The sequence below is a fragment of the Kitasatospora arboriphila genome (assembly GCF_039528095.1).
Lineage (GTDB): Bacteria > Actinomycetota > Actinomycetes > Streptomycetales > Streptomycetaceae > Kitasatospora > Kitasatospora arboriphila.
The window spans coordinates 4,199-58,186 of the sequence record NZ_BAAALD010000051.1; the positions used below are offsets into that span (position 1 = coordinate 4,199).

Here is a 53,988-nt window from a genome sequence, read left to right on the forward strand (position 1 = left end):
GTCACGCACGATTACCGGACATCGACGGTGCTCCGGATACCGGACACCCCGGCCGTCCGATGCCGTGCCGAGGCGTACTGCGGGCGTCAGCCCTTCTTGGCGCGCGAGGCGGTGCGGCCGCGCTCCTTCTGGTCCAGGACGACCTTGCGGATGCGCACGGTCTCCGGGGTCACCTCGATGCACTCGTCCTCGCGGCAGAACTCCAGCGACTGCTCCAGCGAGAGCTTGCGCGGCGGGACGATCGACTCGGTCACGTCGGCGGTCGAGGACCGCATGTTGGTGAGCTTCTTCTCCTTGGTGATGTTCACGTCCATGTCGTCGGAGCGCGAGTTCTCGCCGACGATCATGCCCTCGTACACCTCGGTGCCGGGGTCGGTGAACAGCACGCCGCGCTCCTGCAGGTTGGTCATCGCGAAGGCGGTGACCACACCGGCCCGGTCGGCGACCAGGGAGCCGTTGTTGCGGGTCGTCAGGGCGCCGAACCACGGCTCGTAGCCCTCGTGGATCGAGTGCGCGATGCCGGTGCCGCGGGTGTTGGTGAGGAACTCCGTCCGGAAGCCGATCAGGCCGCGGGACGGCACCACGAACTCCATGCGGACCCAGCCCGAGCCGTGGTTGGACATGTTGTCCATCCGGCCCTTGCGGATGCCCATGAGCTGGGTGACGGCACCCATGTGCTCCTCGGGCACGTCCACGGTGAGGCGCTCGACCGGCTCGTGGGTCTTGCCGTTGACCTCGCGGGTGACCACCTGCGGCTTGCCGACGGTCAGCTCGAAGCCCTCGCGGCGCATGGTCTCGATCAGGATGGCCAGCGCCAGCTCACCACGGCCCTGCACCTCCCAGGCGTCCGGGCGCTCGGTGTCCAGCACGCGCAGCGACACGTTGCCGATGAGCTCGCGGTCCAGGCGGTCCTTCACCTGGCGGGCGGTGACCTTGCGGTCGACCTTGGCGCCGGACTTGGCGTCCGCGCCCTTGCCGGAGCCGCCCTTGCCGACCAGCGGCGAGGTGTTGGTGCCGATGGTCATCGAGATGGCCGGCTCGTCCACCGTGATCAGCGGCAGGGCGATCGGGTTCTCGGTGTCGGCCAGGGTCTCGCCGATCATGATGTCGGAGATGCCGGCGACGGCGCAGATGTCGCCCGGGCCCGCCACCTCGGCCGGCTTGCGGGTGAGCGCCTCGGTCATCAGCAGCTCGGAGATGCGGACGTTCTGGATCGAGCCGTCGCGCTTGATCCAGGCCACCGTCTGGCCCTTGCGCAGCTCGCCCTGCTCGACGCGGAGCAGCGCGATGCGGCCGAGGAAGTTGTCGGCGTCCAGGTTGGTGACGTGCGCCTGCAGCGGGGCGGCGTCGTCGTAGACCGGCGCCGGGACGTGCTCCAGGATGGTGGAGAAGAACGGCTCCAGGCTGGTGGAGTCGGCCGGGACGGTGCCGTTCTCCGGCTTGGTCAGCGAGGCGACGCCGTCACGGGCGCAGGCGTAGACGATCGGGAACTCGATCTGGTCCTCGTCCGCGTCCAGGTCCAGGAACAGGTCGTAGGTCTCGTTGATGACCTCGTCGATCCGGGCGTCCGGACGGTCGGTCTTGTTGATGCAGAGGATGACGGGCAGCCGCGCGGTGAGCGCCTTGCGGAGCACGAAGCGGGTCTGCGGCAGCGGGCCCTCGGAGGCGTCGACCAGCAGGACGACCGCGTCCACCATCGACAGACCGCGCTCGACCTCGCCGCCGAAGTCGGCGTGGCCCGGGGTGTCGATGATGTTGATGGTGATCGGCGCGCCACCGTCCTTGGGGTGGTACTTGACCGCGGTGTTCTTCGCGAGAATGGTGATGCCCTTCTCGCGCTCCAGGTCGTTGGAGTCCATCATGCGGTCGTCGAGCTGCTGGTGGGCGGCGAAGGCGCCGGCCTGCTTCAGCATGGCGTCGACCAGCGTGGTCTTGCCGTGGTCGACGTGGGCGACGATGGCGACGTTACGGATGTCGTTGCGCGTGGGCATGCGGAGCGGAATCTCCCGGTTCGTGGGTTTCGGCGCCCGGCTGCGTGACGCCGACTTGCGATCCCTGTCGATCGCGGCCGCCCGTTCCCGCCTGCTACTACCGGTCCACCCGCCGGGCACACCATGCCACGGCTCCTCCTATGGTACGGGGATTCGTGTCAAGGGCCGAAACGGCCGGTGGCACCGGGTGCAAGATCACATCGCGCCGCGGGACCGGCCGTACCCGTCCGATGCCCCGCGCCGGTCACTCCTGCCGGAAGCCGACGTCCTGGTACCGCGGGGTGGTGAAGCCGTACGCGCCGGCGCCGGCCACCCCGTTGCGGACGGCCACCAGGTCGGGGCGGCGGTAGAGCGGGACGACGTCGGCGAGCTGCCACAGCCGGGCGTCGGCCTGCTGGAGCAGGCCCTGCCGGGCGGCCGGGTCGAGTTCGCCGGCGGCGCGGTCCAGCAGCCGGTCGATCTCCGCGGTGCCGCCGCGGCCGTAGTTGCGGCCGACCACCGGCAGACCGTCCGGGCCGGGCCGCGGCTTGGCGTACAGCGGCCGGGTGTCGGAGGGGTAGGCGCTGGCCGGCCAGGAGAACAGCGCGAGGTCGAAGTCGCCCTTGGCGAGGTGGTCGGTGACGAAGGTGTCCACCGGGACGGGCTCGGCGGCGACCGCGATCCCGGCCGCGGCGAGGTCGGCGGTCAACGCGTCGGCGGTGCGGCGGGCGGTGGTGGAGCCGTCCGGGATGAGCAGGGTCAGCGCGAGCTTCTTGCCGTCCTTGCTGCGGGTGCCGTCCGAGGAGGCCCAGCCCGCCCGGTCGAGCAGGGTACCGGCGGCGGCCGTGCCGAGCGCCCCGCTGTTGTCGTGGTAGCCGTCCTGCCCGGCCACCAGCAGGTGGTTGCCGAGCGGGACGGCGCCGAGGCCGAGCGGGCCGAGCGCGGCGGTGGCGGTCTTCTGCCGGTCGACGGCGCGCGCGACGGCCTGCCGGACGGTGGTGTCGGCCAGCGGACCGCGGGCGGTGTTCAGGGTGAGCTGGGTGAAGGCCGCGGCCGGCGCCCGGTGCAGGGTGAGGCCGGGCAGCGTCTCGGCCCGGTGCAGGGCGTGCGCGGAGGCCTCGACCATGGCGGCGGCGTCCGGCGGCGCGGCGGCCGTGGTGCCCTCCGGGACGGCCCGGTCGACGGAGGCGGTGACGGCGGCGATGTCGAGCTCGTCCTTGGCCAGCGCGTCCAGGCGGCCGGCGGCGGGGACGGCCAGGAAGTCGATCTCCTGGGCCTTCGCCGGGTCGCCCCACCAGCGGGGGTTGCGGGTCAGCACGGCGCGGCCGGCGCCCTTGTCCCAGCCGGTCAGCACGAACGGCCCGGCCGAGGTCCGGAAGCCGCCGTCGAGCGGCTGGTTGAAGGCGTCCGCGGTGGCCGTCCGGGCCGCCGGGTACAGCGGGGAGAAGAGCGAGCGCCAGTCCGCGTACGGCTGCTTGAAGACCACCTTCACCTCGTGCGGACCGCTGCCCTGCTCGACGGAGGCGATCGCGTCGTAGCCGGCCGGGCGGTCGCTGCGGAAGGCCGGGTCGGCGCCGGACAGCGCCTTCCACTGGGCGGTGAAGTCGGCGGCCGACAGCGGCGAGCCGTCGCTCCACACCGCGGCGGGGTTGAGCCGGTAGGTGACGGTCTGCGGGCTGCGGCCGGCCGGGGTGGACTCGGCGCCGGCCAGGTAGTCCGGGTCCAGGGTGGCGCGGCCGCGGTCGTCCAGCCGGAACAGGCCGGGCAGCAGGGCGCGGGCGATCAGCTCGGAGTCGGCGTCCGCCGCGGGCTGGTAGACGTTCAGGGTGGCCGGGACGGCGTCGACCGCCCAGCGCACGGTGCCGCCGTCGCGGGTGTGCGCGCGGTCCGCGGCGGTGACGTCGGAGGCGGCGGGGCCGTCCGGGGAGCCGCCCGTGCAGCCGGCGAGGCCGGCGGCCAGACAGAGGGCGGCGGCCGCGGCGGCGGCCCGGTCGGCGGCTCGGCTGGCGCGCATGCGCTCCTCCGTCGGGGTGTGGCCGGCCCGAGGAATCCGGGAATGCCCCAACGAAAGGCCATCGGCCGCGCCCGCCCGCAACGACACGGCGCCCGGGCGGACAGATCCACCCGGGCGGCGTAGGCCCTCGGGATCAGAGTGCCAGTTCGAACCAGACGATCTTGCCGTTGGGGGTGCGGCGGCTGCCCCAGCGTTCGGCCAGCAGGCTGACCAGTTGCAGGCCGCGCCCGCCCTCGTCGGTCTCCTGGGCCCGGCGCTGCCGGGGCTGCGCGTAGCCGTCGTCCCAGACCTCGCAGAGCACCGTGCGGTCCCGCATCAGCCGTAGCCGGATCTCGCCGCGGCCGTGCCGCAGCGCGTTGGTGACCAGCTCGCTGACCAGCAGCTCGGTGGTGTCGACCAGCTCGTCGAGGCCGCGGTTGATCAGCCAGTCGCAGGACCGCTCGCGGGCCCGGCCGACCGAGGTCGGCTCGGCGGGCAGCTTCCAGTCGCCGACCGAGCCCTCCGGCAGGGCCTGGACCTTGGCCATCAGCAGGGCGATGTCGTCCTCGCCGTGGTGCGGGATCAGCTCGTCGAGCACCTCGTCGCAGAGCTGCTCCAGGTGCTTGGAGCCGTGGGTGAGCGCGGCCCGGAAGGCCCGCAGGCCCTCGTCCAGCTGGTGCTTGCGGGACTCCACCAGGCCGTCGGTGTAGAGGCCGAGCACCGCGCCGTCGGGCAGCGTGATGGTGACCTCCTCGAAGGGCTCGCCGCCGACGCCGAGCGGCAGGCCGGGCGGCACGTCGAGCATCCGGGCCGGCTCGCCGGGGCTGAGCAGCGCGGGCGGCAGGTGGCCGGCGCTGGCGAAGGTGCAGCGCTGGGTGACGGCGTCGTACACGGCGTAGACGCAGGTCGCGAGGTAGACCTCGACGCTGCCCTCGCCGGAGGTGCCGCCGGGGTCGTCGTCGCCGAGGCCGCGGGCGATCTCGTCGAGGGCGCCGAGCACCTCCGCCGGGTCGAGGTCGAGCATGGCGAGGGTGCGCACCGCGGTGCGCAGCTGGCCCATGGCGACGGCGGCCCGCAGGCCGCGGCCCATGACGTCGCCGATGACCAGGGCGGTGCGGCTGCCGGGCAGCGGGATCACGTCGAACCAGTCGCCGCCGACCTCGGTGTTGTTGTTGCTGGGCAGGTAGCGGCGGGCGATCTCCAGGCCGGTGGCCGCCGGGTTGCCCGGGGGCAGCAGGCTGCGCTGGAGGATCAGCGCGCGCTCGTGCTCGCGCCGGTAGAGCCGGGCGTTGTCGACGCAGACGGCGGCGCGGGCGACGAGTTCCTCGGCGATGGCGACGTCCCGCGCGTCGAAGGGCTCGGAGCCGATCGCCCGGGAGAGCTGGACGAGGCCGAGCACCTGGTCGCGGGCGACCAGCGGGACGACCAGGGTGGAGCGCAGCAGCGGGTCGGGGCCGGGCTGCGGGACGACGCTGCGGCCGGTGCGCAGGGCGCGGGCGTGCGGGGAGCGCGGCGGGTAGCAGAGGGTGCCGCCGGCCTCGGCGACCGGGACGGCGCCCAGGCCCTCTCCGAGCACCGAGGAGGCGCCGCCGACGACGCTGGAGACGGCGACGCGGCGCAGTTCGCCGGAGCCGTCGAGCAGGCCGGGGCCGCCGGAGAGCGGGCCGGAGTCGCCGGAGAGGAGCGCGGTGTAGAGGTCGACGGTGGCGAGGTCGCAGAACTGCGGGACGATCACGTCCAGGAGTTCCTTGGCGGTGGTCTCCAGGTCGAGGGTGGACCCGATGTGGGTGCTGGCCTCGTTGAGCAGGGCGAGGCTGCGGCGGACGCCGGCGGCCTCGCGTTCGGCGACGTGCCGGCTGGTGACGTCCTGCACCTGGCCGGCCACGCCGAGCGGGGCGCCGCCGGGGCCGTTCAGCCGGAACAGGGCGGCGGACCAGCGGCGGCGGCCGTCGCGGGTGCCGGCGGCGGGGACGCCGCCGGCGAAGCGCAGGTCGAGGATCGGCTCGCCGCCGGCCAGCACCTTGCGCAGGGCGACCTGCAGCCGCTCGGCCTCGCCGGGGGCGAAGAGCTCGGCGGGGGCGAGGCCGGGGAGGTCCTCGGGGTCGCGGCCGACGCAGGCGGCGAAGGCCGGGTTGACCCGTTGCAGGCGCAGGTCGGGGCCGAAGAGGAAGAAGCCGGTCGGGGTCTGGCCGAAGACCGCCTCGGAGGCGGCGAGGCCGTCCTCGACGGTGCGCAGCCGGCCGACGTCGACGGCGAGGCAGGTGGCGCCGGCGGTGGGGCCGCTGTCGACGGGCATCAGGTAGAGCTCGGCCAGTCCTTCGCCGCCCGCGGTGTCGCGGTAGGGGGTGGTGCCCGTCCACTCCTCGCCGGCGAGGACGCGTTCGAGGCGGGCGCGGCCGCGCTGCCAGTGCTCGCGGGGGACGAGGGTGGTGATCGGGTCGGCGCCGAGGGCGTCGCCGGCGGGTACGCCGAAGAACTCGGCGGCGCGGCCGCTCCAGTGGCTGATCCGGCCGTCGGGGCCGATCGCGAAGGTGGCGACCCGCAGGTAGCCGTAGATCGAGCCGGGTTCGCCGGGGCCGCGACCGCCGGCGTCGCCGCGCGGGGAGACGCCCTCGTCGTCGGGTGCGCCGGGCTGTCCGGGCACGGCGGCATGACCGCTGCTGCTCGGCGCCTGCGGCGCCGGAATGCTGTTCAACGGACCGACCCCTCCAACCAGTGCCCATCCGGATGTCGAGAAGACCGAGTATTCATCATCCGGGTGCGAGCGCACACGCCCCCGAGCATCACAACATCGAATCGGGGGAGGCCCGCGCGGTGCTCCTTACCCGGCCGTCGCTGTTCGAACCGGCCTGGCCTGCACGGATCGGGCGGTTCGGTCAAGAGCCGGGTCGGACATGGCTGCGTCGTGCACGGATCTGGCAGGATCGATCTGCCGTGTGTCTCGAAAACGCCTACGGATTCGGGCATTTCATCACATGACACATCATCAGCGCCAGCCCGCCGGAACAGCCGTCCCGCCGTGTTCCCCCGCAGGTCGCGCGGCGGTCGCGGGGGTGTCGCCCGGGGGCCGGGGGAACCGCGCGGAGCGGACGCCGAAGTCGGAAAAGTCAGACTTTATGGGTCCGCCTGCCGGACGCCGTCGCCACCGTCCGCACCGGTGCGCCTGCGCCGCGCACGGCGACCGCGGGCGACCGTCCTACTCCTCCGAGTAGTCGCCCTCGGGGTCGTCCGGGGAGAGCTCGAACCAGACGACCTTGCCCATGCCCTCGGCCCGGGCGCCCCAGCGCAGCGCGAGGCGGCGGACGAGCTCCAGGCCGCGGCCGCCCTCGTCGGCCTCGGCGGCGTGCCGCTCGCGGGGCGGGTCGGGCAGCGGGTCGCTGATCTCCACCAGCAGCATCTCGCCGAGGGTGAGGCGGACGCCGATCGGTGCGCTGGCGTACCGGACGGAGTTGGTGACCAGCTCGCTGACCAGCAGTTCGGCGGTGTCGGTGAGGTGCTCGGCACCCCACTCGGCGAGGGTGCCGCGGACGAGGCGGCGGGCCCGGGAGACGGCGGTCGGCTCGGCGGGCAGCGTCCAGCCGGCCGTCGGGGTGCCGGCCTCGCCGTGGCTGAGCCGGGCGAGCAGCAGGGCCACGTCGTCGGGCTCGCGGCCCTGTTCCATGGTGTCGAGCACGGCCTCGCAGGCCTGCTCGATGGAGGCGTAGGGCTGTTCCAGCACGCTGATCAGCCGGCCGAGGCCGACGTCGAGGTCCTTGTCCCGGGACTCCACCAGGCCGTCGGTGCACAGGGCGAGCAGGGTGCCCTCGGCCACGTCCAGCTCGACCGATTCGAAGGGCACGCCGCCGACGCCGAGCGGGGCGCCGGAGGGCAGGTCGAGGACCTGGCCGACACCGCCGGGCAGCGGGCCGCCGGCGGCCGGGGCGGGGCCGTCGCCGTCCTTGGGCACCACCAGGACGGGCGGGATGTGGCCGGCCTTGGTGACGGTCAGCCGCCGCCGGACGGGATCGAAGACCGCGTACACGCAGGTGGCGAGGAGCGCCTCGTCGGGGCCCTGGGCGAGGTCGTCGGCCAGCTCGTGGACGTGCCGCAGCAGGATCTCCGGCGGCAGGTCGAGGGCGGCCAGCACGCGGACGGCGGTGCGCAGCCGGCCCATGGTGGCGGCGGCCCGCAGGCCGTGGCCCATGACGTCGCCGACCACCAGGGCGGTGCGGTCGCCGGGCAGCGGGATCACGTCGAACCAGTCGCCGCCGACCTCGGTGCCGCTGCTGCCGGGGACGTAGCGGTAGCCGACCTCGACGCCGGTGGGCTGCGGGACCTGCTGGGGCAGCAGGGTGCGCTGCAGGGTGAGGGCGGCGGTCCGCTCGCGGGCGTAGAGGCGGGCGTTGTCCAGCGAGCTGCCGGCCCGGTCGGCGAGTTCGACGGCGAAGGCCAGGTCGTCGCGGTCGAAGCCCTCCCGGTAGCCGGCCCGGCTGACCACCAGCAGGCCGATGACGATGCCGCGGGCGCGCAGCGGGACGACCAGCCGGGAGTGCACGCCGAGCTCGTGGGCGGCCTGCGCCTTCGGGTCGCCGGGGTAGCTGAGGTCCTCGGACTCCTCCTTGCCGCTGAGCAGCTCGGGGATGCCGGTGCGCAGCACCCGGCCGAAGGTGGACTCCTCGGTGAAGGTGATCCGGGCGCCGCGGCGGAGCATCACCTCGACCTCCGGGCCGTCCTGGACGGAGGCGGTGCCGAGCTGCAGCAGGGAGGTGCGGCGGTCGTGGCCGTGCCGGGGCAGGTCGTCGCCGTGCGCGACGGCCTGCAGCAGGATGACGGCGGAGTAGTCGGCGAGCCGGGGCACCACGGCGCCGGCGAGCTCCTGGGCGATCCGGGAGGCGTCGAGGAGGTCGCCGATCCGGGAGCCGAACTCGTTCAGCAGGGAGAGCCGGCGGCGGGCGTGCTCGACCTTGGAGACGGCCCGGTAGCGCTCGGTGACGTCCATGACGGTGCCGGAGATGCCGAGCACCCGGCCGGCCCGGTCGGTCATCCGGCTGTAGGAGATCGAGCGGAAGCCGGAGCGGGCGGTGACCGGTGCGGCGAGGGTGACGTCGATGACCGGCTCGCCGGTGGCGAGGACCTGCCGCTGGATGGCGGTGATCTCGTCGGCGGCCCGCTCGGGGAGGGTCTCGCCGGTGGTGCGGCCGACGTGGTCCTCCATCGGGACGCCGTTCATCTCGGCGAGGGTGCTGTTGACGGCGGTGTAGCGCAGCTCGGTGTCGAGGACGGCGATGCCGAGCGGGGACTGCTCGAAGAGCGCGTCGCGGACGGCGAGGTCGCGTTCGACGGCGGCGACGGTGCGGGCGTCGGCGAGCGCCACCTGGAGGAAGGGCGTGCCGTCGCCGTCGACGAGCAGTGAGATCCGCACCTCGACGGGGACGTTCACGCCGTCCCGGTCGGAGAGCCGGGTGATGCCGTGCCAGCTGCCGATCCGCAGCGTCTCCTCGATGGCCAGCCGGGCCTGGCCGATCAGCTCGGGGTCGTCGATCAGCTGGTCGATCCGGCGGCCGACCAGGAGCTCGCTGGGCCAGCCGAGCATGTCCTCGGCGGCGGGGCTCCAGAGCACCACCCGGCCGGAGGTGTCGAGGATCGCGATGGCCACCTTGACGACGTCGAAGAGGCTGCCGCGGGCCGGCTCGGCGACCTTGGCGCCGGCGGCGGGGGTGCCGGGGAACGGCAGGATCGGGCGGCCGCGGGGCGAGGCGTTGGGCGGGATGTCGCGGGGCTGCGGTCCGGGCCGGGCCTGCTCGGCGGGGCGGGTGCGGCCGCCGCGGCGCAGCCGGGCGCGGGCGGCGGCGGTGCCTGCTGCGGCGCCGGTGGTACGGCCGGGCACGCCGGGGGTGGCCGTGCGCTGCGATCCGCGCCGGGGGAGGCGACGGGCCCGCCGCTCTCCCCCGCCGTTTCCCGTGGTCGACACCGACGGCGCCTCCGGCTCGTGGGCTGGGCACCGCGGCCGGGGCCGGGTGCGGGAGGGGTCGGCGGGGCGCCGCCGCGCCCCGCCGGTCCCGATGAATTCTGCCGAACTGTGACATACCCCATGCAATGGGTTGATATCCCGGCAAGCGGGTCGACTTTCCGATTCGGCCGCGATCCGGCGGCTGCGGTTCGGCTGCGTGGAGCAATCGGCGGCAAAACGGCCCCACCGGTCCCGTACCCGGTCCGGGGGCGGCTCAGCCCCGGACCGGCCGGCTGCGGGCTCAGTCCTCGGCGAGCAGCGCGGCGACGTGCGGGAGGACCTCACGGTCGTGGGCGAGCCAGTCGACGTCGTCGAGTTCGCCCGGGCCGAGCCAGCGCAGCTCGGAGTGGTCGGCGAGCGGGCGGGGCTCGCCGGAGAGCAGTTCGGCGGCCCAGATCCGCAGTTCCAGGCCGGCCCGCACCGACCAGCTGCCGGGCAGCGGGCGCAGCGCGCGGGCCCGGATGCCGAGCTCCTCGGCGAGTTCGCGTTCCAGGGCCTGCTCCTGGGTCTCGCCGGGTTCGGCCTTGCCGCCGGGGAACTCCCAGTAACCGGCGACCTCGGGGGGCGAGTTGCGGCGGGCGGCGAGCACCCGGCCGCGGTGCACCAGGGCGCCGCCGACCACGTACCGGACCTCGGGCCGTTCCTGCTGCGGGGTGTCCGTCCGCTGCGGGGTGCGGGGTTCGACGGCCTCGACCCAGTACAGCTGCTTGTGGCCGCGGGCCTCGAACTCGGCGGCGAGCGCCTCGGCCTCGGCCCGGCCGAGCCCGGTGGCGACGAGGTAGCGGTTGCCGTTGTCGTCCTGCCGCATCACCCGGTGATCGTCCATGCCGCCACCGTAACGGGCCCGGCCCGGTGGGGGACAGGCCGGACCCGAGCGCCGACCGTAGGCCGCCATTGCTACCGGCCGGTACAGGAGTGGTTAACGGCGGGTAAGACGGTGGGCACCCACCGCGGCGGCGCCCACCGTCACCGCTCAGCGGCGGGCGAGCAGTTCGCCGTGCAGGACGGCGAACCAGCCGTCCGGGTCGGCGGCCCAGCGGCGCCAGCCGGCCGCGATCCGGGCCAGGTCGCCGGCGTCGGCCAGGCCCTCGGCGAGGGCGGTGGCGGCGGTGGCGGACCGCTCGGTGCGCTCGGCCCAGGTCTCGCCCCACCACTGCCGCCGCTCCGGGTCGGCGAAGGTCCAGCTGCCGGAGCCGGCGGTGAAGTCGGTGAACCCGGCGGCGCGGGCCCAGGCGGCCAGCCGGCGGCCGGCGTCGGGCTCGCCGCCGTTGGCCCGGGCGATCCGCCGGTACAGCGCGGACCACTCGGCCAGCTCCGGGAGCTCCGGGTACCAGGCCATCGCGGCGTAGTCGGCGTCGCGGACGGCGACCAGGCCGCCGGGTGCGGTGACCCGGCGCATCTCGCGCAGGGCGGCCACCGGGTCGGCGACGTGCTGGAGCACCTGGTGGGCGTGCACCACGTCGAACGCGCCGTCGGCGTACGGCAGCCGGTGCACGTCGGCGACCTCGAAGACCACCGTGCCGATCCCCCGTTCCGCGGCGTGCGCGGCGGCCTGCGCGAGCACCTCGGCGGAGGTGTCGACGGCGACCGTCCGGCCGTCGGGGCCGAGCCGTTCGGCCAGGTCGGCGGTGATCGTGCCCGGCCCGCAGCCGACGTCCAGCAGCCGCTGCCCGGGGCGGAGTTCCGGCAGCAGGTAGGCGGCGGAGTCCGCGGCGGTGCGGCTGCGGTGCGAGCGCAGTACGGACTCCTGGTGGCCGTGGGTGTAGGCGGCCCGACGGTTCGTCATGTTCGGCTCCTCTCGGCTCCTCACGATGCCGCCGAGCGTAGACCCGTCTCGCTTGACGAGAAATATCGTCCCGCTATTCAAGATGATGGAGCGTCGGCGTGGCCACCGCAGGGGCCTTGTGACGACAATCGGAGCATGGGAAAGACGTACGAACGCATCGACGGCCGGCTGCGCGCCTTCATCGAGAGACAGCCGGTCTTCTTCACCGCCACCGCTCCGCTGGCCGGCGACGGGCACGTCAACCTGTCCCCCAAGGGCCGGGCCGGCACGCTCGCCGTCCTGGACGAACTCACCCTGGCCTACCTGGACTTCGGCGGCAGCACCGCCGAGACCCTGGCCCACGTGCGGGAGAACGGCCGGATCACGCTGATGTGGTGCGCCTTCGACGGCCCGCCGACCGTGGTGCGGGTGCACGGCCGCGGCGAGGCCGTCTTCCGCGACGACCCGCGCTTCGCCGAGCTGATCGGGCACTTCGACCCGGCGGCGGACGGCTCCGCGCTGCGGGCCGTGGTGCTGGTGCACGCCGAACGGGTCAGCGACTCCTGCGGGTTCGCCGTGCCGTTCATGGACTACCGCGGCGACCGGGAGCTGCACGCCCAGTACTTCGACCGCAAGACCGACGAGGAGTTCGGCGTCTACTGCGAGGGCAAGGAGTACGTCGGCACCAGCATCGACGGCCTGCCCGCGCTGCCGCTGCCGCTGCCGCCGCGGACCGGCTGAGGGCCCGCGGAGGCGGGGGCGGCGGCGACGGGGACGGAGGCGAGCACGAACGCGGCCGCGGCGAGCGCGAGCGGACGGTGACCGGACACGGGTGGTGGGCCCTTCGACGGGGTTGGGCGAGGACCGGACCAGGGTGGGGGCCGTACCCGAACTCCGGCCGTACGGCACCCGGCCGAACGGCGAACGGCACCGCTCGAAGAACGTACGCAGGATGCCGTGGACATGGCCGGTCACCTGGTCGTACGGGCGGTGACCGTACGGTGGAGCGGTAGCCGACAGATCGGAGACCCCGTGTCCCGCCGCCCGTACGTCCTGCTGAGCGCCGCCGTCTCACTCGACGGCCACCTCGACGACGCGTCACCGGAGCGGCTGCTGCTCTCCAACCCGGCGGACTTCGACCGGGTGGACGAGGTCCGGGCCGGCTGCGACGCACTGCTCGTCGGCGGCACCACGCTGCGCCGCGACAACCCGCGACTGCTCGTCAACTCACCCGGGCGGCGGGCCCGGCGGGTCGCTGACGGCCGCCCGGAGTACCCGCTGAAGGTCACCCTGACCGCGAGCGGCGGCCTCTCGCCCGCGCTCAACTTCTGGCACACCGGCGGCGCCAAGGCCGTCTACACCACCGACGCCGCCGCCCCCGCACTGCGCGGCGCGCTCGACGGGCTCGCCGAGGTCGTCGCGCTCGGCGCCGAGGTCGGGCTCGGCGCCCTCCTCGACGACCTGGGCGGCCGCGGCGTGCAGCGGCTCATGGTCGAGGGCGGGGGCAGCATCCACACCCAGTTCCTCGCCCAGGGCCTCGCCGACGAACTCCAGCTCGCCGTCGCCCCGCTGCTGGTCGGCCAGCCCGGCGCCCCCCGCTTCCTCGGCCCGGCCGACTACCCGGGCGGACCCGCCCGGCGGATGCGGCTGCTGGAGGCACGTACGGTGGGCGACGTCGTCCTGCTCCGCTACGCCCCGAAGGAGTCCGCCCCGTGACCAGCGACGCCGTCCCCGGCACCGACCTGTACTGGCTCGCGCGCGCCGTGGAGCTCTCGCGCCGCTGCCCGCCCTCCGCGACGGCCTTCTCGGTCGGCGCGGTGGTCGTCGGCGCCGACGGCGAGGTGCTCGCCGAGGGCTACAGCCGCGAGGTGGACGAGAAGAACCACGCCGAGGAGGCCGCGCTCGCCAAGCTGCCGGCCGGCGACCCGCGGCTGCGCACGGCCACCGTGTACAGCTCGCTGGAGCCGTGCGGGCAGCGCGCCTCGCGGCCGCGCACCTGCGCCCAGCTGATCGTCGCGGCCGGGGTGCCGCGGGTGGTGGTCGCCTGGCGCGAGCCGGACCTCTTCGTGCAGGCCTGCCAGGGCACCGCGCTGCTGGAGGCGGCCGGTGTGGAGGTCGTGGAGCTGCCGGAGCTCGCCGGGCCGGCCCGCGAGGTCAACGCGCACCTGCTGGGCGGCTGATCCGGCCCGGGCCGTCCGTCCCGGCCCGCTTCGGCGGCACTTTTGTATCCTGGAGAGACAAACACCCGTTTCCGAGGAGCCGCCCCGCATGCCTGCCACGACGCTCACCACCCGCGCCCTGCTGCTCGACATGGACGGCACCCTGGTCAACTCGGACGCGGTGGTCGAGCGGTGCTGGCGCCGCTGGGCGGCCCGCCACGGCCTCGACGGCGACGCCGTCATGCGGGTCGTGCACGGGCGCCAGGGCCACCTGACCATGGCCGTGCTGCTGCCCGACCGCCCGGTGGAGATCAACCTCGCCGAGAACCGGCAGCTGCTGGCCGAGGAGACCGCCGACACCTACGGCGTCGTCCCCGTCCCCGGCGCCGAGGCCTTCCTCGCCGCGCTCCGCGGGCAACCGCACGCCCTGGTGACCTCCGCCGACGAGCCGCTGGCCCGTGCCCGGATGGGCGCCGCCGGACTCCCGCTGCCGCAGACCATGATCACCGCCGGCTCGGTCGGCGCCAGCAAGCCCGACCCGGAGGGCTTCCTCAAGGGCGCCGCCGCCCTCGGCTTCGCGCCCGCCGACTGCCTCGCCTTCGAGGACTCCGAGGCCGGCATCACCGCCGCCCTCGCCGCGGGCATGCCCGTGGTCGGCATCGGCCCGCGCGCCCTGCCGCACCCCGCCACCGTGCACGCCGAGGACCTGGAGCAGGTCGCGGTCGCCCCGCAGCCGGACGGCTCGCTGCGGATCACCGTCGGCTGAGCCCGGCCGCCCGGGGCGCCCTCCCCTGCAGCACCCGGGTGCCGTCCCGGTGCGTCACCTCCCGGCCCGTCACCGCCCGGTGCGAGGCGGCCAGTTCCCCGGGGCCGGCGCGATCCGGCCCGGCGGCGCTCGGCGGCAGGGCGATTCCCCCTGACGATCCGCGGCCGTCGTCCGCACCTTGCTCCGGGCCTTGCTCCGGGCCTTGCTCCGGGCCTGCGGGTGCCTGCGCCCGCCGGGTGGGGCACGCCCGCGAGTCGTACCGTGGAGGGAGGCCGACCGGGATCGTCGACCCTCGCTCCGTGCCCGGTCCGGCCCAGGGGGTCGGCACGGTCAGGAGCTTCTTGTCATGGGCAGCAAGACGATCGAGGAACTGGCGGGCGCAGTCCACGGAAGTGTGGTCGCGCCCGGCGACGAGGACTACGACGAGGCCCGCACGGTCTACAACGCGATGATCGACCGCAGGCCGGCGGCCGTGGTGCGCTGCGCCAACGCCGGCGACGTGATGGCGGCGGTCGACTTCGCCAGGAACAACGGGATGCCGCTGGCCGTCCGCGGCGGCGCGCACAGCGTCCCCGGGTACGGCACCTGCGACGGCGGCGTGGTCGCCGACCTCACGGGCATGCGCGGCGTCCGGGTCGACCCCGTCCGCCGCACCGCCCGGGTCGAGGGCGGCGCCACGCTCGGCGACCTCAACGCCGCCACCTACCCCTTCGGGCTCGCCGTCACCGGCGGCATCATCTCGACCACCGGCGTCGGCGGCATCACCCTCGGCGGCGGAATCGGCTACCTCGCCCGCAAGTTGGGGCTCACCTGCGACAACTTGCTGTCCGCGGACGTGGTGACGGCCGACGGCCGGCTGCGGGTCGTCAACGAGAAGGAGGAGCCGGACCTCTTCTGGGCCCTGCGCGGCGGCAGCGGAAACTTCGGCGCGGTCACCTCCTTCGAGTTCGCGCTGAGCCCGGTGAAGGACGTCTTCGGCGGTCCGATGCTCTTCGAACTGGAACACGCCGAGGCCGTCCTGAAGCGCTACCGCGAATACATCGAGGAGGCCCCGGAGGACCTCGGCGTCTTCCCCGGCTTCCAGATCGCCCCGCCGCTGCCGTTCATCCCGGAGGACCGGCACGGCGACACCTTCGCCCTCGTGGTGGCCTGCTGGGCGGGCCCGATGGAGGAGGCCGAGGCGGCGATCCGGCCGATGCGCGAGGTCGCGCCGAGGGTCGCGGAGATGGTCGGCCCGATGCCGTACCCGGCGATCAACAGCGCCTTCGACCCGCTGGTGCCGCCGGGCCTGCAGCACTACTGGAAGGGCGTCTTCTCGACCGAGCTCACCGACGACGCGATCGCCGCCCACCTGGTGCACGGGCCGAAGGTGCCGGCCGTGAACTCCACGATGCACATCTACTCGATCAACGGGGCCTGCCATCGGATGGCACCGGGGGACACCGCCTTCGCCCACCGCGAGGCCACCTTCGCCACCGTGATCGCCGGCATGTGGCCCGACCCGGCCGAGAACGACGCCAACACCGCCTGGGTGCGCGACTACTACGCCGCCGTCGCCCCGCACTCCGAGGCCGGCGGGTACGTCAACTTCATGGCCGACGACGACCAGCACCGGGCCGCCGACAACTACGGCTCCAGCTATCCCCGGCTGGTGGAGGTCAAGCGGGCCTACGACCCCGGCAACCTGTTCCGGGTCAACCACAACATCAAGCCGTAGCCGGGTCGGCGGCCGGGGCCACGGCCGTCAGCCGAAGACGGCGCCGGCCAGCTGCATGATGACCGGGGTCTCGGCACCGTCCATGCCGGTCGGGTTGAGCGAGTAGACCACCGTCCGGGAGAGGTCCCGGGTGGCGAACACGCCGTTCGTCCAGCCCGGCCGGGAGCCGGTCTTGCCCCAGATCTCCACGCCGCCGACCTTCGTCCGCTCCAGGCCCATGCTCATGCAGGCCCGGCCGGCGTCCGGCCCGGTCTCGCAGTGGCTGCTGTGGTGGGTCGGCACGTCGGGGACGGTGAACAGCGCCTCCTGCTGGGCGGGCGGCAGCAGGCGGCCCCGGAACAGCGCGGTGACGAAGCGGTCCAGGTCGGCGGCGCTGGAGATCAGCCCGCCCTCCGCCCACGGCCAGGGGCTCTGCTCGGTCACGTCCACCTGCCGCGGGGTGCCGTCCGGGCCGGGCACGGTGAGCCGGGGACGGGCGGCCGGGTGCCGCAGCGCGGGGTCGTCCGCGGCCGGTACCGAGGTGTCGTGCAGCCCGAGCGGGCGGACGATCCGCTGCTGCACCTCGTGCGCGTAGTCGTGCCCGGTGACCTGCTCGACCAGCAGGCCGGCCACGAAGGTGTTCATGCCGTTGTACTGCTGCGCGGTGCCGGGCGCGAAGGCCATCTCCTGACCGTCCATGGTGGCCACCACGCGCTCCGGCGACCAGGACTCGAAGCGGTGGTCGACGAACCACGCGGCCGTGCCGTCGCCCCACGGGCCGTCGGCGCCGTTCGGGAGCCCGCTGGTGTGGTTCAGCAGCTGCCCGACCGCGATCGGCGGGAAGGAGGCCGGCAGCAGGCCGGGCAGGTAGTGCTGGACGGGGGTGTCGAGGTCGAGGCGGTGCTCGGCGGCCAGCTGGAGCACCACCGTCGCGGTGAACACCTTGGAGATCGAGCCGATCCGGAACCGCCCGTCGGCGTCCGGGGCCCGGCCGGTGGCCGGGTCGCCGATGCCGCCCACCGCATCCAGCCGGCCGGCCCGTCCGGAGACGTGCACCAGCGCCCCGGACACCTCGGCGGTCGGCAGCCCGGCGAGCACCCGGCGGACGGCCGCCCGGTCCGGCGGCGGCACCGCCGCGTGCTGCCGCACCGCGGCCGCCGGCCCGGCGGCGGCCGAGGCGGGTCCGGCCGCGGTGCCCACCGCCAGTGCGGCGAGCACCGCCCCGGCGGCGGCGACGGCGGTCCAGCGGGTACGGCGCACAACAGCGGTCACGGCAGCATCTCCTGATGGTTCGTCGGCACGGGCCGGTCCACCCGGCCCCGCACAGGAGTCTGGCGAAACCGGCCCGCCGATCCATCGGGGACGAACCCCCACCCGCCCCCGATCCCCCACCCGGGACAACCCCGACCCCGGCCCGGGCGCCCCTCCGGGACGGAGGACCGGCGAAGGGGCCGGCCCCCGGAGGAGCCGGCCCCTTTCGAGCCGCATGTCCGCCGCGTACCGACGCGGCGCCGGACGGTCAGACGTCGAAGCGGAACATCCGGAACAGTGCTCTGACCTGCAAAGAAGAGGCCTCGGCGGCTCGCATCCAGCACCGATCCAGCACGGTAGGGGTCCCTTCAGCACACGCGGCCGCGACGAGGCGGGTCGCCCACCACTGCGGGCGTTGTGTACACATGGGGTACTCGGTACGCTTGAGCGCATGACGCAGCCACTGCCCATAGAGTCCATCCGCGACGTGCGTGCACACTTGGCGGAGGTCGTGGAACGCGCCGACCGCGACGACGTGCCCACGGTGATTACGCGCCGGGGCAAGGAGGTCGCCGCCGTCGTCTCCATCGAGGTGCTGCGCAAGTACCAGGAGTGGGAAGAGCGCGAGATCAACCGGATCATCGATGAGCGCATGGCCAACCCCGCACCCGGCATCCCGATCGAGGACATCATGAGGGAGACGCTGGCGCGCAGTGAGTGAGCACCGAACCGTCTTCCGCCCCGAGGCGCAGACCGAACTCCGGAAGATCCCTCGCCAGATAGCACTGCGCATCCTCGCCAAGCTGACCGAACTGGAGACCGACCCTCTCGGTTTCAACACCACCGCGCTCGCATCCCAGCCCGAACGTCGCCGACTGCGGGTCGGTGACTACCGCGTCGTCTACACGATCGACAACGGGGAACTGGTGGTCTGGATTGTTCACGTGGGACATCGATCCACCGTTTACGAGACCTGATCGCAACTGACCCTGCGTCGGAATATCCAGTACCCATCCAGCGCGGCGACAACGAAGGGGTCGGACTCGACAGAGTCCGACCCCTTCTGATCTGCACGCTTGACCAATCACCTAACGTGCAGCATGCGCACGACTACACGTTGAAGCGGAACTCCACCACGTCGCCGTCCTGCATGACGTACTCCTTGCCCTCGATGCGGGCCTTGCCCTTGCTGCGGGCCTCGGCGATGGAGCCGGTCGCGACCAGGTCGTCGAAGGAGATGACCTCGGCCTTGATGAAGCCCTTCTGGAAGTCGGTGTGGATGACACCGGCGGCCTCGGGGGCGGTGGCGCCCTTCTTGATCGTCCAGGCCCGGGTCTCCTTGGGGCCGGCGGTCAGGTAGGTCTGCAGGCCGAGGGTCTCGAAGCCGACCCGGGCGAGGGTGGCGAGGCCGGGCTCGTCCTGGCCCATGGACTGGAGCAGCTCCAGCGCCTCCTCGTCGTCGAGCTCGATCAGCTCGGACTCGATCTTGGCGTTGAGGAAAATCGCCTCTGCGGGGGCGACCAGGGCGCGCTGGGCGTCCTTGAAGTCCTCGTCGGCGAGCTCGTCCTCGTCCACGTTGAAGACGTAGAGGAACGGCTTGGCGGTGAGCAGGTGCAATTCGCGGATCGGGTGGGTGTCGAAGCCCGCCTCGAAGAGGGTCTTGCCGGTCTCCAGGATCGCCTTGGCGGCCTCGGCGGCGGCCAGCACCGACGCGGTGTCCTTCTTGAGGCGCGCCTCCTTCTGCAGGCGCGGCAGGGCCTTCTCCACGGTCTGCAGGTCGGCGAGGATCAGCTCGGTGTGGATGGTCTCGATGTCGTCCTTGGGCGAGACCTTGCCGTCGACGTGCACCACGTCCGGGTCGGTGAAGGCGCGGACGACCTGGCAGATCGCGTCCGACTCGCGGATGTTGGCGAGGAACTTGTTGCCCAGGCCCTCGCCCTCGCTCGCGCCGCGGACGATGCCCGCGATGTCGACGAAGTCGACGGTGGCCGGCAGGATGCGCGCCGAACCGAAGATCTCGGCGAGCTTCGCCAGCCGCGTGTCGGGGACACCGACGACGCCCACGTTGGGCTCGATGGTGGCGAACGGGTAGTTGGCCGCCAGCACGTCGTTCTTGGTCAGGGCGTTGAACAGGGTCGACTTGCCGACGTTCGGCAGGCCGACGATTCCGATCGTGAGCGACATGAAGCGATGTCCCGTGGGCTTGGAGGGCGTGGAGCGGCCGGAGGCGGCCGATCCCCCAGTCTACGGGGCGCGCTCAGCCCGTCCGGTCGGGCTCCAGGAACTCCAGCCCGTTGCCGAGCGCGTCGGCGCTGTGGAAACGGCGACGACCCGGGACGGAGTCGTCCCACCGGACGGGGTGGCCGTGCTCCTCCAGCCGGGCCGCGAGCGCGTCCAGGTCGTGCACCAGGATGCCCGGGTGGGCCTTGGGCGAGGGCGCGAAGTCGGGGACGACGCCGAGATGCACCTCCACTCCCCCGCTGCGGAACCAGCAGCCGCCGCGCGCCGCCAGCACCGGCGGCTTGGCCAGCTCGGTCATCCCGAGCACCCCGGCCCAGAACGCCCGGCAGGCCGGCTCCGCACCGGCCGGGATGTCGAGCTGCACGTGGTGCAGCCGCTCGAAGCCGAAGTCCGTCATCGCACCCCTCCACCGGTGACCGCCCTCGGTCACCCCTGCTCCGGTTCGTCGCCGTCCGATCCCCGCCGGGCCCGGCGCCGGACCGCGTCGGTCGTGGACGACGCTACTCCTGCCGCGGACACGCCCGGCCCGGAATTCCGGCATTACACACTGTGGCGATGATCGGACCGTACGTTGGGTGGGTGGAGCAGCAGAGCATCCGTACCCAGCCCCCCGGGCCCCGGCGGCAGCCGCCGTCCGGCGCCGACCGGGCCGCCGCCCCCGGCCCCGCCCCCCCCCCCCCCCCCCCGGTGCCCTCGGGCCTCCGCGGCGGGCCCGCCCCCCCCCCCCCCGCCGCCACCGGTGGCCGCACCACCTGCCGGAGCCCGGGCTCAGAGACAGGTCCAGCAGTAGAGCGACTCGCCGTCCGCCCGGGCACGCCGGGCCAGCCCGACCAGCAGCTCGACCACCGGTTGCAGGTCCTCCCCGGCGGCACCGTGCAGCTCCTCCGCCCGCGCCCAGCGCGCGGCGACCGCCGGCACGTCCCCGTCCGCCACCCCGGCGAGGGTGTCGCGGGCGGCATCGCCGAGTTCGGCCACCCAGGGGCCGGTCGCCCAGGGATCGTCGTCGTCCACCACCGTGCCCGCGGCGGGCGCCGGACCGGGCGGCCAGACGGGTGCCTCCCCGACGAGGTCCACCTCCCAGGGCACCTCCCGGACGGCAGCGACGAGCTGCCCGAGGACGACATGGGGATCCAGCCCCTTCGACCGGACGCCGTCGAAGGCCGGCTGCCGGCCGGACAGCGGGGACCGGCCCTCCGTCCGCTCCAGCACCCGCCGGACGGCATCCGCGTCCGGCGCACGGAAGTAGTCGGTCAGTACGCCCATCGCTGCCCTCTCCGCCAGGTGATCCCGCCGGAATCAGATCAGGCACCACCGACAGACGCCCCGTCACCGCCGCACCCGGTGCGATGTTCGGTGTCGGCCGGTGGGCACGGCGGCGAGGATGACGGGGTCGTGCACGGCCGCGCAGGGTGCCCGGCCGTCGGAGGGAGTGACGTCATGTCGGAGATCACCCGGATCATGGAGCCGGCCGGGGTCGCGCCGAGCGGCCGGTACAGCCATGTGGTGAGCGGGCGGGGGCGGTTCGTCTCGGTGGCCGGGCAGGTGGCGCTGGACGAGAAGGGCGAGCTGGTCGGCGCGGGCGATCCGCTCGCCCAGGTGCGGCAGGTCTTCACCAACCTGGAGCGCTGCCTCGCCGCCGTCGGCGCCGGCTGGCGGGACGTGGTCAAGCTGACGTTCTTCCTCGCCGACATCGCCGACCTGCCGGCGGTCCGCACGGTCTGGGACGAGGTGCTCGACCCGGAGCACGCGCCCGCCAGTTCCGCGGTGCAGGTCGCGGCGCTCGCCCGGCCCGACTTCCTGGTCGAGATCGAGGCCTTCGCGGTCGTGCCGGAGGAGCGGGCCGCGCCGTGACCGCCGCCGCTCGACCGGTCCCGCAGGGCGTCCGGAAGGGCGTTGCGGGTGTGCGGAGATCGACAGGGAACCGCACCGGACGAGCGGACAGGTAGGGGTGTGGAACTGTCACTGCGGTCCCGGCTGCGCGCCGGGCACCAGAGCGCCTTCGGGGAGATATTCGATGACCATGCCGACGCCCTGTACGGCTACGCCCTGCGGACGCTCGGGGACTGGGCCGCCGCCGAGGACGTCGTCTCGCTGACCTTCCTGGAGGCGTGGCGGCTGCGCGGCAAGCTGCTGGAGGACGGCGGCAGCGTGCGGCCGTGGCTGTTCGGCATCGCCGCCAACGTGCTGCGCAACACCGCCCGGGCCGCCCGCCGGCACCGGGCGGCGATGGCGCGGCTGCCGGAGCGGGAGGCGGTGCCGGACTTCACCGACGAGCTGGTGGGCCGGCTCGACGACGACGCCCGGCTGGCGGCGACCCGGCGGGCGCTGGCCGGGCTGCGGCGCGGTGAGCGGGAGGTGTTCGCGCTGTGCGTCTGGTCGGGCCTCGACTACGCGGCGGCGGCCGAGGCGCTCGGGGTGCCGGTCGGCACCGTCCGGTCCCGGCTGTCGCGGGCGCGGACCCGGCTGCGCGGCCTGGCCGAGGAGGAGTTGGCGGCGGTGCGAAGAGGTGCGGAACCGTCCGGGCGCAGCGGACAGGTACGGGGTGACCGCGTCCCTGCGGTCCGGTCGGTGGAGGGGAAGGGCGCATGAACGGCATCCCGGAGCACGACGGACCGGCGCTTCCCGCCGACCGCCGCCAGCTGTTGAGGAATCATCTGATGAACGAGATCGGCACGGAGTACGTCGGGCCCGCACGGCCGCGGCGTCGGCTCGCCCGGGTCGCCCTGCCCGCCCTGGCGGGCGCGCTGTCGCTGTCGCTGGCCCTGGTGCTCGGCGGCGGCGACGGCACGGCGGGACCCACGGCGGCGCCGGCCCCGTCCACCCCGTCCGCCCCGTCCTCCGCCGCCCCGGCGTCGGCGGCTCCGGCGGCCACCGTCCAGTTGCTCGACCGGATCGCCGCGGTGGCGGCGAGCAAGCCGGCCCGGGAGGTGAAGGACGGCCAGTTCGTCTTCGTGAAGTCGCTGGTCAGGTTCCCGGACTACACGCCCGACGGGCTGGTCCCGGGCACGCTCCACGAGCGTCAGGTCTGGCTCTCGGTGGACGGCCGCAAGGCCGGTCTGCTGCTGGACCGCACGCTGGTCAACGCGGCCGACATGAAGTCGACGGACACCGGCCGGCCCGACCCGGACGGCACCCTGCCGCTGGACACCAACACCACCCCCAACCTGCATGCGCCGACCTACCGGTTCCTCGCGGGGCTGCCGACCGACCCGGACGAGATGTTCGAGCTGCTCAACTCCGAGCCGCACGACCGGAAGTGGACGGACCAGCGGCCCTTCGGCACCATCGGCGACCTGCTCAGGGAGCAGATCGCGCCGCCCGCGGTGACCGCCGCGCTCTACCGGGCCGCGGCGAAGATCCCCGGCGTGGAGCTGATCCAGGACTCGGTGGACGCCGCCGGCCGGCACGGCGTCGGGGTGGGACTCACCTCGGCGGACGGCGTCCGGCAGGAGTGGATCTTCGACCGGAGCACCAGCGAGTTCCTCGGCGAGCGCCAGGTCCTGCTGCGCAACGGCCCCCGGGGCAAGGCCGGCGACGTGATCGCCGAGACGGCCGTGCTGGCCCGCGCCGTCGTCGACGAGCCGCGCGCGCTGCCGCAGGGCTGACCCGGTCCGGGGCTCCCGCCCTCCCGTCGCGGGGCCCCGGCCGGCGGCCGGTCAGACGGCCCGCCGGTAGAGCCAGACGCCGAGGGGGGCGAAGACGGCGACGATGCCCGCGTCCCAGGCGAGGGCCTCCCAGACGGCGGTGCCCGCCGGGCCGCCGAGGACGAGGACGCGGACCGCCCCCGCGGTCTTGGAGACCGGCTGGTGCTCGGCGAAGGACTGCAGCCAGCCGGGCATGGTGCTGACGGGGACGAACGCGGACGAGGCGAAGACCAGGGGTGCGAGCACCGGGAAGGCGGCGGCCTGCGCGGTCTCCGGGTCGCCGACGGCCATGCCGACCACCGCGAAGATCCACGACATGGCGAAGCCGAAGGCCAGCACCAGCAGGACGCCGCCGAGGAAGGCCGCCGCCCCGGCGTGGATCCGGAAGCCGAGGGCGAAGCCGACGGCGGTCATCAGCGACACCACGAACACGTTCCGTGCGAGGTCGGCCGTGGTGCGGCCGGAGAGCACGGCCGATCTGGCCATCGGCAGCGAGCGGAAGCGCTCCATGAGGCCGGTCTGCATGTCGGTGGCCAGGCCGATCGCGGTGTTCATCGAGCCGAAGACGGCGGTCTGCACGAAGATGCCGGGGATCAGGAAGTCGACGTAACCGACGCCTGGCGGCAGCGCGGGGGCCACCACGCCGCCGAAGACGTAGCGGAACATCAGGACGAAGACCAGCGGCTGGATGGTCGAGAAGACGAGCAGCCGCGGGACGCGGCGCAGCGCGACGAGGTTGCGCCAGGCCACCGCGAGGCCGTCCCGCACGGGTGCGGTGATCCGGGTGCCGAGCCGGCCGGTGCCGGTGGCGGTGGTGGTGGCGGCGGTCGCGGTCATGGGGTGCCTCCGGTGGTCGCCGGGCCGTCGGCGCCGTCCTCGGTGGGCCCGGTGGCCTGGGTCCGGTGGCCGGTCAGCGCGAGGAAGACGTCGTCGAGGCTGGACTCGCGGACGGTGACGGTCTGCGGGACGAGCCGGTTGCCGTCGAGGGAGTGCAGGACGTCGAGCAGCAGCCGGGATCCGTCGCGGGAGGCCAGCCGGAGCAGCACGCCCTCGCGTTCGGGCGGTTCGCCGAGGCGGTCGGTGAGGACGGTGGCGGCCTGCGCGGCGCGGGTCTCGTCGCCCATGCCGAGTTCGATGACGGTGTTGCCGAGCCGGGTCTTGAGGGCGGCGGGGGTGTCGTCGGCGATGATCCGGCCCTCGTTGACGACCACGACCCGGCCGGCGAGGCGGTCGGCCTCCTCCAGGTACTGGGTGGTGAGCAGGACGGTGGTGCCGTCGCGGACGAGTTCGCGGATCAGGTCCCACAGGGCGGTGCGGCTGTGCGGGTCGAGGCCGGTGGTCGGTTCGTCGAGGAAGAGCACGGGCGGTTCGGGGACGAGGGCGGCGGCGATGTCGAGGCGGCGGCGCAGTCCGCCGGAGTAGGTGCGCACGGGGCGGGCGCCGACGTCGGCGAGGTCGAACCGGTCGAGGAGTTCGGCGGCCCGCGGGCGGACCCGGGCGCGGGGCAGCTGGGTGAGGCGGCCGATCAGCCGCAGGTTCTCGCGTCCGGTGAGGTTGGGGTCGACGGCCGCGTACTGGCCGGCCAGGCCGATCAGCCGGCGGACGGTGGCGGCCTCGTGGACGACGTCGTGTCCGAGGACGACGGCCCGGCCGCCGCTCGGCCGCAGGATGGTGGTGAGGATCCGGATGGCGGTGGTCTTGCCCGCGCCGTTCGGTCCGAGCAGGCCGAAGATGCTGCCGGCCGGGACGTCGAAGTCCACTCCGTCCAGCGCGGTCACCGCACCGAACCGCTTGCTGAGGCCGACGACGCTGATGGCTGCCTGTCCCATGAGGGTGTCCCCCAGTCGTGACGACGACGGCCGTGACGACGGTGGACGGACGCCGGGTCGCCCGGCCGGACCTCAGTCCATTGTCGTCTCCCCCGACACCCGCGGCAGTGGGAGCCCGGGGCAACCACGCCGGGGCGGCGGAGGCAGGGGTGGCCGGCCGGTCAGGCGGGCCGGGGTGCTGCCAGCCGGGCGGCGAGCCGTCGGGCGCCGGCCCGGATCCGCTGCTCGCCGAGTTCGGGCAGCAGTGCGGCGACGTGCTCGGCCGCGAGCGGGGCGAGCAGCGCGTGGGCGTCGTGGTCCGGGTCCTCGGAGCGTCCGGCGAGCAGGATCGCGGCGTGGCGGTGCCAGAAGCGGTAGGCGCCGATGCGGTAGCGGGCACCGCGGGCGGCGGTCTCGGACATCCGCACCAGGTCGAGGTGGGCCAGCAGGTGGTCGAGGTAGGCGTCGGTGAAGGCGGTGAGCCGGTCGGCCGGGTCCGGGTCGGGGCCGTCACCGGGGCCGAGCGGGGCGGGCCCGCGCAGGATCGCCTCCTGGAGGTCGCGCTCGCGGGCGTCGAGCAGGGCCGCGGCGAGTCCGGACCGGTCGCCGAAGCGGCGGAAGAGCGTGCCCTTGCCGACGCCCGCCGCGGCGGCGACCTGGTCCATGGAGACGGCTTCGAAGCCGTGCGCGGCGAACAGCCGGGCGGCGGCCTGCAGGACGGCGGCCCGGTTGCGGGCGGCGTCGGCGCGTTCGACCGGCGGCGGGGTGCGGAGCAGTTCGAGGTCCACCGGGCGGGCGGCGGGCGCGTCGCCGGGGTGCGGGGGGATTGCGGAACCGGACTGCGGTCCGTTAATGTCGGAAGCCATAACCGGACTATAGTCCGAATCCGACTCCCCATGGAGGTACGACATGACCGCGCTCATCACCCGGGACGAACTGGCGGCCGCGATCGAGGCCGGCACCGTCACCGTCCTCGACACGCTCGGCGGCGAGTACTACGCCGCGCAGCACCTGCCCGGCGCCGTCCCGCTGGTGCGCGGCGTGGTGGACGCGCTCGCCGCGGGCCGGCTCGCCGACCTCGGCGCCGCCGTCGTCACCTACTGCTCCAACGAGGCCTGCCCGAACAGCGGGCAGGTCGCGGACCGGCTCACCGCACTCGGCTACACCGACGTCCGCAAGTACCGCGAGGGCATCCAGGACTGGGTGGCGGCCGGCCTGCCCACCGAGTCCGCCTGACGGCCGGCGGCCGGGCGCGCACCGGACGGCCGTCCCGCGCGGACGCCGTCCGCTACTCGGCCCAGGGTTCGAAGCCGGTGCCGAGGACGGCGTCCAGCGAGGTGCGCAGCGCGGCGGCCTCGCCCGCGCCGAAGGCCGCCTCGAACTTCGACTGCACCTCCTGCCAGAGCGGCACCGCGGTGGCGAGCCGGGCCCGGCCGTCGTCGGTGATCGCGGCGATCCGCGCCCGGCGGTCGGTCGGCGAGGCCTCGACCGTCACCAGGCCCTCCCGTGCGAGCGGTTTGAGGTTCGAGGCCAGGGTGGTGCGGTCCATGGCGATGGTCTCGGCGAGGCCGGTGATCGTGGTCTCGCCGTGCGCGTTCAGCACCTGGAGGATGCTGAACTGGGTGGCCCGCAGGCCGGCCTCGGCGAGGGCCTTGTCGTAGGTGGCCCCGAGGTACCGCGCCGCCTTGCGGAGGGCGAGGTTGTTGCACGCGGGGACGGCGTTCGCCGGCGCAGGTGTCATGGTCTCCTCCAAGCCTCCCCTCCAGGATAGGAGCATGTGCTCGCACGTACGACGGGGCCGCTTGCCGCTCCCCCAATAGGAGCATATGCTCGTATTCATCGATGGTGCACCGCCCGGCCCGCCGCCGGCACCGCGCACCGACGCCCCACCAGGAAGTCTCGCCATGGACACCGCCCCCGCGCCCGCACCCCGACGCCCCCCGCTGCGGGCCTGGCTCCAGCCCGTCGTGATCGCACTGATCGTCGCCGCCGCCTTCATCACCTCCTACGTCGGCCTGCAGCGCGACCCCCAGCCGCACCGCGTCCCGATCGCCGTCTCCGGACCGGGCCTGCCGGACCGGGTGGGCCGGGCGCTCGGCGACAGCGTCGAGGTGCACCCCGCCGCCGACGCCGCGGCCGCGCGCCACGCGGTGGAGCACGGCGACGTGGTCGCCGCACTCTCCGCCGACGGGCCCGGCCGGCTCGCCCTGCAGACCGCGGGCGCCGCCGGGGCGTCCACCACGACCGCCGTGACGCGACTCGTGGAGGCGTACGCCCACGGCGCGGGCGACCGGGTCGGCACGGTGGACGTCGTCCCGCTCGCGCACTTCGACGCCCGCGGGGTCGCCGGCTTCTACATGGCCTTCGGCGTGACGCTGGCCGGATTCGTGCTGGGCTCGAACGCGCTCGGCCTGGCCGGACAGCTCCGGCTGCGCCACCGGTACTGGCTGCTGCTCGGCACCTCCGCGGCGATCGGCACGGTCGGCGCGGTCATCGCGGGCCCGGTCCTCGGCGCGGTGCCCGCCCCCGTCCTGCCGCTGGTGTTCACGCTCTCCCTGCTGGCCGCGGCGGCGGCCTTCACCACCAAGCTGCTCGGCACCTACCTCGGCCCGGTCGGCCTCCCGGTGGCGACCCTGGTGCTGCTCACCGTCGGCAACGCCACCAGCGGGGCCACCATCGGCGCCGACCTGCTGCCCGCCGCGGCCCGCGCCGTCTCGGCACTGCTGCCGCCGGGCGCCGCCGTCCGCGCGATCAGCGACCTGAGCTACTTCGGCGGCGCCCACCTGGCCGGACCGGTGGTCACGCTCGCGCTCTGGGCCGCCGTCGCCGCACTGCTGGTCGGCCTGCGCCCCCGGCTGACCCGGCGCCGGACGGCCGCCGCCGCCTGACCGGGGCGCGCGGGCGGGTCAGTCCACCTGCTCGGCCAGTCCGACCACGATGCCCTCGGGCCCGCGGACGTAGCAGAGCCGGTAGACGTCCTCGTACTGCACGACTTCGCCGACCAGTTCGGCGCCCCGGGTGCGCAGACGGGCCACGGTGTCCTCGACGTCGTCGACGGCGAACATGATGCGGCGGATGCCGAGCGTGTTCGTCGGCGCATCCTCGGCCGCGCCGCGGACCGCCGCCGGGGCGTGGAACTTCGCCAGCTCCACCCGGCCGTGGCCGTCCGGGGTCCGCAGCATGGCGACGTCCTGCCGGACACCCTCCAGCCCGATGATCCGCTCGACCCAGCGCCCCTCGACCGGCCCCTGCCCCTCCAGCTCCATGCCGAGTTCGACGAAGAACGACACCACGGCGTCGAGGTCCTCGACCACGACGAGGACGTTGTCCATGCGCTGGATCGCCATTCCGGTCTCCCCGCTGTCGGTACGGCCCGGCGGGCGCAGCCGCCCGCCCCCGGCACGCTACCGCCGGAGGCCGCGCGGTGCCGCGAGGAGGCCGCGGTGCGACACGCTGCGTAGCGCCGTCGGCCGGACCGCCGGAACGCCGGGCCCGAACGGCCGCCGCCGGACGGACACCCGCGCAGGTCCGGACGGGTTCCGGCGCCCGCGACGGGGTCGGCTGCCGGATACACTGCCGAGTAGGTATAGACAAATGCGGACACAGTGGGTCACGCTGGAGGTCTCGGCCGCGGTGACCCACCTCCCGCGGGGCGACGCGCACCACCCCCGCGCCCCCTTCGGCAGTACACGGCCGCACCCGCCACCGCGCGGATCCGCACCGGCCCCCGGACCCTCCCGGGACACGGCGCGGAGCCCCGGAGGGCGGGCAGCCCATTGCCGAAGGGACGACGATGACCCTCAGCCCCGCCCGCAGCCGCCGCGCGGCGATCTACCTGCGCTGTTATCCGTACGACCGCTGGGAGATGCTCACCCAGCTGCACGCCCTCCAGGACCACGCCTCCTCGCTCGGCCTCGCCTGCCCGCGGGTCCTGATCGACACGGTCGGCTCGTCCTGCCTCGCCCGGGACGGCCTGCGCAGCCTGCTCGCCCTGGCCGCCGCCGGCGACGTGGACACCGTGCTCGTCCCCGGCCCGTGGGCCTTCTCCCTGGACGAGCCCACGGCGCGCTCGGTGGCCGGGTTCCTGCACAGCACCGGCGCCGAGGTCGTCGAACTCCCGCGCGGACTCTGCGCGGCCTGAGGCGCGATCCGGGGCACGACCCGGGGCGCGATCCGGGGCGCGGCTCGGGCGCGGCCGCCCCCGGGACGCGACCGCCGGACCTGTGACCGGGATCACCCGGCACCCGGCGGCCGGGAGGAATGCGGTCGCGGTGGCGTCGGTTGGCAGACACCAGTACATGCACGTACATACGTCGTCGTCCGGTGCCTGCGAGGAACTCACCCATGACCGCCACCGCATCGTCCGCCACCCGCGCGGCCGACCTGCTCTCCCGTCCCGTCGCGCTGAACGGGCTGACCGTCCCGAACCGCATCGCCATGGCTCCCATGACGCGCATGTTCTCCCCGGGCGGCGTCCCCGGTGAGGACGTCCGGTCGTACTACGCCCGGCGGGCCGCCGCCGGTGTCGGCCTGATCGTCACCGAGGGCACCTACGTCGGCCACGAGTCCGCCGGGCAGAGCGACCGCGTGCCGCGCTTCCACGGCGAGGAGCAGCTCGCCGGGTGGGCGAAGGTCGCCGAGGCCGTGCACGCCGAGGGCGGCACGATCGTGCCGCAGCTGTGGCACATCGGCATGGTCCGCAAGCAGGGCGAGCCGCCCTACGCCGACGCCCCCGCCGTCGGCCCGTCGGGCCTGCGCATCGACGGCACCGAGGGCACCGGCCGGGCGATGACCCGCGCCGACCTGGACGACGTCATCGGCGCCTTCGCGGAGGCCGCCGCCGCGGCCGAGCGGATCGGCTTCGACGGCGTCGAGCTGCACGGCGCCCACGGCTACCTGCTCGACCAGTTCCTGTGGGCCGGGACGAACCGCCGCACCGACGCCTACGGCGGCAACCCGGTGGCCCGGACGACGTCCGCCGCCGAGATCGTGGCCGCGGTGCGCGAGCGCGTCTCCGCGGAGTTCCCGGTGATCTTCCGCTACTCGCAGTGGAAGCAGGAGGCGTACAGCGCCCGGCTCGCCGAGAGCCCGGCCGAGCTGGAGGCGATCCTGGCGCCGCTGGCCGCCGCCGGCGTCGACGCCTTCCACGCCTCCACCCGCCGCTACTGGCTGCCCGAGTTCGAGGGCTCGGACCTCAACCTGGCGGGCTGGACGAAGAAGCTCACCGGCCGGCCCACCATCACCGTCGGCTCGGTCGGCCTGGACGGCGACTTCATCCGCGGCTTCGCCGGCGAGGGTTCCCCGGTGCAGGGCATCGACGACCTGCTGGACCGCCTGGAGCGCGACGAGTTCGACATGGTCGCCGTCGGCCGAGCCCTCCTCCAGGACCCGGACTGGGCGCTGAAGGTCCTTCAGGGCCGCCACGAGGAGCTGAAGCCCTTCGACGCCGCGGCGCTGCGGACGCTGAGCTAGCTCCACCCGACACAGGGGCGCGTGGGACATCCCACGCGCCCCTTCTGTATGTCCTGACACCTGTTCATTTCGATCGGATTCGATCGGAATTCATCGCATCTTCGGCTACGGAATGGTCAAGTTCCATACTGTTTCGTAGAAGTGTTTGTCTGTTCACGGCCACGCTCTCAGTCGGCACCCAGCAACTACCGACTGGAGTACAGAGTGGGCCCCACCTCCTCTTCGCGCCGGCACGCCCTCACGGCCGGCGCCCTGGCGGCAACCGCCGCACTCGTCGCCGCAGGCGTCCAGGTCTCCACCGCATCCGCCGTCCCCGGCCGCGACACCGCGATCGCCAAGGCCAGGGCCAACGTCGCCCGCAACGCCGAGCTGTTCGGCTTCGGCGCCGGGCAGGACCTCCTGGTCAAGGACGTCCTGATCGACCCCGACGGCACCCAGCACGTCCGCTTCGACCGCACCTACCAGGGACTGCCGGTGATCGGCGGCGACCTGGTGGTGCACCAGGACGCCCGCGGCCGGCTCAAGGACTCGACCCGGGCCAAGGGCCACAGCCCCGCCGTCCGGAGCACCGTCCCGAGCGTCCCCGCACAGGCCACCGCCGCGAAGGCGCTGGCCGCCGCACCCGGCATCTCGTCCGCCGCCTCCCAGCCCCGGCTGGTCGTCTGGGCCGCCGACGGCACCGCCCGGCTCGCCTGGCAGACCACGGTGAGCGGCCTCGGCAAGCAGGGCCAGCCCTCCGGCCGGGTCGTCGTCACCGACGCCGTCACCGGCGCCGAGATCGAGCAGTTCGACGCCGAGCACGAGGCCTCCGGCACCGGCCGCTCGGAGTACACCGGCACCGTCACGATCGACACCACGCTGCAGTCCAACGGCCTGTACGCGCTGATCGACCCGACCCGGGGCACCATCACCAAGGACGCCCGCAACGTCTCCGCGAGCAGCCTGAACGCCAACTCCGGCACGCTGTACACCGACGCCGACAACATCTGGGGCGACGGCCGGAAGTTCTCCACCGACCGGGCCACCGCCGCCGTCGACGCCCACGCCAACACCGCCTGGACGTACGACTACTACAAGAACACCTTCGGCCGGAACGGCATCAAGAACGACGGCAAGGGCGCCACCGTCTTCGTGCACGTCGGCACCAAGTGGGACAATGCCCAGTGGTCCGACAGCTGCTTCTGCATGATGACCGGCGACGGCGACGGCACCACCGACCCGGAGCAGGTCGACCTCGACACCATGGGCCACGAGATGACCCACGGCGTCACCAGCGCCACCGCCAACCTCCGCTACAGCGGCGAGTCCGGCGGCCTCAACGAGTCGACCAGCGACATCTTCGGCACCATGGTCGAGTGGTACGCCAACAACGGCATCGACACCCCCGACTACCTGTTCAGCGACCAGTCGACCCCGCCGTGGCTGCGGCGCTTCGACAAGCCCTCGCTGGACGGCCGTTCGGCCGACTGCTGGAGCAGGAAGGTCGGCCAGCTGGACGTGCACAACTCCTCGGGCGTGGGCAACCACTGGTTCTTCCTCGCCAGTGAGGGCAGCGGCAGCCGGACGATCAACGGCATCACCTACAACAGCCCGACCTGCAACGGCTCCACCGTCACCGGCATCGGCAACCAGAAGGTCGCCAAGATCTGGTACCGGGCGCTGACCGTCTACATGACGTCCACCACCGACTACAAGGGCGCCCGCACCGCGTCCCTGAACGCGGCCAAGGACCTGTACGGATCCGGCAGCGCCGAGTACAACGCGGTCGCGGCGGCCTGGAGCGCGGTCAGCGTCGCCTGATCCCCACGACTCCGGTGCGGCGGCACGGTCCTGGACCGTGCCGCCGCTTCCGCGTGCCGACCGCAGCGCCGGCCCGGCGCCGAGCAGCCGGATCCGGACATGACGGGTCAGGCCGGAACGCGTCAGGCCGGAACGGGTGCGCGGGCGGTGCGGGTGCGGGCGGTACGGGGGAGCGGGCGGTGCGGGAGTGGTGCGGATCGGACACGGTGCGGCTCCTGGCGGTGCGGGGCGGGACGGGACGACCTGCGGGCGCAGGTGCCGCGGACCCCGACGCCGGTGAACCGACCCGTTCCATGCCCGAGCCCTCCGGCACCAGGTCGTCCCGCCGTCACCGGCCGTCCGTCTCCGGTGTGCCGGTCCCGCCCCGCCGACTTCCCGGGGCACGGCGGAGGCTCACTGCCCGGCATTCGGCGGCATCCGGTCTCCCGTTCGGGGGACGGGCCGGGACGGCCGTCGGCCCGGCGGCCCCGCGCGGGGGACGGTCCTCCCGACCGAGGAGGAGCCCCGTGCACCGCACCCGCTGCGCCCCGGCCGCCGTGCGCGGGAACCCGGCGGCGCCCGTCACCGTGGCCCCCGTCACCGCGGCTCCCGTCACCGCGGCCGGCTACGGCGGCGGTGGCTCCGGCGCCGCCGCGACGGCGGGCCGGCCCCTGCCACCGGTCGGCGCCCGATGACGGCCAAGCCGCGGCCTCCCCGTCGCCGTGAGGTCCTGGCCGCGCTGGCGGCGGCGGTCTGCACGGGTGCCGCCGCTCCCCCGGTGCCGGTGCGCCGCGAGGAAGGTCCGCCCGGGACGCTGCCGGCGGCGACGGTCGCGCCGCACCCGGTGAAGCGGCAGATGCGCGGCCTGTGGATCGCCTGCCTCAACCACACCGACTGGCCGGACCGGCGGCGGCTCGGCGCCGAACAGATGCGGGCCGACTTCACGGCGCTGCTCGACTCGGCGGTGGCGACGGGCTTCAACGCGGTGTTCGTCCAGGTCCGACCGACCGCCGACGCGCTCTGGCCGTCCCGGTTCGAGCCCTGGTCGCAGTGGCTGACGGGCACCCAGGGGCAGGATCCGGGCTGGGACCCGCTGGCCTTCATGATCCTCGCCGCGCACGAGCGCGGCCTCCCCTTCCACGCCTGGTTCAACCCGTTCCGGATCGCGATCCACCCCGATCCGGCCCGGCTGGTGGCCGACCATCCGGCCCGCCGCAACCCCCACTGGGCGGTCGCCTACGACGGCGAGCTGTACTACGACCCGGGGCTCGCCGAAGTCCGGGAGTTCGTCCTGGACGCCGTCATGGACGCCGTCACCCGGTACGAGGTCGACGGTGTGCACATCGACGACTACTTCTACCCCTACCCCGCGCCCGGCGGCCGCGGCTTCCCCGACGACGGGTCCTTCGCCGCCGGGAGCCGCGGGTTCACCGACCGGGCCGCCTGGCGGCGCGACAACATCGACCTGACCGTCCGGCAGCTGCGCGACCGGGTGCGGGCGGCCCGGCCGGACGCGGTGTACGGGATCAGCCCGTTCGGGGTCTGGCGCAACCGGTCCACCGATCCGGCCGGCTCCGCCACGACGGCGCTGCAGGCCTACGACGCGCAGTACTGCGACTCCCGCGGCTGGGTCCGCAAGGGCTGGGTCGACTACATCGCGCCCCAGCTGTACTGGCACATCGGCTTCGAGATCGCCGACTACGCCGTCCTCGCGCGCTGGTGGGCCGCCCAGGTGGCGGACACCGACACCCAGCTGTGGATCGGCCAGTCCGCGTCCCGGCCCGGTGCCCCGGGCCGGCCGGCGCCCTGGCAGGACCCGGCGGAGCTCTCCCGCCACCTCGCGCTCAACGAGGCCGTCGGATCGATCGGCGGCGACGTCTTCTTCAGCGCCCGCACCGCCCGCACCGACCGGATCGGCGCGATCCGCCGGCTCGCGGCCGACCACTGGCCCCGGCCCGCCCTCGTCCCCCTGCTGCCGCGGCTCGCCGGCAGCGCACCGCCCGCGGCGCCCTCGGTGCACCCCTCGCCCGACCGGCAGGACCTGCGGATCACCCCGGCTCCGCGCACCGGCCGCCCGCACCCGTTCCTGTTCGCCGTCTACGGGTACACCGACGACCCGGGTGCGCGTCCGCCTGCCGATCCGGCCCGGCTGGTGGCCCTGCTGCCGGCCCTCACCGTCCGCCGGTACCGGCCGCCGACCGCCGCGACCGGCCCCTGGTACGCCGTCACCTGCGTCGACCGGGCCGGGCGCGAGGGCCCGCCGTCCGCACCCGTGCGGCTGCCGGCGGGCTGAGCCGCCCGCCCGCCCGTGCGGGTCGGTCCGCGGCGGGACTCAGTCCGTGGCGGGACGCCAGCCGAGGGCCGGGCCGAGCACGGTGGCGATGTCGGTCAGGATCTGCACGTAGTCCTCGTGCCCGAAGGTGAAGGGCAGCGCGAAGGCCACCTCGTCGACCTCGCGGAAGGCCGGATGCGCGTGGAGCCGTTCCGCGATCTCCTGCGCGCTGCCGACCAGGTCGGGGGCGAAGAGCAGACGGGCCGGTCCCTGCGGGGCGGCGGTCCGCGGCAGCCGGGCGCGGGCGTACTCCCAGTACCTCGCCCGCTGCGCGGGGGTCGCGCTGTCGGTGGGGATCACCACCAGCCCCTGCGAGACCCGGGCCCGGGCACCGTCGGGGTGGCGCTCGCGGAACGCCCGCACGTGCGAGAGCTGGACGGCACCGAAGTCCTCGCCCTCCTCGGCCTTGACCACGCTGCTGACCAGCAGGTTCATCCCGTTCTCGGCGGCCTGACGGGCCGACCCCAGGCTGCCGGCGCCGTACCACATGCGGTCGGCCAGGCCGGGCGCGTACGGCTGGACCCGGTCCGAGAACGCCTCGATGCCCTCGGTGCCGCGGAAGTCACTGGCGGGCTTGCCGCCGACGAGGTCGAGCAGGCGCCGTACCCGGGCGAACCCGAAGTCCTCCGACTCGGCGGTGTCCGGGTACAGCGCCTCGCGGACCCGCTCGAAGTGCATCGGCGGGCCCACGCTGACACCCGGGTTGAGGCGGCCCCCGGACAGCACGTCCACGGTCGCGAGGTCCTCCGCCAGGCGCAGCGGGTTCTCCCAGCCGAGCGGGATGACCGCGGTGCCGAGCTCGATGCGCCGCGTACGCTGCGTGGCCGCGGCCAGCACGGCCACCGGGGAGGAGATGCCGAACTGGAGGTGCCGGTGGCGCAGCCAGGCGCTGTCGAAGCCCAGCCGTTCGCCGAGTTCGACGAGTTGCAGGGTGGACTCGTGTCCACCCGCCGGGTCGGCCTCGTCGAAGAGGCCGATGGTCAGGAAGCCGAGACTGCGCAGGGGTTCCGAGGGAAGCGGCACCGGGGTCCTCCGGGTCGGGTGCGGCACGCCGGTTCGGGCACGCCGCACGGCGGGTGGCCGTCGGCGGCGGCCGGCCGGCCTGACCTGAGCCTGCTCAGCCGGTCCGCGCCGCAATCCCGGCACCGCGCCGGGTCTGCCGCTGGTGGCCCGCTCGTGGCCCGCTCGTGGCCCGTCGCGCTCCGTCACGGAGGGTCCGGTCCGTCGTCATCCTGCTTGCCGGGGAAGGGCGTTGTGGCCGTGTGCCGCCGTATCCCGGGAGGTGTCCGTCACCCGTGTGCCGACTCCCCCGGCAGCCGGGCCGCCGCCGTCCCGCGGGGCCCGGCGAAGGCCTCGTGAACGTGTCCGCATCCCCATTGCCCGCACCGCTCGCGACCTGCAAGGATCCTCCGCCGTGAGTCTCCTGCTGCTCGTCATCGCCGGGACGTACTTCGTCATCTGGCTCCGGGGTCCCCACCGCACGTCCAGGGCCGCCACGTGGGCCGCCACCGTCTTCGACCCCGCCGCCTACGGGCTGGTGCCGCACGCCGTGCTCGACCCGCGCCGGCCCGGCCCGCCGGCGCCTCCGGACCGCAGCGCGGCCGTCCGCTCGATCTGCGAGGCCGCCTGGACCGGCGACTGGCAGCCCGCCGCCGCGTACGTCGAGGCGGCGGGCGAGGACTGGGACGAACGCTGGTCCAGGCTGGAACTGCTCGCCGACATCGCCGAGCAGGACGACGCCTGGCTGACCGCCTGGCGGGCCGCCGACCCGACCGGTTGCGCCGCCGCCACGCTGGAGGCCCGGCGCATGGTCGACCGGGCGTGGGCGATCCGCGGCAGCGGCTACGCGCACCAGGTGCCGGCCGACCGGATGGCGCAGTTCCGGGAGCTGCTGCCCGCCGCGATCGAGGCCGCGCAGCGGGCAGCGCTGCTCGCGCCGGAGGACCCCGGCCCGTGGGTGGTCATGGTGCTCGCCGCCCGCGGCGCCCAGTACACCCCGGACCGGTTCGGACCGCTCTGGGACGGCCTGGTCGCACGCGCCCCGCACCACTACGAGGGGCACTGGCAGGCCATGCAGTACTGGTGCGCCAAGTGGTACGGCAGCAACCGCAGGATGATGGCCTTCGCCCGCCGCGCCATGGACAAGGCGCCGGCCGGCAGCCCGCTGCCCGGCATCTACGTGCACGCGCTCTCCGAACTCGAGACCCGCAGCGGCCTCCGCGCGCTCCCCCGCACCGGGGCCGCGAGGCGGCGGCTGAAGGCCGTGGCGCAGGCCCTCTCGACCGTCCCGGCGGACGATCCGCGCCTGCCCGCCCTGCGGCACCTGCTCGCCGACCACCTGGCCAAGGCCAGCCTGCACGCCGCCGCCCTGGAGCAGTTCCGGCTGGTCGGACGCTGGTGCGGCGCCGCCCCCTGGGCGGACCGGGCGGACCCGGTGGCGGCCTTCGACCTCGCCCGCGGCGTCGCGGTGCGGCTGTCGGGGACGAAGCCGCTGCCGCCCGAGGCCCGGAACCTCAAGGACACGGTCCTCCACCACCACGGCTGACGGTCTTCGCCGTTCCAACCGTCCGGGTGCCCCGGGTCAGCGGCGGGCGCTCACCAGCAGGGCCGCGTGCGGCAGCGCCAACAGGCCGTCCTCGCAGAGGAACTCCCGGGAGAGGGTGTCGAAGTGACGCCTCGCCTCCGCCCGGGTCCGCTCGTCCCGGCTCAGCAGCACCTGCCCGAGGAAGCCCACCCCGTTCGCCGGGCCGGACCACCACTCGTCGGCACCGGTCCGGTGCTGCCAGCGCAAGGTCTCGCACCTCGCCTCGCGCAGCCCGGCCGAGGTCAGCAGCCGGGCGAGCCCGTCGGGACGGTGCGGGAGCTCGTCCTCCCCGGGCGGCGGCGGCAGGTGCGCCGGCCGGGCCACCCCCGCGGCGGCGACGGCCCGGCCCAACAGCGCCTGCCCCGCCGGAGCCGGATGCACCCACACCGTCAGGGCGATCCGCTAACTGGTCTGGCGCGGAGGGGATGGTTCGGCGTCGGTGGGTGGCGTCAGCATGGTGGCGAGTCGATCGACGCCGAATCCGCTGATCAGGAGGCGTTCTTTGCGGCTTCCGGTGAGGCGCTGGGTCCAGTCGACGAACCCGCCGTCCGCGATCTCCAGTTGCTGACCGTGGATGGTTGCGTAGATCTTGTAGCACAGGTCGGTGTAGTAGCCGCGTCCGGTCACCCGGTCGGGATCGTCGATGACGTCAATGCCCGGTGTTCCGGCCAGCTCTGTACGTGTGCGGGCCAGGATCGGAGCGGCGGACTCGTCGAGGCAGGTGATGCGGATCTCGGTGTGGCGCACTCCAGCACGTGCCATCGCCCGGACGGCGAAATGCAGGTGCTCGACCAGGTGCTGTTGTTCGAAGGTCCGGCTGCCGGTGTCCCTGCCGGCGGTCACCAGGGCGAACAGTTGGAAGTGGGCGAGCATGCCGGGTGCGTCGAAGTGCTGGGCACGCACGACTCGTTGGCTGGCAGCCATCCGGACCGGCAGGGCCGAGCGGGGATCGGCGGCCAGGGCCTGGGATCTTTGCTGGGCTGCCTCCAGGGCCAGGGCATTGGTCGGGTCGGCTGCGACCTCGCTGCCACGAATGGTGGCGACGACCTTGCGCGGGTCGACGGTCGCGACCGCCGTGTGTGCTGCCAGGGGGACGAGCGGAGCCAAGGTGAGCATCTGGAAGTCATCCGGCAGCGCCGAGAGCAGGAAGTCTTCGGCTCGTCGTATTTGTGCGAACCCTGCCGGGGCCGGGGTGACGAACCGGTCGGTGCGATAGCGCCGCATCACCTCGGCCGGGGTGAGCCGATCGGCGCGGCGTCGGAAGACTTCCAGGAGCAGTGTGGTCAGATCCGTCCCGGTCAGCCCCTCGGCCAGCAGGTCCAGCAGTTCCGGTCCGCCTGCCTTGGCCAGAACTCGGCGCAACGCCGGACCGGCCGGGTATTCGTCGCTCGTCATGGCGGGCCAGTATCGCCCGGCCGGCATCGGAGAGACCATCGATTTCCGCGCGTCGTGGCAATTATTCCGCCGTTCGGTCAGGCTCCACCAGGGCTCCGCGCTCGAAGCGGGCCCGGCGCGGACGAGCATGACGAGGTGGGCGCCGTTGGCGGCCCGCCAACGGACTGGACCGACATCACGAACTCGTGGCAGACCGGATCGTTGGCCAGGCGGGCCGCAGCCGCCTTCATCTGGAATCCCAACGGGGCTGAAGCCGGCCCTGATCGTGCCGAGCAGGGCCGGTCTGCAGATGAGGACGGACGGCAGCGCGATCTGCCGCAGCATCGGGCAAGTGCACCCGGACGCCCCCGCGGTCGTCCCGTCGGCGCACCGACGAGGCGGGGCCGTTCAGAGGTCCGGGATGAAGTCGGGCTTGATCCCGAGGGCGATCACCCCCTCCCTCACCGTTGCGATGAACGCGGCGAGATCCACCACGAGGCGCGGCCAGGTCGTTGGAGAGCCCCAGGTGTCCGGGGCGAAGACGGAGCCGACCCGCCAACCCCCTTCGGTCGCCGTGATCCTGACTGCACCGGGCACGTCGTACGACATCGAGTCGAACGCGAAGTCCCGCCGCTCGCCGTCCGGGAGTCGGAGCCAGAGCGAGAGGGCGCGGGCCAGTTCGGCCACCGGGAAGCCGTCCTCGTTCCACACCGTGCGGCCGTCGTCGCTGATGACCAGGTCCGCCTCGATGTCCACGAGCAGCACCTCCACCGGGGCGGAGTCCGCGGTGAGTCCCCGACGGGCCAGATCCGGCGAGCCGAGGTTCCGGCAGGCGAGCTTCACTGCTTGATCACCTCATCCAGAGTCCGAGCCCATCGCGTGGACAGCGCATCCCGATCGGGACGACTCCGGTCAGGGCGTCCCCCCACTGCAGTGCCGAGGCCGGGCTGCTGCCGGTCAGGGGCGCGGGGTGCTGTCCCACTGCCAGCGGGTGCGCCGTTGACGGCCCGGGAGGTCGCCGCGGCCGGTCGCCCACAGCAGGGTCGGCCAGGGGTCGGTGTCGGTCGGGGCTTCGGGGAACAGTCGGGTCAGCACGCGGGTGCAGATCTCGGCGGGGGCCTGCCAGTCGAGTCCGAGGCCGAGGGCCAGGTCCTGGGCGTGCGCGAACAGCTCGACCAGACCCATGGCCGCGGAGCCCTCGGGGTCCGTCGTCCCGAACACGTGGAAGGCGCGGTCCTGCGGCGACGCCGTCCGTACCATCGCCACGTGCAGCGCCCCGCAGGCTTCCAGCACCTGGAGCATGCCCTCCGGCCCGCCCTCCCGCTCGGCGAAGATCACGTTGGCGGGCTTGCCCGGGGCCTCCCGGCGCCAGACGAACGGCACATGGGTGGCGGCGGGGGGCGTCTGCGGGCCGAGCTGGGCGGCGTAGGAGAAGAGGTCGTCGGCCAGGTGCTCGGCCGTCTCCCAGCAGCTCCATTCCAGGCTGCCGGCGGGCCGCCCCCAGTCCGCGCCGAGTGCCTCGGTCCGGCGCAGCAGTGCGACGACGAGCCGCACGCCCTCGGCGAGGTCCTCGGCCGTCACGGGCCCTGCGGCTCCGGGCCCTTGCGCGTGATCATGGTCAGACATGCGCCCGAGCCTACGGGCCTCTGCCCCGCACGGATGACAGGTTTTCCCGACCGCCACCGCCCCGCCCGGCCCCGACCCCCGCGCCGGCCGGTGCACCGCACCACCTGCGGGAACCCGAAGGGGAGGGCCTAGGGTGGCCGTATGACGACGACGCGCCCCGACGGGGAACGCCTGCTGTACGGCTGCATGGGCCTGGGCGGTGACTGGGACTCCGAGGGCTACGGCCCGGCGGACATCGCCGCAGCGGAGGCGGCGGTCGGGGCGGCGCTGGACGCGGGCATCACGGTGTTCGACCACGCGGACATCTACCGGCGCGGCAAGGCGGAGGCGGTCTTCGGCGAGGTGCTCTCCCGGGCGCCCGGTCTGCGGGAGCGGATCACCGTGCAGACCAAGTGCGGGATCCGCCTCGCCGAGGGCGACCGGCCCGGCATCTACGACCTGCGCGGCAGCAGCATCGTGCGGCGGGTCGAGGAGAGCCTGACCCGGCTGCGCACCGATGTGATCGACGTCCTGCTGCTGCACCGGCCGGACCCGCTGGCCGATCCCGCGGACGTCGCCGAGGCACTGATGTCACTGCATCGGCAGGGCCTCGTCCGGGCCTTCGGCGTCTCCAACACGGGCGCCGCGCAGATCGAGGATCTTCAGGCGTACCTGGACGTGCCCCTGGTGGCGAACCAGCTGGAGATGAGCCTGGCGCAGCGGGACTGGCTGGAGGCCGGGGTGCTGGTCAACACGCCCGCGGCCGCCGGCAACGGGTTCCCGTTCGGGACGGTCGAGTACTGCCGCCGCAACGGCGTCCGGTTGCAGGCCTGGGGCGCCCTCGCACAGGGCCGCTTCACGGGCCGTCAGCAGTCGGAGCAGGAACGGCGGACGGCGCGGCTGGTCGCCGAACTCGCGGAGGCGAAGGGCACCACGCCGGAGACGGTGGTGCTGTGGTGGTTGCAGCGGCATCCGGCGCGGATCGCCCCGGTCGTCGGCTCCGCGAACCCGGACCGCATCCGGGCCTGCCGGGATGCCGCCGTCCGCGAGCCGGAGCTCGGCCACGAGGAGTGGTACGCCCTGTGGCTGGCGGCTCGCGGCGAGCCGCTGCCCTGACCGGTCGGCCCTGCGGGCCTCGGCGGCGCCGCGCGGAGCGGCCGGGGATGGCAGCTGTCGCCCCGCTGCGGGGGTAGGTTGGGCAGCCGAAGATCACGGTGCCGTTCCGCCGGAGGCCCGCAGCGGGTGGGGCGGGCGGTGCCGCCACCGAGGATCGGGCATGAGCACGAGCGAGAGCCTTCCGACCGCCGAACAGCTGGCCGCCGCGCGGGCGTTCGTCACGGCCCGGCGTCAGCGGCCCGGCCCGGCGGGGCCGTGGGGCCGGAGCGGTGATGTCGCCGCGGCGTTCGAGACGTGGTCCCGGGCGGTCGACGAGCACCTCGCCCTGACGGAGGAGGCCCTGGACCGGGGTGAGGCCGGCGAGGCCGCCCGCGCCTGGGCGGTGGTGGTCGAGGGTCTCGCCGCCTGGTCCTCGCACCCGGACTTCCCGGCCTGCCTCACCGGGGCCCCCGGGCCGTGACCCGCCCGGCGTCGAGCGTGGCTCACCCGCCGTCGAGCTGGTGGTCGGCCCACACGTAGGTCTCGGGCAGCAGGTCGTGGACGGGAACGGCCCGCATCCGGTCGCCCGTGCCGACGACGACCTCGATGCCGGGGAAGTAGTCGAGCAGGACCTGGCGGCACCGGCCGCAGGGCGGCAGCACTCCCCGGTCGCGGTCGCCCACGGCGACGATCGTCTCCAGCTCGTAGGCGCCCTGGGCGGCTGCCGCGCCGATGAGGACGAGTTCGGCGCAGGGGCCGCCCGTGAAGTGATAGGCGTTCACGGAGGTGACGATGCGTCCGTCCCGGGCGCGGGCCGCGGCTGCCACGGTGTGGTTGTCGCCCCGGCAGCGCGTGCGGGCGACGTGGGTCGCGGCCTCGACGAGTTCGTGGTCGACGTGGGTGGTCGGGGCGGTCATCTCTGCTGCTTCCGTCGGGGTGTCGGGCCACCTTGACCCGGCCGGACACCGGTGTGCAACCGAATACGGGCCGGGCCGCAGCGGCGTCAGCCGATGCCGTAGCCCAGTTCCTCGGCGGCGATGTGCCAGAAGGAGTTCTCGTCGGCGACGGCCGCCGGGTCGAGGGCCGCGAACTTCGCCAGCAGGGCGTCGGTGAGCGCGTCGCCGGCCGCCGTGGCGCGGTCCACGGCCTCGTCGGAGTCGTCCTCGTCGGAGTCGTCCTCGAACGCATCGGCCTCGGCCGCCGCCTCCTCGTAGAGGCGGGTGAAGGCGGCGAAGGTCTCCGCGCGGGTGTTCACCAGCCGCGGGGTGCTCCGCTCGGGAAGCAGCCACAGCGAGCCGTCCTCGCGCCGCATGCCGAGCGCGCTCACCCCGGGGTCGACCGCGACCAGGGCGTACCGCACTCCCTCGACCGTCCGCTCCGCGAAGGGGGCGTCCTGCCAGGTGCCGGGGTAGGGGGCCTCGGCGCATCCGGTCAGCAGGGCGGCGAGCTGGGCATCGTTCACGCGGAGAGGGTACTGCCTCCGTCGGCCCCGGCCGCGCTCCGCCGCAGCCCGCACGGTCCCCCGACCGGGCCGACCGGGGTCGGGCGCGCCTCCCGCCGGACGACGCCCGGCATCCGTTCGGCCACACACGTCCCTGTGCCCGGCGGTGCCGCCACACCCCCCTACCGGCGGGTAGGGATCCGGTCGGACGGCGGGGGCAGACTCGTCCCGGAGTACGAGGTGAGGCGGACCGGACAGTTGCCAGGCTTGTCCATGTGCATTCGCACACCGATCACTTCCCTTTCTTCTCAAGGACTTTGATGAACCGTCCGCACAAGATCAGCCGTCTCGCCGCTTCGATCGCCGGTGCGGTGGCCGTCGGCGCCACCCTCCTCGCCGCCCCCGTGGCCTCGGCCGCTCCCGGCGGCCCGAGCGGCTGCACCGCCTACGTCGCCCACGAGAACGAGCACAACGCCGTCGGCTGGTGCAGCCGGGGCAGCGGCACCTGGTACGTCAAGGCCAAGTGCGCCGGCCCCGGCCGGGTCAACGGCCCCTACATCGGTTCGGAGGGCAAGCGCTCGCGCGGCATGGAGCAGGCCTCGGTGCTGAGCTGCGGCAGCAACGGCTGGCCGATCGAGATGACCGTCACCAGGATCAACCCCTGACGGCGGAGACCGCCCGAACAGCGACGACCGGTGGTGGCACCATCCGGAGCTCCGGCTCCTCGGCCGGACGGCGCTGCGGCTGAACTCCGCGTGTACCGCCGGCCTCTCGGGCGGCACGCACCACCAGGCGCCCGCCGCGCCGGGCTCCGTTGACGGTGACGTCACAGCAGCCCGGCCGGCGGTCCCGCCGGAGACCCGACCACCGTCCCCCTCCCCTCCCGTCTGACGGAGCTTCACCCTCGCGCCCGAAATCACCGCGCCTGGCGGCCCGCACCCGTGGGACGATCGACGGCGCCGCGGGCGGGCGCCGGCGGCAGTCGGGGGTGGGGAACGTGCTCGTGCAGCTGATCGCCGGACTGGCCCTGCTGCTGGCGGGCCTCTCGGGGCTCGCCTGGGTCCAGTCCATGACGCCGATCGGCTACCAGGGCTGGGGATCCTGGAACAGGCTGCAGCGGATCATCAGCCTGATCTCCCTGGTCCTGGCGCTCGCCGGACTCGTCGTCCTCGGGTGAGGCCGCATCGGGCGGCCTCAGCCGCCGTCCCCTCCCGGCCGCCGGGCATGCTTCCGGCCCATGTGACCGCTCCGGCCGCCCTGTGCCGCCTGTGCCGCCCGGCCCGGAACGCGTCCGGCCACGCGTCCGGCCACGCGGCCGTTCCGGCGCCTACGGACGGGCCCCGGCGTCGCCCGTGCTGTCCATCCGGCGCCAGGCGGGGAAGGCCGGCGGGCAGAGCGTGATCAGCAGGTACGCCCCGCCGAGCAGCACGAGGGCGGTCGTCAGCCCGGCCCGGTCCACCAGGTAGCCGCAGGCGAGACCGCCGACCGGGGTCGCCAGCAGCACGCCCGCCGCCAGGACGCCGGTGACCCGGCTGCGCAGCGGGTCGGGCACGAGTTCGTACAGCACGGTCGAGACGATCGGGTTGAGGATCCCGGCGGCGACACCGGCGACGGCCAGGGTGACGCCCAGGGGCAGCAGGCCGGGCGCGAACGCCGCGACCAGCATCCGCGGGGCTCCGCTGACGAGGAGACAGAACGCGTACAGCGACCGGCGGGGCAGCCGGTCCCCCACCACCGCGTGCAGCAGCGAACCGCCGAGCGCTCCCGCCGCGAAGAGGCCGGCGAGCAGGCCGAGGTCGACCGACCCGCCGAGGTCGCGCGCGGCGTGCACGGGCAGCAGCACCGACCGCCATCCCTGGTCCAGTCCGTTGGTGACCATCAGCACCAGGGTGATGGCGAGCAGCAGCCGCTGACGGACCAGGAAGGCCTGGCCCTCGCGCAGTTCGTCGCGGTACCTGCGCAGGCTCGCCGGCGGCCCGTCCCGGCGGGGGGCGGCGGCGGAGACGTGCCGGACGCCGAGGGCGACCAGGAGCGCCGAGACGGCGAAGGTCACCGTGTCCAACAGCAGGACCTGGCCGGCCCCGAACAGGGCGATCAGCACGCCGGCGGCCGAGGCTCCCAGCAGCCGGGCCCCTCCGGACGCACTGGTGTACAGGCTCATGGCCCGGGCGAGCGGGACGCCGGCACGGCCGGCGAGATCGGGTGTGAGCACCTGGCGCGCGGTCTCGCCCGGCGCCTGGAACAGCCCGTTGACCGCCATGAGCACGCACAGCTGCCAGAACCGCAGGCCGCCGGCCCACTGGAGGATCGGGATCAGCCCGACGGCCGCACCGCACACCACGTCCGACAGCACCGACGCGCGCAGGCGTCCGATCCGGTCGATCACCGGTCCGCCGGCGAGCGCCGACAGCGCCAGCGGCAGCATCTGGCAGAAGGCCACCAGACCCGCCCGGGAGGCGCTGCCGGTGGTCTGCAGGACGAACCACGGCACTCCGATGCCGGCGAGGGCGTTGCCGGTGATCGAGACGAGGTTCGCGGTCAGCAGGGCGACCAGTGGCCGCCGGTCCGGGGCGGCTCGGGCCTCGTCGGCCCGGGAGCGGGCGGCGACGGTCATGGGCGTGCCCTCCGGGCGGTCGTCGGGGATCAGGTCTTCCGGCGTCAGGCTTCGGGGATCAGGCCGCCGGGGCCAGGCTGCCGGGGCCAGGCCGCGAGGGGTCAGCTCTTCGGCAGGGGGAAGGCGTGCAGGTGGACGCGGACGGGGAGGGCCCCCTCCTCGTCGGCAGCGGCCCGCTCCCGGAAGCCCTGCACGAGTTCGTGTGCCCGGACGGCGAGTTCCCGCGCGAGTTCGGGCGTCAGGCGCAGGGTGAAGTCGCTCATGTCCCAGCTGCGGCGCCACTCCTCGGGCCAGTCGCCGGTGCCGGCGAGCCACTCGTCGAGCTCCCGCGCGTGGACGGCGGCCACCTCCTTCAGGAACACGTCCATGGCGCCGCGCACCTCGGGGTCCGGGTTCTCCAGGAAGTCCTCCAGCCGGTCGAACCGGTGGCCGCGGTGCTCGGCCCGCCACCAGCGTTCACGGGCCGTCCCCCGGTCAGGCTCCTCGGCGATGAAGCCGTGCGCGCCGAGCTGCCGCAGGTGGTAGCTGACCGAGGCGGACGACTCGCCGAGCCGGGCGGCGAGCTTCGTCGCCGTCGCCGGGCCGCCCTGCCGCAGCGCGGCCAGCAGGCGCATCCGCAGCGGATGCGCCAGACCGCGCAGGGAGCGGGCATCGAGGCTGCGCACGGCGGGCTGAACGGCGGACTGAACGGCAGGCTGATGTTCCGTCATGTCCGGCAGCCTAGCGATTGCCACCATTTCTTTGCAACGAAGTCTTTGCATGTGCGCGCGGCCGAGGGGCTGGACCGTCAGCAGCGTCGCCGCCACCACGGAAGGTCACCCGGAGCCTGCGGGGTGAGGGGCGTGAAGGAGCCCGCCCGCTGCCGTCAGACGGTCTGCCCGTCGCCGGGCCGGTCCGGGGCGCCGTCGTCCGGCTCGTCCTCCTCGGCCGGGATGGTCCAGCGCAGGACGGTGGAGTCCCCGCTGCGGTGGAGGGCGACGGGATGGACGCAGCCGAACGCCCGCTCGCCGTTGTGCCGCACCGCGTGGTCGCCCGGGTCCCACCCGAGGCCGAGGATGCGGCTGCCGGCGAGGTCGAGGGTGCCCGCGAGCAGGGGGTGGTTCTGCCCGGCCCGCTCGATCAGGTGGAAGTGGGTGTGCCGCTGGACGGAGCACACCAGGCCCATGCCGGGCCCGCTGCGCACCCAGTCGTGGAGTCGCTCGCCGAGCCGCCACGCCTCGGCCTCGGGCAGGTCGAGCCAGCCGTCGAGGTCGCCGCCGAGCCGTTGGATCCGCTCGCCGCCGAACTCGGCCAGGGCGGCCTCCACCTCCCGGCCCCAGTAGGTCAGGTCGGCGAGCCCGTCGACGGACTCGCCCCCGAGTCCGACGAAGGAGTCCAGGGCCACCGCATCGCCCACGACCATGCCGCACCGGTCGACGGGCAGCTCCCCCAGCGGCACCGGCCCGTCGGAGTGCCCGTCGGGCCAGGGCAGCCCGAGGTCCACCTCCAGGACGGAGACGACCGGCTCCCCGTCGAAGAGCGAGGGCGCGGTCGCCGCCCGGACGGGCAGCGGACGGTCCGCCGCGGCCGGAACGGCGACGGCCTCGGCTTCGTCGTCGCGCAGGTGCCCGCCGCCGACCGCTGCCGCGGCTGCGGCCCGGACCGACAGCGGTGCACCCGACTCCGACCATTGGTCGATCCAGCCGGCCATCCCCAGGACGAGGACGCCCGACGGCGCGGTGACGGGTCCCAGCTCGACAGTGGTGGTGTTCACCGGGCCATTGAACGCGCGGCCCGGGACCGGCGCGTCGGCGGGGTCCCGGACGGACGCGTCCACGCTCAGCGCCCGGCGTCGGCCAGGGCGGCGACCTCCCGCACGGCGTCGGCGATGGCCCGGAAGTCCTTCTTGAGGAGGGCGCCGTGGTTGGCGGCGACCTTCGCGCTCACCGCGATGTTCGAGTTGCGGGCGGTCACCCCGTCGAGGCTGGTGCGGATCCGCTCCTGCTCGTCGCCACGGCTGCCGAGGGACGAGCCCGAGGCGACCACGTACCGCACCGGGACGGTGATGCCGTCCAGCACCGGGCCGAGCTCGCGCTCGCGGGAGATCCGGCCGAGCTCGATGTTGCAGTCCGCCATCTGGTCGGCCGTCATCCGCGGGGTCAGCCCGGTCGGGCGCAGCAGCGGCAGGAACCGGCTCCACTGCCGGAACTGCTTGCGGATCCGCTGCTCCATGGCCTCGTCGAGCCAGTCGTACGGGAAGGCGCCGTCGACCATGACCGCTCCGAGGGCGCGCTCCGGGTTGCGGGCCGCCCAGTGCGCCCCGACGAACGCCCCGTAGGACCAGCCCACCACGAGCGCCCGGTCCACGCCCCGGGCGGCGAGCACGGCGTCGACGTCCCGGACGGCGGCTTCGAAGGAGTAGTCCGCCGAGCGCCCCGACTTCCGGCCGCGGGCCCGCTCGTCGTAGGTGAGGTGCCGCCACCCCGCGCCCAGGTCGGCGACGACGCGGCGCCAGTACCCCTGGGTGGCGAACTGGCCGTTGAGGTAGACCACCGGCACGCCGGGGCCTCCGGTGTCGGTGACGGCCAGGGCCGTGTCGTCGACCGGCACCAGGCCGGTCCAGCTCGGAGCGGTCGCGGACGGGCTGTTCTTCGTCATGGTGTTCCCCCTGCTGGTGTCGGGCGTGCGTGCTGTTCGGGTGCGCCGGGCCGTGCTGCTCCCGGTCGTTCAGAGGCTGTGGGCGGTGATGTCGCCGTGGGCGGTGGTGGCGCGGATGTCGAGTTCGGCGCTGCCGTCGTTCTTGAGGGCGTTGCTGATCCGGCCGTGGCCGGTGCCGGCGTCCAGGGCGGCCGAGACGCCGGCGGCGACACCGACCGAGATGTCGCCGGACTGCGTGCTGAGCACGACGGTGCCGCGACCGGCCTCGGTGATCCGGATGCTGCCCCGGGTGGTGCTGATCTCGGCGGGGCCGCCCAGCCGGCCGACCTCGACGTCGCCGTCGACCGCGGTGAGGCGGACGCTCGCCGCCTCGTCCAGCTTGATCCGGCGGTACGCGCCGTCGAAGACCACGTCGCCGAGGCGGCCGACGCCGCGCAGCTCGGAGGCGGCGGACCTGCCCTCGATCCGGGAGCCGACGGGCAGTTGCACGGTGACCTCCACCGCGCCCGAGGAGCCGAGGAGCCGGTTCTGCGGCTCGGGGGCGTGGATCCGCAGGACGCCGTCGGCGTGGGCGACGGTGGTCCGTTCGGCGGCCCGGACGTCGCGGCTCTTGGACGGGTCGGCGGGCCGGACCTCGACGACGGTGTCGGTGCGGTCCGCGGCGATGAGCTGGACGCGGCCGGCGGGGACGTCCAGGACGGCGGAGACGGGGGCGGGGGTGTCGAAGGTCTGCATCGTGCTCTCCTGTGCTCATTCCTTGTTTCTGACAACGGAAACGCTACGTTGCTTTCCATATGCCGGCAACATATTCGTTGCACTGGGCTGCGATCACTGCACGTCATAGCCAAGAAATCGTTGCACTCGGCCTGAAAGGAACGCAACGAGAACGGCGACGATCATTGCAATGGGTGAGAAGTGAACGCTATAGTGACGCGGTCAGGTCCACGACGCAGCAGCACCGAGGAGATCGCGATGCCGGGAGGCAGGCTCACCCAGCAGGAACGCCAGCAGATCGCACTGGGGCTGGCCGACAGCCTCCCCTACGCGGAGATCGCCCGGCGCCTCGACCGGCCGACCTCGACGATCACCCGCGAGGTGATGCGCAACGGCGGCCCGACCGGGTACCGCGCCGACCTCGCCCACCGCGCCACCGAACGCCGCGCCCACCGGCGCAAGCCGGCCTCCCCCCGCGGATCGGCGCCGCTCCCCCAGCCGCAGGGCCGTGACGCCGAGGCCGTCGCCGACTACGAGGAGACGCTCACCACCGTCCTCATGGCGTCGGGCGTGCCCAAGATGGGCGCCAGGGTGCTGACCGGTCTGTTCACCAGCGACTCGGGCAGCCTCACCGCGTCGCAGCTCGCCCAGCGTCTCGACGTCAGCCCGGCGTCCATCTCCAAGGCGATCGCGTTCCTGGAGAGCCAGAGCCTCGTCCGCCGGGAGCGCGACGAACGCCGCCGAGACCGCTACATCGTCGACGACGAACTCTTCTACCAGGCGACCATCGCCAGCGCCCGGGCCAACGACCGGCTCGTCGCCACCGCGCGCCAGGGCGCGGCCGTCCTCGGCGCCAACACCCCCGCCGCCACCCGGCTGGAGAACATCGCCCGGTTCCTCGACTTCATCAGCGAGAGCATCGTCCGCGCCGCCGAACAGGCCCGCGCGGTCCTCCACACCAAGCCCGCACCCCCCTCCGACGACCCCACCGACCGGCCGGACCCGGACAACGGCCGGGCCGGGACGGCCGGCTGACGGCTCAGCGGGCGGACCGCCACCGGGGATCCGCCGCGACACGGGCCGGCTCGGCCTCGTACCGGCCCGCCTCGAAGTCGAACTCCACCGGCCGGCGGTGAGCGCCGGTTGTGTGTTCGGGTGGCCGGGGGTGGTTCAGTCGAGCAGGGCGAGGAGGCGTGCTGCCTGGTGTTCGGCGGTGCCGGCGGGGTTGCGCGCCCGTGCGGGGTCTTCGAGGGCGAGGACGAGCAGCCAGAGCAGGGCGAAGAGGCGGCGGGACTCGTGCAGTCGGCGCAACTCGGCCGGGGCGAGGTCGAAGAGGCCGAGGAAGTGGGGGATGTCGAGATCGCTGTCGACCCAGGCCGAGACGTGTTCGACCACCTCGGCGAGTTCGTAGGCGCGGTCGCTGCGGCCTGAGTCCTCGAAGTCGACGACGCGGACCTTGCTGCCGTCCCACAGGAAGTTGGCGAGGTTGCCGTCGGCCTGGCCGAGGACGGCGGGGAGGTCCGGGCCTCCCGCGGGCGGGCGTCCGGCCAGGTCAAGCCATCGCATGCCCTCGGCCACCGCGTGCCGGACGGCCCGGGACGGAGCCGTACGCCGTAGCTGCTCGTGCCGGGTGCGGATGCCGCGGGTGGCGTGGTGCTCGTTCCACAGGCGCGGCGGCAGCCGTTCGGCGACCGGGCCGGGGACGGAGGCGTACATCTGCGCCAACGCCGCCGCCAGTGCGTTCGCCTGATCGACCGTCACTGCCGAGCCGCGGAGCGGCGTACCCGGGATGCGGGCCATGACGACGGTCGGCGGGGTCGCGGCGAGGTCGGCCCGCAGCGGTGCGGGGGCGAGGTCGGGGCAGTGCTGCCCGAGGACGGTGAGCGCGCGCCACTCGCGTTCGGGTTCGCCGTCGGTGCACGGGCGGAACCGCTTGACCACCCGGTCGGCCAGCAGCTCGATGCCGTGGGTGCTCCACTGACCGGTCACGGCGTCCCCTTCGTCCCGGTGATCACTCCGGAATCCTGTCATGATTCCCGATTCCCGCCAGTCACAGGGGAGTTGGTGCTGCCGTACGCTGTGCGCGTGGACATCAACGCGGTGCTTGCCGACATCCTCGACCGCGGCGCGGCCAGTACGGAGTGGGAGGCGCTGCTCGCCGCCGTGGCGGACCACGGGGTGTACGTGCCCGTGGCGGAGAGCGGCAAGGTCCTGTTCCGGCGGAGCGAGGACGACGTCCCGTACCTGCCGGGCTACGTCGGTGCGGCGTGCCTCGCCGAGCAGGTGGCGGAGCCGGCGGCGGCGTTCCACTGCGACGCGCTGCGACTGTGGGACATCGCCGAGCGGACGGGCGTCCCCGTGCTGGTGCTGCACTCCGACCGGGGCCGCGCCGGCCTGCCGATCGGGCTGGTGGCCCGGGTGCTCCACGAGCGCGGGTGGCGGGGCGGGGAGGGCAAGGAGATGCGGCTGACCCGGTCCGTCCATCCGGTGGCGGTGGCGCTGCGGGATGCTTTGCGGCGCCGGATCGGGGAGTTCCCGACCGTGCGCTCGGTGTGGGTGTCCCACGCGCGGTGGGTGGACACGGGGTTCGAGCAGCTGATGCTGCACGTGGCGGTGGACGAGCGGCTGCCGTCGCAGACCCCGCGGCGGCTGCTGGACACCCTGCTCGCGGAGGAGGTGACCGTCACCGCGGACGACCCGAAGCTGGCGGTCCTGCCCCTGGACACGACCGTCCACGCGGAGACGGTCGCCCAGCTCGACGGCATGGCGCTGGACACCGTGCGGCACGATCCCGCGACCGGGCGGATCGAGGTGCTGTCACGGGAGTTCGACGACCCGCAGGCCGCCGCGGCCGCACGGCGGGCCGTTGCCGCGGAGCGGGCCGAGCGGGCCGCGGCTCCCGGCCCGGAGCAGGGGCACCCCCGCCGCCGGTGGCAGCGCCCCTGATCCGCCGCGACCGGCGGTGGTGGCCGGGTTCAGGGGAGCGTGTCCGGGTCGATGTCGCCCGAGACGGCCGTCCGGACGAGTTCGATCCCGAAGGCCATCGCCCCCGCGACGACCAGCAGCACCACGAGGAGGTACAGCAGCCCGGTCCGGGCCGCGCGCAGCGCCGTCCGCAGACCGAGGCCGGGCGGCACCACCGCCACCACGTCCGGCCGTTCGGGCCGGTGGGCAAGGGTGAGCCCGTCGCCGACGAGGGTGGCCGGCGGCACCCGCAGGTCGCCCCGGGTGACCTGCTCGCCGGCCGGTCCGGTGAACTCCAGGACGTGGCGGGTGCGGCCCTTGCGCGTTCGCGGCGGAAGCACCGCCACGCACCGTGCGGATGTACGGACACCGCGGCGGCGGACCACCCCGAGCCGTACCTCGTTCACCGCCGCCGGGGCCATCAAGGCGAGGACGGCCAGGCCGATCAGGCCGACCAGTGCCACGTACACCGTGGTGACCATCGCTCAGTCCCTCCCCGAACCCGCCTTCCTGGCACAGCCGTTCCCCTCCGCTGCGCGCCGCAGGAGAGGTACTCGGTGAGGCCCGCGGGCCGCAGTCCGGCCTCGTCGGCCGCGGCCAGCACCCGCGCCAGGTCGCTCGCGAGGGTGTCGGTGAAGTGCAGCAGCACCACGTCGCCGGGGCGCAGCGGCCCGCCGTGGTAGACGTTCGACGCGCCCCAGCTGAAGTCGGCGGTGGCGGTCATCACCGTGGTCATGCCGCAGTTGGCGGCGGCCTGCAGGGTGTCGGCGTTCCAGGCGAGGTAGGGCGGGCGGAAGACGGTCGGTGCGGTGCCGGTGCGCCGCAGTGCGGCGTCGCGGCCGCCGCAGATCTCCGCCTGCTGCTCCTCGGCGCCCAGGGTGGTGAGGTCGCGGTGGGAGACGCTGTGGTCCTGGATCGAGGAGCCGGGTGCGGCGGTGACGGCGCGGAACCAGTCGGGGTCGAAGCCGAGCGGCATCGGCAGCGGGAAGGCGGTGACGGGGAGCTTCCTGGCGGCGATCAGGGCGGCCGCCTCGGGGGTGCGCTGCCAGCCGTCGTCCACGGTGACGAAGAGGACGGGGTCGCCGGTCGGGACGTTCCACAGGGCGCGTGCGGGCGCCGGGGCGGGGCCGTCCACCCGGACGTCGTCGGCGGCGTAGGCGCCCTGGCCGTACCAGCCGTGGAGGTAGAGGCGGACGCTGGTCACCGCGGTGCCGGTGGTGAACGTGGTGGTGAGGGGGCGCCAGTCGCCACCGGTGTCCGGGGTCCAGGCGGGTGCGACGTCGTGGCCGGTGCCTTCGGCGCCGAGGAAGACGTAGGCGCCGCGCACCCAGGCGGAGACGGTGTACGTGGTGCCGGGCCGGACGCTGAGGACCTGCTCGCAGCGCCCGGTGGAGTCCGCCGCCGCGGGGGTGACGAGGAGGGCGGAGCTGCCGCTGCGGGCCGTGCCGCCGATGGTGGCCTCGCCGGCCGTGCACTGCCAGCCGGGGATCGAACCCCAGTCGTCCAGCGGCAGTCGGGGGATCTCGAAGCCGGGGTTGGTGGCGAGGTTGGCGGTGGCCGGGGTGTCGGCGTGCGCGCCGGTGGCGAGGGGTCCTGCGACGGCCAGGGCCGCAGCGGCCGCGCAGGCGGCGAGGCGGTGGAGGAGTCTGGACACGGAAGGGCTCTCCGAGGAGTCGGCTGGCTGGTGGAGGCTCCCCGAGGGAGGGGAGGTCGCGCCGTCCGACCGCACCCGGACCGGGCCATACCCTGTCCCGGCGGGCGCCCCGCGTCAAGGGCTACCGGCAAGTCGCTGATGCACCGTCACCAGCCGGGCGGGAAAGCCCGGTCGGCCGCACGGGCCACGGGAGCTCCGGAACGAGGTCGGCCCGGCACCGGGCAGCGCCCCCACCACGGCCACCGCCGTCACGGCCTCCCCCACGCACCCGTCCAACCATGCGGCCCGCGGCCCGCGGCCCGCGGTTCAGCGGACCGGCGTCACCGGGACGGGCTGCCGCCTGCCGGGGCCGCGGCCTGCCGGGGCCGCGGCCTGCCGGGCCCGGCCCGCCGAGCTGGCGGGTGCCGCGGTCGACCGGGCCACCGGCCGACTGCAGGCGGC

Annotated in this window: 54 protein-coding genes; 24 read left to right on the top strand and 30 right to left on the bottom strand. The window is 74.3% G+C overall.

The window, feature by feature from the left end:
• Positions 1-86 precede the first annotated feature (86 nt).
• The 6 genes from typA to ABD353_RS24080 all read right to left on the bottom strand — a co-directional run bounded on the left by typA (position 87) and on the right by ABD353_RS24080 (position 11,738).
• Entirely contained in the window at positions 87-1,991 is a 1,905-nt protein-coding gene (gene typA, locus ABD353_RS24055; RefSeq protein WP_344625736.1) for a translational GTPase TypA, read from the bottom strand.
• Between the two features lie 244 nt (positions 1,992-2,235).
• Positions 2,236-3,984, bottom strand: coding sequence for an ABC transporter family substrate-binding protein (locus ABD353_RS24060; protein ID WP_344625737.1), 1,749 nt, complete (start codon positions 3,982-3,984; stop codon positions 2,236-2,238).
• 133 nt (positions 3,985-4,117) lie between these two features.
• Positions 4,118-6,658, bottom strand: a complete 2,541-nt coding sequence (locus ABD353_RS24065) for a SpoIIE family protein phosphatase (protein WP_425555234.1) — start codon at positions 6,656-6,658, stop codon at positions 4,118-4,120.
• A gap of 501 nt (positions 6,659-7,159) precedes the next feature.
• Positions 7,160-9,829 carry a SpoIIE family protein phosphatase gene (locus ABD353_RS24070; protein ID WP_344625738.1) on the bottom strand — a complete coding sequence of 890 codons (2,670 nt, stop codon included), beginning with the start codon at positions 9,827-9,829 and terminating at the stop codon, positions 7,160-7,162.
• Between the two features lie 364 nt (positions 9,830-10,193).
• Complete coding sequence (locus tag ABD353_RS24075) at positions 10,194-10,778, bottom strand: (deoxy)nucleoside triphosphate pyrophosphohydrolase (protein ID WP_344625739.1); 585 nt, start codon at positions 10,776-10,778, stop codon at positions 10,194-10,196.
• A 147-nt stretch (positions 10,779-10,925) separates the two neighbouring features.
• Positions 10,926-11,738 (bottom strand): methyltransferase domain-containing protein, encoded by an 813-nt coding sequence (locus ABD353_RS24080; protein WP_344625740.1) that lies wholly within the window; start codon positions 11,736-11,738, stop codon positions 10,926-10,928.
• 135 nt (positions 11,739-11,873) lie between these two features.
• Between ABD353_RS24080 and ABD353_RS24085 the strand changes: the two genes are divergently transcribed.
• From ABD353_RS24085 to ABD353_RS24105, 5 genes are all read left to right on the top strand, one after another.
• Positions 11,874-12,458 (top strand): pyridoxamine 5'-phosphate oxidase family protein, encoded by a 585-nt coding sequence (locus ABD353_RS24085; protein ID WP_344625741.1) that lies wholly within the window; start codon positions 11,874-11,876, stop codon positions 12,456-12,458.
• 291 nt (positions 12,459-12,749) lie between these two features.
• Complete coding sequence (locus ABD353_RS24090) at positions 12,750-13,433, top strand: RibD family protein (RefSeq protein WP_344625742.1); 684 nt, start codon at positions 12,750-12,752, stop codon at positions 13,431-13,433.
• On the top strand, positions 13,430-13,897 hold the full coding sequence (locus tag ABD353_RS24095) for a deaminase (RefSeq protein ID WP_344625743.1): 468 nt from the start codon (positions 13,430-13,432) through the stop codon (positions 13,895-13,897). Before ABD353_RS24090 ends, ABD353_RS24095 begins: the two co-directional genes overlap by 4 nt.
• A gap of 88 nt (positions 13,898-13,985) precedes the next feature.
• Entirely contained in the window at positions 13,986-14,642 is a 657-nt protein-coding gene (locus ABD353_RS24100) for an HAD-IA family hydrolase (RefSeq protein ID WP_344625744.1), read from the top strand.
• Positions 14,643-14,988: 346 nt separating this feature from the next.
• Positions 14,989-16,359, top strand: coding sequence for an FAD-binding oxidoreductase (locus ABD353_RS24105; RefSeq protein WP_344625745.1), 1,371 nt, complete (start codon positions 14,989-14,991; stop codon positions 16,357-16,359).
• Positions 16,360-16,386: 27 nt separating this feature from the next.
• Here the strand turns inward: ABD353_RS24105 and ABD353_RS24110 are convergent, their stop codons facing one another.
• A complete protein-coding gene (locus ABD353_RS24110) occupies positions 16,387-17,610 on the bottom strand; it encodes a serine hydrolase domain-containing protein (protein WP_344625746.1) in 1,224 nt (407 codons plus the stop codon).
• 430 nt (positions 17,611-18,040) lie between these two features.
• Here ABD353_RS24110 and ABD353_RS24115 point away from each other — a divergent pair, with 430 nt between their 5' ends.
• Both ABD353_RS24115 and ABD353_RS24120 read left to right on the top strand, forming a co-directional pair.
• Positions 18,041-18,310 (top strand): type II toxin-antitoxin system Phd/YefM family antitoxin, encoded by a 270-nt coding sequence (locus tag ABD353_RS24115; RefSeq protein WP_007266282.1) that lies wholly within the window; start codon positions 18,041-18,043, stop codon positions 18,308-18,310.
• Complete coding sequence (locus ABD353_RS24120; RefSeq protein ID WP_344625747.1) at positions 18,303-18,566, top strand: type II toxin-antitoxin system RelE family toxin; 264 nt, start codon at positions 18,303-18,305, stop codon at positions 18,564-18,566. The genes ABD353_RS24115 and ABD353_RS24120 overlap by 8 nt, the downstream gene beginning before the upstream one ends.
• A 133-nt stretch (positions 18,567-18,699) precedes the next feature.
• Here ABD353_RS24120 and ychF read toward each other — a convergent pair whose 3' ends face one another.
• The 3 genes from ychF to ABD353_RS24135 form a co-directional block, all read right to left on the bottom strand.
• The gene (gene ychF, locus ABD353_RS24125) at positions 18,700-19,773 is read right to left on the bottom strand and encodes a redox-regulated ATPase YchF (protein ID WP_344625748.1); all 1,074 of its coding nucleotides are present in this window, start codon (positions 19,771-19,773) and stop codon (positions 18,700-18,702) included.
• A gap of 73 nt (positions 19,774-19,846) precedes the next feature.
• Positions 19,847-20,227, bottom strand: a complete 381-nt coding sequence (locus tag ABD353_RS24130) for a VOC family protein (RefSeq protein ID WP_344625749.1) — start codon at positions 20,225-20,227, stop codon at positions 19,847-19,849.
• Between the two features lie 371 nt (positions 20,228-20,598).
• A complete protein-coding gene (locus ABD353_RS24135) occupies positions 20,599-21,093 on the bottom strand; it encodes a hypothetical protein (RefSeq protein ID WP_344625750.1) in 495 nt (164 codons plus the stop codon).
• 174 nt (positions 21,094-21,267) lie between these two features.
• Between ABD353_RS24135 and ABD353_RS24140 the strand changes: the two genes are divergently transcribed.
• The 3 genes from ABD353_RS24140 (at position 21,268) to ABD353_RS24150 (ending at position 23,435) form a co-directional block, all read left to right on the top strand.
• Positions 21,268-21,681 carry a RidA family protein gene (locus ABD353_RS24140; protein WP_344625751.1) on the top strand — a complete coding sequence of 138 codons (414 nt, stop codon included), beginning with the start codon at positions 21,268-21,270 and terminating at the stop codon, positions 21,679-21,681.
• Between the two features lie 99 nt (positions 21,682-21,780).
• On the top strand, positions 21,781-22,419 hold the full coding sequence (locus ABD353_RS24145; RefSeq protein WP_344625752.1) for an RNA polymerase sigma factor: 639 nt from the start codon (positions 21,781-21,783) through the stop codon (positions 22,417-22,419).
• On the top strand, positions 22,416-23,435 hold the full coding sequence (locus ABD353_RS24150) for a CU044_5270 family protein (RefSeq protein WP_344625753.1): 1,020 nt from the start codon (positions 22,416-22,418) through the stop codon (positions 23,433-23,435). Before ABD353_RS24145 ends, ABD353_RS24150 begins: the two co-directional genes overlap by 4 nt.
• 51 nt (positions 23,436-23,486) lie before the next feature.
• Here the strand turns inward: ABD353_RS24150 and ABD353_RS24155 are convergent, their stop codons facing one another.
• From ABD353_RS24155 to ABD353_RS24165, 3 genes are all read right to left on the bottom strand, one after another.
• The gene (locus ABD353_RS24155) at positions 23,487-24,311 is read right to left on the bottom strand and encodes an ABC transporter permease (protein ID WP_344625754.1); all 825 of its coding nucleotides are present in this window, start codon (positions 24,309-24,311) and stop codon (positions 23,487-23,489) included.
• Positions 24,308-25,303 carry an ATP-binding cassette domain-containing protein gene (locus ABD353_RS24160; RefSeq protein ID WP_344625755.1) on the bottom strand — a complete coding sequence of 332 codons (996 nt, stop codon included), beginning with the start codon at positions 25,301-25,303 and terminating at the stop codon, positions 24,308-24,310. Before ABD353_RS24160 ends, ABD353_RS24155 begins: the two co-directional genes overlap by 4 nt.
• Before the next feature lie 161 nt (positions 25,304-25,464).
• Positions 25,465-26,148, bottom strand: a complete 684-nt coding sequence (locus ABD353_RS24165) for a TetR/AcrR family transcriptional regulator (RefSeq protein WP_344625756.1) — start codon at positions 26,146-26,148, stop codon at positions 25,465-25,467.
• A 43-nt stretch (positions 26,149-26,191) separates the two neighbouring features.
• Between ABD353_RS24165 and ABD353_RS24170 the strand changes: the two genes are divergently transcribed.
• Complete coding sequence (locus tag ABD353_RS24170; RefSeq protein ID WP_344625757.1) at positions 26,192-26,518, top strand: rhodanese-like domain-containing protein; 327 nt, start codon at positions 26,192-26,194, stop codon at positions 26,516-26,518.
• 52 nt (positions 26,519-26,570) lie between these two features.
• Here the strand turns inward: ABD353_RS24170 and ABD353_RS24175 are convergent, their stop codons facing one another.
• A complete protein-coding gene (locus ABD353_RS24175; protein ID WP_344625758.1) occupies positions 26,571-27,023 on the bottom strand; it encodes a MarR family winged helix-turn-helix transcriptional regulator in 453 nt (150 codons plus the stop codon).
• A 163-nt stretch (positions 27,024-27,186) separates the two neighbouring features.
• On the opposite strand from ABD353_RS24175, the gene ABD353_RS24180 reads away from it, so the two are divergent.
• Complete coding sequence (locus ABD353_RS24180) at positions 27,187-28,170, top strand: hypothetical protein (protein ID WP_344625759.1); 984 nt, start codon at positions 27,187-27,189, stop codon at positions 28,168-28,170.
• A gap of 18 nt (positions 28,171-28,188) precedes the next feature.
• Here the strand turns inward: ABD353_RS24180 and ABD353_RS24185 are convergent, their stop codons facing one another.
• Positions 28,189-28,629 carry a VOC family protein gene (locus ABD353_RS24185; RefSeq protein ID WP_344625760.1) on the bottom strand — a complete coding sequence of 147 codons (441 nt, stop codon included), beginning with the start codon at positions 28,627-28,629 and terminating at the stop codon, positions 28,189-28,191.
• 446 nt (positions 28,630-29,075) lie between these two features.
• Here ABD353_RS24185 and ABD353_RS24190 point away from each other — a divergent pair, with 446 nt between their 5' ends.
• The 5 genes from ABD353_RS24190 (at position 29,076) to ABD353_RS24210 (ending at position 34,826) form a co-directional block, all read left to right on the top strand.
• Positions 29,076-29,423 carry a hypothetical protein gene (locus ABD353_RS24190; RefSeq protein ID WP_344625761.1) on the top strand — a complete coding sequence of 116 codons (348 nt, stop codon included), beginning with the start codon at positions 29,076-29,078 and terminating at the stop codon, positions 29,421-29,423.
• A gap of 203 nt (positions 29,424-29,626) precedes the next feature.
• Positions 29,627-30,754, top strand: coding sequence for an NADH:flavin oxidoreductase (locus ABD353_RS24195; RefSeq protein ID WP_344625762.1), 1,128 nt, complete (start codon positions 29,627-29,629; stop codon positions 30,752-30,754).
• Between the two features lie 204 nt (positions 30,755-30,958).
• Positions 30,959-32,554, top strand: a complete 1,596-nt coding sequence (locus tag ABD353_RS24200; protein WP_344625763.1) for a M4 family metallopeptidase — start codon at positions 30,959-30,961, stop codon at positions 32,552-32,554.
• A 506-nt stretch (positions 32,555-33,060) separates the two neighbouring features.
• Positions 33,061-33,228: a hypothetical protein gene (locus tag ABD353_RS24205; protein ID WP_344625764.1), complete on the top strand. Its 168-nt coding sequence runs from the start codon at positions 33,061-33,063 to the stop codon at positions 33,226-33,228.
• The gene (locus tag ABD353_RS24210; protein WP_344625765.1) at positions 33,225-34,826 is read left to right on the top strand and encodes a glycoside hydrolase family 10-like protein; all 1,602 of its coding nucleotides are present in this window, start codon (positions 33,225-33,227) and stop codon (positions 34,824-34,826) included. Before ABD353_RS24205 ends, ABD353_RS24210 begins: the two co-directional genes overlap by 4 nt.
• Positions 34,827-34,865: 39 nt before the next feature.
• Here the strand turns inward: ABD353_RS24210 and ABD353_RS24215 are convergent, their stop codons facing one another.
• A complete protein-coding gene (locus tag ABD353_RS24215; protein ID WP_344625766.1) occupies positions 34,866-35,888 on the bottom strand; it encodes an LLM class flavin-dependent oxidoreductase in 1,023 nt (340 codons plus the stop codon).
• 391 nt (positions 35,889-36,279) lie between these two features.
• On the opposite strand from ABD353_RS24215, the gene ABD353_RS24220 reads away from it, so the two are divergent.
• Positions 36,280-37,410 carry a hypothetical protein gene (locus ABD353_RS24220; protein WP_344625767.1) on the top strand — a complete coding sequence of 377 codons (1,131 nt, stop codon included), beginning with the start codon at positions 36,280-36,282 and terminating at the stop codon, positions 37,408-37,410.
• A 36-nt stretch (positions 37,411-37,446) separates the two neighbouring features.
• Here the strand turns inward: ABD353_RS24220 and ABD353_RS24225 are convergent, their stop codons facing one another.
• The 4 genes from ABD353_RS24225 to ABD353_RS24240 form a co-directional block, all read right to left on the bottom strand.
• Entirely contained in the window at positions 37,447-37,830 is a 384-nt protein-coding gene (locus tag ABD353_RS24225) for a hypothetical protein (RefSeq protein WP_344625768.1), read from the bottom strand.
• Between the two features lie 21 nt (positions 37,831-37,851).
• Entirely contained in the window at positions 37,852-39,168 is a 1,317-nt protein-coding gene (locus tag ABD353_RS24230; RefSeq protein WP_344625769.1) for a hypothetical protein, read from the bottom strand.
• A 63-nt stretch (positions 39,169-39,231) separates the two neighbouring features.
• The gene (locus ABD353_RS24235; protein WP_344625770.1) at positions 39,232-39,666 is read right to left on the bottom strand and encodes a DUF7878 domain-containing protein; all 435 of its coding nucleotides are present in this window, start codon (positions 39,664-39,666) and stop codon (positions 39,232-39,234) included.
• A gap of 114 nt (positions 39,667-39,780) precedes the next feature.
• Entirely contained in the window at positions 39,781-40,449 is a 669-nt protein-coding gene (locus ABD353_RS24240; RefSeq protein WP_344625771.1) for a hypothetical protein, read from the bottom strand.
• Positions 40,450-40,590: 141 nt separating this feature from the next.
• Here ABD353_RS24240 and ABD353_RS24245 point away from each other — a divergent pair, with 141 nt between their 5' ends.
• Both ABD353_RS24245 and ABD353_RS24250 read left to right on the top strand, forming a co-directional pair.
• Positions 40,591-41,544 (top strand): aldo/keto reductase, encoded by a 954-nt coding sequence (locus ABD353_RS24245; protein ID WP_344625772.1) that lies wholly within the window; start codon positions 40,591-40,593, stop codon positions 41,542-41,544.
• Between the two features lie 160 nt (positions 41,545-41,704).
• Positions 41,705-42,004, top strand: a complete 300-nt coding sequence (locus tag ABD353_RS24250; RefSeq protein WP_344625773.1) for a hypothetical protein — start codon at positions 41,705-41,707, stop codon at positions 42,002-42,004.
• Positions 42,005-42,026: 22 nt separating this feature from the next.
• Here the strand turns inward: ABD353_RS24250 and ABD353_RS24255 are convergent, their stop codons facing one another.
• Both ABD353_RS24255 and ABD353_RS24260 read right to left on the bottom strand, forming a co-directional pair.
• Positions 42,027-42,440, bottom strand: coding sequence for a cytidine deaminase family protein (locus tag ABD353_RS24255; RefSeq protein WP_344625774.1), 414 nt, complete (start codon positions 42,438-42,440; stop codon positions 42,027-42,029).
• 86 nt (positions 42,441-42,526) lie between these two features.
• Positions 42,527-42,985, bottom strand: coding sequence for an SUKH-4 family immunity protein (locus tag ABD353_RS24260; RefSeq protein WP_344625775.1), 459 nt, complete (start codon positions 42,983-42,985; stop codon positions 42,527-42,529).
• Positions 42,986-43,284: 299 nt separating this feature from the next.
• Between ABD353_RS24260 and ABD353_RS24265 the strand changes: the two genes are divergently transcribed.
• Both ABD353_RS24265 and ABD353_RS24270 read left to right on the top strand, forming a co-directional pair.
• Complete coding sequence (locus ABD353_RS24265; RefSeq protein ID WP_344625776.1) at positions 43,285-43,629, top strand: hypothetical protein; 345 nt, start codon at positions 43,285-43,287, stop codon at positions 43,627-43,629.
• Positions 43,630-43,961: 332 nt separating this feature from the next.
• Complete coding sequence (locus ABD353_RS24270) at positions 43,962-44,141, top strand: hypothetical protein (protein ID WP_344625777.1); 180 nt, start codon at positions 43,962-43,964, stop codon at positions 44,139-44,141.
• A 150-nt stretch (positions 44,142-44,291) separates the two neighbouring features.
• On the opposite strand, the gene ABD353_RS24275 is transcribed toward ABD353_RS24270, so the two are convergent.
• From ABD353_RS24275 to ABD353_RS24295, 5 genes are all read right to left on the bottom strand, one after another.
• Positions 44,292-45,578, bottom strand: coding sequence for an MFS transporter (locus ABD353_RS24275; protein ID WP_344625778.1), 1,287 nt, complete (start codon positions 45,576-45,578; stop codon positions 44,292-44,294).
• Positions 45,579-45,679: 101 nt separating this feature from the next.
• Positions 45,680-46,288 carry a helix-turn-helix domain-containing protein gene (locus tag ABD353_RS24280; RefSeq protein WP_344625779.1) on the bottom strand — a complete coding sequence of 203 codons (609 nt, stop codon included), beginning with the start codon at positions 46,286-46,288 and terminating at the stop codon, positions 45,680-45,682.
• 155 nt (positions 46,289-46,443) lie between these two features.
• A complete protein-coding gene (locus ABD353_RS24285; RefSeq protein WP_344625780.1) occupies positions 46,444-47,331 on the bottom strand; it encodes a hypothetical protein in 888 nt (295 codons plus the stop codon).
• A gap of 65 nt (positions 47,332-47,396) precedes the next feature.
• Positions 47,397-48,215, bottom strand: coding sequence for an alpha/beta fold hydrolase (locus ABD353_RS24290; protein WP_344625781.1), 819 nt, complete (start codon positions 48,213-48,215; stop codon positions 47,397-47,399).
• A gap of 69 nt (positions 48,216-48,284) precedes the next feature.
• Complete coding sequence (locus tag ABD353_RS24295) at positions 48,285-48,950, bottom strand: DUF4097 family beta strand repeat-containing protein (protein ID WP_344625782.1); 666 nt, start codon at positions 48,948-48,950, stop codon at positions 48,285-48,287.
• Positions 48,951-49,187: 237 nt separating this feature from the next.
• Here ABD353_RS24295 and ABD353_RS40515 point away from each other — a divergent pair, with 237 nt between their 5' ends.
• Entirely contained in the window at positions 49,188-49,964 is a 777-nt protein-coding gene (locus ABD353_RS40515) for a helix-turn-helix domain-containing protein (RefSeq protein ID WP_425555235.1), read from the top strand.
• 135 nt (positions 49,965-50,099) lie between these two features.
• Here the strand turns inward: ABD353_RS40515 and ABD353_RS24310 are convergent, their stop codons facing one another.
• A complete protein-coding gene (locus tag ABD353_RS24310) occupies positions 50,100-50,918 on the bottom strand; it encodes a phosphotransferase (RefSeq protein ID WP_344625783.1) in 819 nt (272 codons plus the stop codon).
• A gap of 96 nt (positions 50,919-51,014) precedes the next feature.
• Here ABD353_RS24310 and ABD353_RS24315 point away from each other — a divergent pair, with 96 nt between their 5' ends.
• The gene (locus ABD353_RS24315; protein WP_344625784.1) at positions 51,015-51,875 is read left to right on the top strand and encodes a hypothetical protein; all 861 of its coding nucleotides are present in this window, start codon (positions 51,015-51,017) and stop codon (positions 51,873-51,875) included.
• 29 nt (positions 51,876-51,904) lie between these two features.
• Here ABD353_RS24315 and ABD353_RS24320 read toward each other — a convergent pair whose 3' ends face one another.
• Positions 51,905-52,375 carry a DUF3592 domain-containing protein gene (locus tag ABD353_RS24320; protein ID WP_344625785.1) on the bottom strand — a complete coding sequence of 157 codons (471 nt, stop codon included), beginning with the start codon at positions 52,373-52,375 and terminating at the stop codon, positions 51,905-51,907.
• Positions 52,339-53,547 (bottom strand): polysaccharide deacetylase family protein, encoded by a 1,209-nt coding sequence (locus ABD353_RS24325; RefSeq protein ID WP_344625786.1) that lies wholly within the window; start codon positions 53,545-53,547, stop codon positions 52,339-52,341. The genes ABD353_RS24320 and ABD353_RS24325 overlap by 37 nt, the downstream gene beginning before the upstream one ends.
• Positions 53,548-53,988 lie beyond the last annotated feature (441 nt).

Bases quoted from the DNA above. Each gene is read 5' to 3' on its own strand.
- typA (WP_344625736.1), bottom strand. From the start codon at position 1,991: ATGCCCACGCGCAACGACATCCGTAACGTCGCCATCGTCGCCCACGTC.
- ABD353_RS24060 (WP_344625737.1), bottom strand. From the start codon at position 3,984: ATGCGCGCCAGCCGAGCCGCCGACCGGGCCGCCGCCGCGGCCGCCGCC.
- ABD353_RS24075 (WP_344625739.1), bottom strand. From the start codon at position 10,778: ATGGACGATCACCGGGTGATGCGGCAGGACGACAACGGCAACCGCTAC.
- ABD353_RS24080 (WP_344625740.1), bottom strand. From the start codon at position 11,738: ATGACGAACCGTCGGGCCGCCTACACCCACGGCCACCAGGAGTCCGTA.
- ABD353_RS24085 (WP_344625741.1), top strand. From the start codon at position 11,874: ATGGGAAAGACGTACGAACGCATCGACGGCCGGCTGCGCGCCTTCATC.
- ABD353_RS24100 (WP_344625744.1), top strand. From the start codon at position 13,986: ATGCCTGCCACGACGCTCACCACCCGCGCCCTGCTGCTCGACATGGAC.
- ABD353_RS24105 (WP_344625745.1), top strand. From the start codon at position 14,989: ATGGGCAGCAAGACGATCGAGGAACTGGCGGGCGCAGTCCACGGAAGT.
- ABD353_RS24115 (WP_007266282.1), top strand. From the start codon at position 18,041: ATGACGCAGCCACTGCCCATAGAGTCCATCCGCGACGTGCGTGCACAC.
- ychF (WP_344625748.1), bottom strand. From the start codon at position 19,773: ATGTCGCTCACGATCGGAATCGTCGGCCTGCCGAACGTCGGCAAGTCG.
- ABD353_RS24130 (WP_344625749.1), bottom strand. From the start codon at position 20,227: ATGACGGACTTCGGCTTCGAGCGGCTGCACCACGTGCAGCTCGACATC.
- ABD353_RS24135 (WP_344625750.1), bottom strand. From the start codon at position 21,093: ATGGGCGTACTGACCGACTACTTCCGTGCGCCGGACGCGGATGCCGTC.
- ABD353_RS24140 (WP_344625751.1), top strand. From the start codon at position 21,268: ATGTCGGAGATCACCCGGATCATGGAGCCGGCCGGGGTCGCGCCGAGC.
- ABD353_RS24150 (WP_344625753.1), top strand. From the start codon at position 22,416: ATGAACGGCATCCCGGAGCACGACGGACCGGCGCTTCCCGCCGACCGC.
- ABD353_RS24155 (WP_344625754.1), bottom strand. From the start codon at position 24,311: ATGACCGCGACCGCCGCCACCACCACCGCCACCGGCACCGGCCGGCTC.
- ABD353_RS24160 (WP_344625755.1), bottom strand. From the start codon at position 25,303: ATGGGACAGGCAGCCATCAGCGTCGTCGGCCTCAGCAAGCGGTTCGGT.
- ABD353_RS24165 (WP_344625756.1), bottom strand. From the start codon at position 26,148: ATGGCTTCCGACATTAACGGACCGCAGTCCGGTTCCGCAATCCCCCCG.
- ABD353_RS24170 (WP_344625757.1), top strand. From the start codon at position 26,192: ATGACCGCGCTCATCACCCGGGACGAACTGGCGGCCGCGATCGAGGCC.
- ABD353_RS24175 (WP_344625758.1), bottom strand. From the start codon at position 27,023: ATGACACCTGCGCCGGCGAACGCCGTCCCCGCGTGCAACAACCTCGCC.
- ABD353_RS24180 (WP_344625759.1), top strand. From the start codon at position 27,187: ATGGACACCGCCCCCGCGCCCGCACCCCGACGCCCCCCGCTGCGGGCC.
- ABD353_RS24185 (WP_344625760.1), bottom strand. From the start codon at position 28,629: ATGGCGATCCAGCGCATGGACAACGTCCTCGTCGTGGTCGAGGACCTC.
- ABD353_RS24190 (WP_344625761.1), top strand. From the start codon at position 29,076: ATGACCCTCAGCCCCGCCCGCAGCCGCCGCGCGGCGATCTACCTGCGC.
- ABD353_RS24195 (WP_344625762.1), top strand. From the start codon at position 29,627: ATGACCGCCACCGCATCGTCCGCCACCCGCGCGGCCGACCTGCTCTCC.
- ABD353_RS24210 (WP_344625765.1), top strand. From the start codon at position 33,225: ATGACGGCCAAGCCGCGGCCTCCCCGTCGCCGTGAGGTCCTGGCCGCG.
- ABD353_RS24230 (WP_344625769.1), bottom strand. From the start codon at position 39,168: ATGCTGCGGCAGATCGCGCTGCCGTCCGTCCTCATCTGCAGACCGGCC.
- ABD353_RS24240 (WP_344625771.1), bottom strand. From the start codon at position 40,449: ATGTCTGACCATGATCACGCGCAAGGGCCCGGAGCCGCAGGGCCCGTG.
- ABD353_RS24245 (WP_344625772.1), top strand. From the start codon at position 40,591: ATGACGACGACGCGCCCCGACGGGGAACGCCTGCTGTACGGCTGCATG.
- ABD353_RS24250 (WP_344625773.1), top strand. From the start codon at position 41,705: ATGAGCACGAGCGAGAGCCTTCCGACCGCCGAACAGCTGGCCGCCGCG.
- ABD353_RS24255 (WP_344625774.1), bottom strand. From the start codon at position 42,440: ATGACCGCCCCGACCACCCACGTCGACCACGAACTCGTCGAGGCCGCG.
- ABD353_RS24265 (WP_344625776.1), top strand. From the start codon at position 43,285: ATGAACCGTCCGCACAAGATCAGCCGTCTCGCCGCTTCGATCGCCGGT.
- ABD353_RS24275 (WP_344625778.1), bottom strand. From the start codon at position 45,578: ATGACCGTCGCCGCCCGCTCCCGGGCCGACGAGGCCCGAGCCGCCCCG.
- ABD353_RS24280 (WP_344625779.1), bottom strand. From the start codon at position 46,288: ATGACGGAACATCAGCCTGCCGTTCAGTCCGCCGTTCAGCCCGCCGTG.
- ABD353_RS24290 (WP_344625781.1), bottom strand. From the start codon at position 48,215: ATGACGAAGAACAGCCCGTCCGCGACCGCTCCGAGCTGGACCGGCCTG.
- ABD353_RS24295 (WP_344625782.1), bottom strand. From the start codon at position 48,950: ATGCAGACCTTCGACACCCCCGCCCCCGTCTCCGCCGTCCTGGACGTC.
- ABD353_RS40515 (WP_425555235.1), top strand. From the start codon at position 49,188: ATGCCGGGAGGCAGGCTCACCCAGCAGGAACGCCAGCAGATCGCACTG.
- ABD353_RS24320 (WP_344625785.1), bottom strand. From the start codon at position 52,375: ATGGTCACCACGGTGTACGTGGCACTGGTCGGCCTGATCGGCCTGGCC.